This is a genomic window from Actinomadura sp. B10D3 (genome assembly GCF_039871695.1).
In the GTDB taxonomy this organism is placed as follows: domain Bacteria; phylum Actinomycetota; class Actinomycetes; order Streptosporangiales; family Streptosporangiaceae; genus Spirillospora; species Spirillospora madurae.
In genome coordinates, this window is sequence record NZ_JBDPLY010000036.1 from 1 (window position 1) to 57,163 (window position 57,163).

The following is a 57,163-nucleotide window of genomic DNA, read 5'->3' on the forward strand; positions in this document are numbered from 1 at the left end:
ACGACAACATCGCCGCTGCCAACCGGCACCACGCCCGCGACCCGCAACGCACCGTCACACTGCTCCAGACCACATGAACGACAACCCCAGGTCACACCCTCTTTTCACGACTTTGCCGGGTCCCTGCGCACTGACCGCACCGGCGCACCCGGGAGAGGCGGGGCCGTTTCGAACGGCGAAAGCGACGGCGGCATTCACCGCGCCGGACGCTATTGCCGCACAGGCGGCCGCCTTGAAACGAGAGGAAGATGTCACAATTTGTTCACACCTCTTCCCGTAAGTGAGCACTGAGCTCCCGCCTCTCCCGGAGCGTGGCCTTCGTGCGCTACGCTCCCCGCGCGTTCAGGGTTGACCCCCAGCGATTTCCCCCGTCCATGGAGCGTCGCTCATGTTTGCTTCCCACTCCCGAGCCGCCTTCGCCGGCGTGCTCGCGCTCACGGTCGCGCTCTCCACGGCCTGCGGTGACTCCGACGGCAAGACGTCGGCCAACGGCCTGGAAGAATCGCAGATCACGCTCGGCACCATGACGGTCGCCGACACCGCACCCGTCCAGATCGCATTGTCCAAGGGCCTGTTCAAGGCCGAGGGCCTGACCGTGAAAACCCAGGTCATCCAGGGCGGCGCGGCCGGAATCCCGCTACTCAAGAGCGGCCGGCTGGATTTCAGCTTCGGCAATTACGTTTCGCTGCTCACCGCCGGGACCAAGGACCCGGGCTTCAAGCCGAAGATCGTCGCTGAGGGATTCCGGGCCGCGTCCAAGACGCACACCCTGATGGTGCGGGGCGACTCCCCGTACCGCACGATCAAGGACCTGGCGGGCAAGAAGATCGCCGTCAACACCAAGCGCAACGTCAGCACAATGCTGGTCCGCGCCGCCGCCGAGCCGCAGGGCGTCGCCTTCGACGAGGACAAGAACTTCGTCGAGGTCGCCCCGCCCGCCATGGAGCAGGCGCTGAAGTCCAAGAGCGTCGACGCCGTCCAGGCGATCGAGCCGTTCGGCACCCAGATGAGCGCGTCGATGGGCGCCCGCATGGTCGCCGACCTGTCCACCGGTCAGGCCGCCGACCTGCCGATCGCCGGCTACGCCGTCACCGAGAAGTACGCCGAGGAGAACCCGAAGACGGTCGCCGCGTTCCAGCGCGCGCTCCAGAAGGCGCAGGGGATGGCCGCCGCCGACCAGAAGGCCGTCCAGACCATCCTGCCGAGCTACGCCAAGGGGATCGACGCGAAGGTCGCGGGCTCGATGAGCTACGGGACGTACCCGACCTCGATCGACGCCGCCAAGCTCCAGCGCGTCGCCGACCTCATGAAGGAGTTCGGCTACGTGGACAAGGTGGTCGACGTCAAGACGTTCCTCGCGTCGACTTCATGAGCCCTCGCCGCATCGTTCTCGGCGCCGCCGGGGTGATCGGCGTGGCCGCCGTCATCGAGGTCCTGAGCCGCACGGGCCTCGTCGACGAGACCGCGCTCCCCCCGGCGTCGACGATCCTGCGGGAGGCCGGGAAGCTGGCCGCCGACCAGGAGTTCCTCGTCGACGTCGGGGCCACCCTGCGGGCCTGGTTCGGCGGGCTCGCGCTCGCGGTGCTCGTGGCGGTCCCGCTCGGCGTCCTGCTCGGCTCGGTGCCGCTGCTCGGGACCGCCTCGCGCGCCCTCGTCGAGCTGCTGCGCCCCATCCCCTCGGTCGCGCTCATCCCGCTCGCCATCATCCTGTTCGCGGACCCGACGCGGATGAAGATGTCGTTGATCTTCTACGCGTGCCTGTGGCCGATCCTCATCAACACCCTGTACGCGCTCCGCGACGTCGACCCGATGGCCAAGGACAGCCTGCGCGCCTTCGGGTTCGGGACGCTGTCGGTGCTGTGGCGCGTCTCGCTGCCGAGCGCCGCCCCGTTCATCGCCACCGGCGTCCGGATCGCGGCCTCCGTCGCGCTCATCGTCGTGATCAGCACGGAGCTGTTCGCCGGCGGTGTCGACGGGGTCGGGATCTATCTCAGCGACACCCAGTCCGGCGGCGGGCGGCCCGACCTGCTGCTCGCCGGAGCGTGCTGGGCCGGCGTCCTCGGCCTGCTGGCCAACATGAGCCTGCTCGGGCTGGAGCGGATCGCGTTCCGCTGGCACGGCGCCCAGGTGGAGGCCTCATGAGGGGCCTGGGAGCGGCCCGCGCGATCGCCGAGCGCGGCTGGCTCGTGGCGCTCGCCGCCGTCCTGTGGGAACTGCTCACCCGGGCGCTGGACGAGACCTACTTCCCGCCGCCCACGACGATCCTCAAGGCCCTGCACGAGCTGTGGTTCTCCGGCCCCGCGTCCCGGCTGTTCCTCTCGGACAAGGCGGTGGACGACTTCTCCACGAGCCTGACCCACCTGTTCATCGGGTGGGCCGCGGCGGGCGCCGCCGGCATCGCGGTCGGCGCGGCGATCGGCCGGTCCCGGGTCCTGGACGACCTGTTCAGCCCGGTGCTGGAGTTCCTGCGGGCGGTGCCGCCGCCGACGCTGCTGCCGTTCTTCATCATGGTCTTCCAGCTCGGCGCGACCATGCAGGTCGTCACGATCGCGTTCGGCGTGGTGTGGCCGGTCCTGCTGAACACCGCCGACGGCGTCCGCACGGTGGAGCCGCTCCAGCTCGACACGGCGCGCGTGTTCGGCATCGGCCGGGCGCGCCGGCTGCTGACGATCGTGCTCCCGGCAGCGGCGCCGAAGATCTTCGCGGGGCTGCGGGTGGCGCTGTCGTTCGCGCTGATCCTGATGGTGCTGTCGGAGCTGTTCGGCAGCACCGCGGGCATCGGCTCCGAGCTGATCGGCGCGCAGCGCTCCTTCGAGCTGCCGCGGATGTGGGCCGGGATCGTGATGCTCGGGATCCTCGGATTCCTCTTCAATGCCGCGTTCCTGCTCCTGGAACGGCGGCTGCTCGCCTGGCACGCCGGCGCGCGGAGGCTCGCAGGTTGACCGAAACCCCCCTTACCAACGATTTTTGTACGCACACACACAGATAAGGCGGCCGACATGCTCGAGATATCCGGCCTCACGCACTCCTACGCCGACGGCCACCTGGCCCTCGACGGCCTCGACCTCACCGTCCCGGACGGTCAGCTGGTCAGCATCGTGGGCCCGTCCGGTTGCGGCAAGTCCACGCTGCTGCGCTGCATCGCCGGGCTGATCACCCCCACCGGCGGGAAGCTGACCCTCGACGGGGCGGCGATCAACGGCGTGCCGGACGACCTGGCGGTGGTCTTCCAGGACTACAGCCGCTCGCTGTTCCCCTGGCTGACCGTCCGCGACAACGTGGCGCTGCCGCTGCGCAGGCGCGGCAAGTCCCGCAAGGAGCGGCGGGCCCTGGCGCAGGAGGCGCTGAAGTCCGTGGGCCTGCCGGACGCGGGCCGCAAGTACCCGTGGCAGCTGTCGGGCGGCATGCAGCAGCGCGTGTCGATCGCGCGGGCGCTGGCGTACCGCCCCTCGCTGATGCTGATGGACGAGCCGTTCGGGTCCGTCGACGCCCAGACCCGGGAGGACCTGGAGGACCTCGTCCTCCAGGTGCACCGGACCCAGAAGATGACGATCCTGCTGGTCACCCATGACATCGACGAGAGCGTCTACGTCGGTGACCGGGTGGTCGTGCTGAACCGCTCGCCCGCCCGGGTGCACGCCGACCTGCCGGTCGGGCTGCCGGCGGCCCGCGACCAGATCGAGACCCGGGGGCTGCCGGAGTTCGTCCAGCTCAGGGCCGAGGTGGGGCGGCTCGTCCGGGGCGGCGCCACGGTGGCGGGCGCGGCGCCCGCCGCGTCGGGATCGCTGCGCAAGAAGTAGAGCCGCAGCCTTAGCCGGTGATGACCGCCTTCAGCCGGGTGGTCATCGCCCGCGCGGCCCGGTCGAACAGGGACGGGTCGTCGTACAGGAGGGCGTGGGCGGCGCCCGTGCGGCAGACCGCCTCCAGCTCGAAGGCGAGCTGCGGGACGTCGGCGGACGCGTCGATCTCCCCGAGGTCCCGCGCCTCGCGCAGGCAGCGCTCCAGGAAGGCGCCCCAGTCGCGCTGGGACGCGGCGATGGCGTCGCGGACGCGGCCGGGGCGCGCGTCGAACTCGGCCATCGTGGAGTGGAAGAAGCAACCGCCGGGGAAGACGGGTTCGCGCTGGTAGCGCTGCCAGGCGTCCAGCAGCGCGCGGACGCGCCCGAGCCCCGCCGGGACGGCGAGGGCGGGTTCGACCACGTGCTCGCGGAACACCTCGGCCGCCTTGCCGACGGTGGCGAGCTGGAGCTCCTCCTTGGAGCCGAAGTGCGTGAACACGCCGCTCTTGCTGATCCCCAGCTCGGTGGCGAGCCGGCCGATCGAGAGCCCTTCCAGGCCCTCCGCCGAGGCGATGTCGGCGGCCCGGCAGAGGATCAGCCTGCGTGTCTGCGCTCCCTTGAGGAGGCGTCCATCAGTGCTCACGGGCTTTAATGTGCACGACCGTTCGTTCTAAGTCAAACCTCCCCTCCTCTTGACGCGGGGCCTCCGGATAGAAGATTGTACGACCGTTCGTTTATTTTTCTGGAGGCCCTGACCCATGACCGCCGAGACCATCGCGGCACCGCCCCCCGCGGCCCGTGCGCGCAGGGACGTGCCCTGGCTGGCGGCCGGGGCGACGTTCCTGGCCATGCTCGACGCCACCGCCGCCAACCTGGCCATCGCCGACCTGCACGCCGAGTTCCCGGGCACCTCGCTGTCCGGGCTCACTTGGGTGATCACGCTGTACGCGGTGCTGTTCGCGGCCCTGCTCGCCCCCGCCGGCCGGCTCGCCGACCTCGTCGGGCGGCGCTCGCTGTACCTGTGGGGCACCGGGCTGTTCACGGCGGCCTCGCTGGCCTGCGCGATCGCGCCGAACGTGCCGGTCCTGCTGGCGACGCGGGGCGTGCAGGGCGCCGCCGCGGCCGCGCTGATCCCCGCGTCCCTCGCCCTGCTGCTGAAGGACACGCCGCCCGAGCGGCGCGCCCGCAGCATCGGACTGTGGAGCGCGGCGGGCGCGTTCGCCGCCGCGATCGGCCCCGGCCTGGGCGGGGTGCTGGTGGACCAGCTCGGCTGGCGGTCCCTGTTCGTCATCAACCTGCCGTTCGGCGTGGCGATGCTGCTCGGCGGGCTGCGCCTGCCGCGCGCCGAGAGCTCCGCCGGACGGCTGCCCGACCTCACCGGGACGGTCCTGCTCGGCGCCGGCGTCGGCGGCGTCGCGCTCGGCGTGACGCAGTCCCGGGACTGGGCGTGGACGGACGCCAGGACGCTGGCGCTCCTGCTCGGCGGTGCCGTCCTGGTCGCCCTGGCACTGTGGCGGTCGGCCCGGCACCCGGTGCCCGCGCTGGAGATCTCGCTGTGGCGGAACCGGCAGTTCGCCGTCGCCAACGCCGCGTCGTTCCTCTACGGGACGGCCCTGTACTCGTGGCTGCTGCTCGGCGTGCTCTACCTGACCGGGGAGTGGCACTACTCGATCCTCAAGGCGGGCTTCGCCTCGACGCCCGGAGCGTTCACCGCCACCGCGGCGGCGATCGCAATGGGCCGCCTCACCGCCCGCACCGGCGCCCGTCCCGCGGTGGCGGGCGGCGCGCTGATCATGATCGTTTCGGGGGTGTGGGCGGTCGTCTCGCTGCCCGCCGAACCGCACTTCCTCACGTTCTGGCTGCCGGTGGGTCTGCTGGCCGGGACGGGGATGGGGATGGTGACCACGGGCACCGCCTCGGCCGCGGCGCTGTCGGCCGGCCCGGTGCGGTTCGCCGGCGCGACCGGGCTCAACACGACGGCGCGGCAGCTCGGCGGCGCGCTCGGCATCGCCGTCCTCGCCGCGCTCCTGCCGGGCCGCGCGGCGCACGGCGACTACACCGCCGTGTACCTGTTCTGCACGCTCGCCGCCGCGGGCACGGCCGTCGCGGGGCTGCTCCTCGCCGTCCGTCCCGCGAGGTCCTGAGAGGAGAGACGATGATCGAGACGACCCCGTCGGAGTGGACGGACCCGTCGGTGCTGGTCGCCGCCGAGCACGGGGCCTGCCATGTCGACAACCCGCACGGGCATCCCGTCGCGGCCGACCCGGGCATCTACAGCAGCGACCAGCTGCATCTGAACGCCCGAGGGCACGCGTTCGCCGCCGCGAACACGATCCGCGCCCTGGCGGCTCACTTGGCGTCGGCGTAGCGGTCCACGACGGCGATCTCCATGGGGAACACGACCGGGGTGTCGCCGAACAGGAGGCGGCGGGCCTCGTCCGCCGCGGCGTGCACCGCGGCGGTGACGTCGGCGGCCAGCTCGGCGGGGGTGTGCACGATGACCTCGTCGTGCTGGAAGAACACCAGCCGGGGGCGGCCGAGCGCGGTGAGGCGGCGGCGCAGCGAGCCGAGCAGGGCCAGCGCCCAGTCGGCGGCCGTCGCCTGCACGACGAAGTTGCGGGTGAAGCGGCCCCGGCTGCGCAGCGCCTGCGCGGCCTGCCCCTGCCGGGGGCCGGCCGCGTCGTCGTCGCCCGCCGCGGTCAGCTCGCGCCACCCGGCGGACGGCGGCGGGCACGTGCGGCCGAGGCGGGACCGGACGAGCCGGCCGTGCTCCCCCGCCCGCGCGGCGGCCTCCACGTACTCGAAGGCGTCGGGGAACCTGTTCTTCAGGACGGCGAGGAGCTGCACCGCCTCCCCCGTCCCGCCCCCGTACATGGCGGACAGCAGCGCGAGCTTGGCCTTGGCGCGGGCGCTCATGCCGCCGTCGCCGTCGTCGTGGAAGGCGTCGGAGAGCGCCGCGTAGAGGTCGCCGTGCGCGGCGGCGTCGGCGAAGGCCCGGTCTCCGGCCAGCGCCGCCAGCACCCGCGGTTCGAGCTGCGCGGCGTCCGCCACGACCAGCGACCAGCCGGGGTCGGCGACGACGGCCCTGCGCAGGACGCGCGGGATCTGCAGGGCGCCGCCGCCGCTCGTCGCCCAGCGCCCGGACACCACGCCGCCGACCACGTACTCGGGCCGGAAGCGCCCGCCGCTCACCCACGTGTCGAGCCACGCCCACCCGTGCGCGGTGTGCAGCCGGGAGAGCTCTTTGTACTCCAGCAGCAGCGGTACGGCCGGATGGTCGAGCCGCTTGAGGACGTGCGCGCGCGTGGAGGGGACCGGCAGGCCCGCCGCCGCGAACGCCTTGAGGATCTGCGCCGGCGAGTCGGGGTTGACGTGCGTCCGCGGGCCGAACGCGGCGTTGATCCGGTCGGCGAGGTCCTGCAGCCTGCGGGGGCGCAGACCGCCCGACGGGCGCGGCCCGAGCAGTTCGGTGAGCAGCGCGTCGTGCTCCTCGGCCGACCAGGGCAGCCCGTCGCGCGCCATCTCCGCCGCGACCAGCGACCCGGCCGACTCCGCCGCCGCGAGCAGCGCGAACCCGCCGAGCCCGGCGATGGCGCGCTGCTGCTCGGCGTGCACCGCGACGATCTGCTCCAGGTCGTCGGCGGGCTCGTCGCGGGCGGCGTCGTCGTCGAACAGCGACGCCTGCGCGGGCTCCTCCCGCGGCGGGCGGTCGGCCGGCACCGGCTCGCCGCGCAGCCGCGCCCAGGCCGCCGGGACCGAGCGCGGCTCCCCGTACCGCCCGGCGTGCCCGAGCAGCAGGCTCTCGGCCAGTTCGAGGTCGTGGCAGCGCCCCACCCGCACGCCGGCGTCCAGCAGCCGCGGATAGAGCCGCGCCGTGGACGCCCACACCCACCGCGGCGCCTCGCCCCGCTCCCCGTCCGCGATCGCGGCGACCAGATCCGGGACGCGTCGAACGGGACCGGCGGGCGTCCCGTCCTCGCCGAGTGCCCGCAGCGCGCCACCGCCCCCGGGCCCAGCGGCCACCGCCATCCTCACGGCTCCATTGTCCCGCCCCCCACCGACAGAACCGGCACGCGAAAGGCCCCTCCGGGGCCGTACGCCCGGAGGGGCCGTGCGCGATATCTTTCAGCAGGTCAGGGCCGCGACCCGCTGCTCTACAGCGGAGAGAACCGCCTCAACTCACGCGACGAGGGAGACCTGCTGGCCCGCCGGGGTGTCGCCGTAGCGGTCGGTGACCTTGTTGAGCTGGAGCTGGTAGTACAGGACGCCGAAGCCGAGGATGCCGAGCAGGAAGCCCATGCCGCCGCTGCAGCTGGGCTGGAGGCCGGCGGCGCGCTGGGCCTGGGCGATGCGGCCGCCGAGCTTGACCCACATGACCAGGGGCCAGATGCCGAAGGTGATGCTGCCGAACAGCAGGGACAGCAGCGCGTTGGTGGCGGCGTTGTCGATGCGGCGGTCGTACTCGTGCAGCTCGTTGTGAACCTTGAAGAACCAGACGAGGCCGTAGATGCCGAAGGTGATCATCGGCAGGCCGAGCCAGGCGCCGATCGGGTTGCGGCGCTTCATGTTCTGGCCGGCGCCGCGGGCGACGGGCGCCTGCTGCTGCTGCGCGGGCGCGTAGCCGCCCTGGTAGGCCTGCTGTTGTTGCTGCTGGGGGTGCTGCTGGCCCTGACCCTGCTGGGGGTAACTCATCTGAAAAGCTCCTGAAGGACGCGGTCGTTTTCCGGCCGACCGTCCGTTACCGTTCACCCGTGTGGTGAGCCATGACTGTAACGGCATTCGAGCACGTCGCGAGCCAAGATCACCGACTTTCCCGGCATTCCTGGCCGATCCTCCAAACCGCCGCTACCGCAGGGCGATCGTCACCTCGTCCTCGCACGGCGGCGCCGTCTCCTGGTCGCCGCAGCCGGTCGCCGCGTAGCAGCGGATGCGGAGCCGTGACTCCGTGACATCCAGGCGCAGGAAGCTCTTGAAGAAGGGCGGCGCGTCCCAGTCGGCCAGTTCCGAGCGGAACCGCTGCGGCAGCTTGTGCACGGGAAGGCGCAGGAAGCGGGGACGGCGGCGGCCGTCGCGGGGGACGCCGAGCGCGGCGGCGACGAAGCGCGCGCGGCGGGACGGGGCGGGTCCCTTGTACCCGCGGCCGGGCCGGATGCCGAGCCGGTGCTGGACGGCGGCCGTGGCCTCCTCGGGGGTGAGCTCGAACAGTTTCGGGAGCCGCAGCCACCGGCCGTACAGCTTGCTGTAGCGCGAGAGGGAGTCGCCGCGCAGCGGGTAGCAGCGGAACTCGTCCTCCTCGACCAGGCGCGTGCGCGGGATCGTGTGGGTCGCGTGCATGAAGGCGCCGCCGCCGCCCGCGACGATGTACTGGATCGTGCGGCCGTCGGCGGTCCGCACCGGGTAGCGCTGGTAGTTGTGGATGTCCCCGCCGATCGCGGCCACGTAGTTGTGCGCCGGATCCCGGACGATCGCGTCGACCGTCCCGCCGCCCTCGATCCGCCCCGGGCGGCGGTCGTCGTCCACGTACAGCGGCTTTCCGGTCACGAGCAGCTTGGGTTTCGGGCCACCGGACACCTCCCGCAGCCAGCGGCCCTGGTCGCGGTCGAGGGCGCCGGTGATCCCGGTGTCGATGCCGATGACGCGCAGCGAGGGCGTGTCGATCGCCCAGTACGGGCCCGGCTGGACGCCCTGCTGGCCCGGCGCGCCGCGGTACGTCCGGCGGGCCTCGGCCAGCGCGCCGGGGTCGACCGTCCCGGAGTGCCGCCACAGCAGGCGCGGGATGAACGAGAGGGGGCCGCGCCAGGGCGGTGGCGAGCAGTCCGCGTCCAGGTCGCAGAAGACGTGCAGGAAGCCGCGCAGGCCGTCGTACCAGTCATGGTTCCCGGGCACGGCGTAGACGGGGGCCGGGTAGTCCTTGTACGGGCGGAAGAACTTCTCCGGATACTCCCCGGCGTCCCCGGTGGGGTAGATCACATCGCTGGCGATGATCATGAAGTCGGTGCCGGCGGCGGCGTGCAGCAGCGGCGGCACCACCGCGTACTGCGACCGGTCGCCCTCGCCGGTGTCGCCGAGCAGCGCGAACGAGAACTCCGGCTCCGAGCGGTGGACGGTGAGGGCGGCCGGCGTGCCCCGCTCGCGCAGGGCGGCCACGCAGCGGCGGCGGATCGAGTTCGAGGGGTCGCCGAACAGGCGCGCGACCACGTCGTTGCGGGAGCGCCACAGCACCGACGGGCGGCGCCAGGAGAAGTCGGGGACGCGCTCGGGCAGCAGGTCGTTGAAGGTGCCGGGCTTCTGGCAGACCCATCCGGCGCCCGCCTCCGAGGTCCGCGAGTTGTCGGGTCCGGGGGAAACCTCGGCACACACAGAACGCCTCCGGCCAGGGGGGTGAGGGGATGCGCACAGCCTGTACGGAGGCGCTCGCGACGTCAAGCGAACACGGCGGCGCGCGGAAAGCGGGCGCGAAGCCCGGCCGGACAAGACGATCGGGCCGCGCGGCGCACGGCCCGATGCCGGGTGATGGAGCGGGATTCAGCTACACGTGGTGGACACCGGCGCCACCCCCAGAGACGCCGGCGCCACCACGATCCGGGCGCCCGCGGTCATCATGAGTCCCCCCAGAACGGCGAGCTCGTGGTCGCCTTCCCATGATGACTCCACAGACGGCCCCTTGGTCCCGAAAGCGGGACGTAAACGACGCTATCCGGGGGGCCGTAATGGGGGCGTAAACCGGCCCAAACGCCGGGCCAAAACCTCGGGGAATCCGGGGATCAGGGGGCCAGGACGCGCAGCGCCCCCGGCAGGACCCGCGCCGTGACCGGCAGCACGCCGGGCAGTTCCCCGTCCGCGCCGTACGGGAGCGTCCGGCCGGCGGGGCCGGCCAGCTCGATCCGCACCTCCCGGCCGCGCATGACCTCCACCTCGGGCCGCCGGACGTGCGCGCCGGTCTCCAGCTCGCGCATGACGGCGAAGAACAGGGTCTTCGGCGCCTTCCGGATGAGCACCACGTCGAGCAGCCCGTCGTCGACGCGGGCGTCGGGGGCGATGTGCCGGCCGAAGCCGTAGTAGCCGGAGTTGGCCGCGACGACGGTGTAGCCCTCGCGGCGGTGCTCCTCGCCGTCCACGGTGATCACGTAGTCGGCGTGCCGCCACGAGAGGATCGCCCTCAGCGCCCCCACGTAGTAGGCGGCGGACCCGCGCAGCAGGCGCGTCCGGTTGGCGTTGTCGTTGGCCACGGCGTCCACGCCCGCGTAGACGCTGCCGAGGACGGCCGTCCCGTTGGCGTCGATGGCGTCCACGGCCCGCGGCTCGCCCTCCAGCAGCAGCCGTGCGAGCTCGTCCGGGTCGGACGGGACGCCGAGCTGCCGGGCGAAGTCGTTGCCCCGGCCGGCGGGCACGATGCCGAACAGGGCGTCCGCGCCGGCGTCCATCTGCGCCAGGGCCCCGCCGACGCAGCCGACCATGCCGTCCCCGCCGACACCGAGGACCACCCGCCCGGCCTCCGCCGCGGCCCGCGCGGCGGACGCGGCGTGCTCCATGCCGCGGCTGTACTCGACGTCGACCTCGGCGCCCGCGTCGCGCAGCAGCCGGCCCAGCGGGATCACGCGGGAGGCACCCGCGGACCCGCCCGCCGCCGGGTTGACGATCGCGGTGAACGCGCGCATGGCGGCTACTCCCCTGCGGCCGGCGGGACGAGGACGCCCGGGTTGAGGATCCCGGCCGGATCGACCCGGTCCTTGACGGCGCGCAGGACCGCGGCGCCGAGCGGCCCGATCTCCCGGGCGTACCAGTCGCGGTGGTCGGTGCCCACCCCGTGGTGGTGGCTGATCGTCCCGCCCGCCCCGGCGATCGCGTCGTTGGCCGCGCGCTTGGCCCGGTCCCAGTGCTCGACGGGATCCTTGCCCTGTGCGGACACGACCGTGAAGTAGAGGGACGCGCCGGACGGGTACACGTGCGAGATATGGCACATCACGAGCGGCGGTGTACCCGCCCCGGACAGCGTCCCGATCAGGGCGTTGCGGACCGCCTCGTACAGCGCCGGGAGGTCCGACCAGAACGCGGCGGTCTCCAGCGTCTCGACGAACGCGCCCACGTCGAGGAGGGAGTCGCGCAGGTAGGGGGCGTCGAAGCGGCCGTGCCGCCACTTCTCCCCCGGCCCGGCGCCGAGGGGTTCGCCGCCCGCGCCGCGGAGGACGTCGGCGGCCGCCGCCCTGCGCGCCGCGACCTGCGCCGGGGTGCCCTCGAACCCGAGCACGGCCAGGCACCCGGCGGCCGACGACCCGCCGCCGATCGCCGCCGGGTCGGCCAGCCCGACCATGGTCTCGGCCTCGTCGGACAGCCGGAGCACGGCGGGCGCCGGGCCGTCCTGCGCGAGCCGCCGGAGCGCGGCGGCGCCCCCGGCGAACGAGGCGAACCGCCAGCCCTCGTACTCCCGGGCCTCCGGGACGGGATGGACCCGGACCCGCACGGAGGTGATCACTCCGAGGGCGCCCTCGGAGCCGAGGACGAGCTGCCGCAGATCCGGCCCGGCGGCCGACTTGGGCGCCCGGCCGAGGTCGAGGGTCCCCTCGGGCGTGGCGACGGTGAGGCCGGCCACCATGTCGTCGAACCGGCCGTATCCGGCGGACGCCTGCCCGCTCGACCGGGCCGCCGCGAAGCCGCCGATCGACGCCCACTCGTACGACTGCGGGAAGTGCCCGAGGGTGTAGCCGCGCTCGTTGAGCAGCGCCTCCGCGGCCGGGCCGCGCAGCCCCGGCTGGAGCACCGCGGTGCGCGAGACCTCGTCGAGCGAGACCAGCCTGTCCATGCGCCGCAGGTCGAGGGCGACGAAGGCGCGCGGGCCGCCTCCGGCGAGCCGGGGCGCGAGGCCGCCGACGACCGAGGTGCCGCCGCCGAACGGGACGACCGCGACACGGCGCTCGGAGCACGCCTCCAGCACGGCGAGGACCTCCTCGTGGGAGCCCGGCAGCACGATCGCGTCCGGGGTGTCGGAGGTGTCCCCGGCGCGGATGCGCAGCAGGTCGGGCGTCGACTTGCCGCGCGTGTGCCGGACGCGCGTCTCGGCGTCGGCCCGCACGTTGCCGTCCCCGACGATGCCGGCGAGGGCGGTCAGGTCGTCCCCGGACAGCCGCGTCCCGGCGACCGCGATGTCGGCCAGCGCGACCGGCGGCGCCTCGGCGGGCCGCACGCCGAGCATGTCGCGCAGCAGCCCGACCATCGGCTCGGGCAGCGGCGTCGCCCTGGCGGGGTCGCCCCAGCCGCTCCACAGCATGTCCCGCGTCTGCACCCTGTCTCCGGTCACCGGGCCTCCCGTCCGTGTGCTTACACTGTGACACATGACGTCGAATCGTCACAACAGGAACGGCGGGCGGACCGACGACGACGCCGTGCTCGACGCGGCGCGCGACTGCGTGCTGGCCGTCGGGATGCGCCGGACGACGCTGACCGACATCGCGCGCCGGGCCGGGGTGTCCCGGATGACCCTGTACCGCCGGTGGCCGGACGTCCGCACGATCGTCGCCGACCTCATGACCCGCGAGTGGACCGGCATCGGCGAGGCGCTGCAGCCGCCCGACGACGGCCGCCCGGTGCGGCCGAGGATGGTGGACGGCCTGGTCACCGGCGTCCGGACGTTCCGGGAGCACCCGCTGCTCCGCAAGATCATCGAGGTCGACCCGGAGCTGCTGCTGCCCTACCTGCTGGACCGCCGCGGCGCCAGCCAGCAGGCCTTCCTGGCGTGGTTCGAGGAGGCGATCGCCGCAGGCCACCGGGACGGCACGATCCGACCCGGCCACCCCGGCCGGCAGGCCCGCGCCCTGCTGCTCGTCGTCCAGTCCTTCGCGCTGTCGGCGCCGATCATGGTCGACGCGGACGACCCCGCCCTCGACGCCGACGCCCTCGACGCCGAACTGCGCCACATCCTGGAGAGGACGCTCGCGCCATGAACACCGCCGGACCCGACCCGCGGACCTCGCTCAACGCGGCGCGCCGGGAGCGCGACCTCGCCGCCCTCGACGGCGAGGTGGTGGACGTGCTCGTCGTCGGCCTCGGCGCGACCGGGGCGGGCGCCGCGCTGGACGCCGCCTCGCGGGGGCTGTCGGTCGCCGCGATCGACGCCCGCGACCTGGCGTTCGGCACGTCCCGGTGGAGCTCCAAGCTGATCCACGGCGGCCTGCGGTACCTCGCGCAGGGGCAGGTGGACGTCGCGCACGAGAGCGCCGTCGAGCGCGGCGTGCTGATGCGGCACACGGCCCCCCACCTGGTGCGCGCGCTGCCGTTCGTACTGCCGCTGACCCCGCTCGTGCCGCGCTCCCAGGCGCTGCTCGCCGGCGGCGGGATGCGGGCCGGGGACCTGCTGCGGCTCGCCGCCCGCACCCCGCGCTCGGTGCTGCCCGGCCCGCGCCGGCTGTCGGCGGTCGAGACGCTCCGGCTCGCGCCCGCGCTGCGCCCCCACGGGCTGCGCGGCGGGCTGCTGTCGTGGGACGGGCAGCTCGCCGACGACGCCCGCCTCGTCACGGCGATCGCGCGGACCGCCGCCGGGCACGGCGCGCGGGTGCTGACCCGGTGCCGCGCGATCGGGCTGGCCGGCGACGGCGCGCTCGTCCGGAACGAGCTGACCGGCCGGGAGTTCGCGGTGCGGGCCCGCTCGGTGGTGAACGCGACGGGCGTGTGGGCGGGCGGCCTGGTGGACGGGGTCCGGCTGCGCCCGTCGCGCGGCACCCACCTGGTGATCCGGGCCGAGACGCTGCGCGGGCTCACCGCCGCGATGCACGTCCCGGTCCCCGGCGCGAGCAGCCGGTACCTGCTGGTGATCCCGCAGGGCGACGGCCGCGTCTACGTGGGCCTCACCGACGAGCCCGCGGACGGGCCCGTCCCGGACGTCCCGGAGCCGACGGAGGCCGAGATCGGCTTCCTGCTGGACGTCCTGGACTCGGCGGTGGACGTCCCGGTGCGCCGCGCCGACGTGATCGGCGCGTTCGCCGGCCTGCGCCCCCTCCTGGACAAGGGGGAGGACGGCGACACCGCCGACATCTCCCGCCGGCACGCGGTCCTGACCTCACCCGACGGCGTCGTCACGATCGTCGGGGGCAAGCTGACCACCTACCGGCGCATGGCGCAGGACGCCGTCGACGCGGTCGTGCGCGCCCGCGGGCTGCCCGCCGGGCCGAGCCGGACCGCGCGCCTCCCCCTCATCGGCGCCGCGCCCCGCGCCCGGCTGGACGCGCTGGACGCGCCGTCCCGCCTGGTCCAGCGGTACGGGACCGAGGCGCCGCTGCTGACCGCGCTCGCCGCGGAGGATCCGGCGCTGCTGGAGCCGGTCGTGCTGGGACTGCCGGTGACGGGGGCGGAGCTCGCGTGGGCGGTCCTGCACGAGGGCGCCCTCGACACGGGCGACCTGCTGGACCGGCGCACGAGGATCGGTCTCGTCGCCTCCGACAGGGAGGCCGCGCTGCCGGCCGCGGAGGCGCTGGTGTCCCGGGCGGCACACCACTGAGACCTCCGTCACCCCTCAGGTCTCACTTCTCATGGTTTGGACACGCTTCGTTAGGTTACCCTTACCTAATCGCGTCCAAGATCAGCGGGGGGACAGGGGTGACGAGCACCAGGGGCTGCGGGCACTGCCCGGGGAGCCACACGGGCGAGCGGCCGTGCCTGGCGACCGCCACCGTGAAGGCGGGCGCCTGGCTGCTCGTCGAGCACCCCGGCCCCTGGCCCGAGCGCGTGGAGGACCTCTCCGGCCCGGCCCCGGTCGCCGAGGTCGTGCGGGCCGCGAAGAAGGCGGGCGTCCGGCCGCAGCTGATCCGCCGGCCCGGCCGCCGCCGCCCCACCCCGCCGCTGCAGGTCTACGCGGGAAGCACGCGCGGGGGCGAGGCCTGGATCGAGGGACGCGAACTCGCCGACCCGGGCGAACTCGCGCTGCTCGACCTGGGCGCGCTCGCCGCGGGCCGGTCCCCGGGGCTCGGCGACCGGGTGGCGGAGCCGGTCCTGCTGGTCTGCACGCACGGACGCCACAACGCCTGCTGCGCCCGCACCGGGGCGCCGCTGGCCCGCGCGCTGGCCACACGTTTCGATCGCCTCGTCTGGGAAACCACCCACGTCGGCGGTGACCGATTTGCAGCGAATTTGGTATGTCTTCCCCACGGACTCTCGTACGGCGACCTCGGCGAAGCGGAGGCGACCGCCGCGGTGGACGCCTACCTGCGGGGCGAGGTCGTCCTCGACAGGCTGCGCGGGCGGGCCGGGACGCCCGAGCCGGTGCAGGCTGCCGAGCACTTCGTCCGGGAGTACACCGGGCGCCTCGGACTGGACGAGGTGGCGGTGGAATCCATCATTGGGACATCTCCGTACGAAGCAGTCGTTGTCGCCCGGCAGAGCCGTTACCGGGTGATCATGGAGTCCGTCCAGCAGCCGGACCCGTGCGGCGCGGGCTGCGGGGAGAACCAGAGAACCTACGTTGTTAGGGAACTCACCCTTCTCAACGAGGCCGCCCTCGTGTAATCTCCTGGAGGCCCCATTCGAGGGTCTCCCTGTCGCACGTCCCCACGTTTCCGGAGTAACCGGACGGGGAACAGAGCGGCAACTCCAGACGTTGGAACTTTCGGCGCTTCTGACTCATGTCATCCGAAGTACGTCGAGCGTCCATGTCCCGAATTTGTTCGAAACCAATCAAGGTGGGTGTTCCATGGCTCAGGTACGTCGGCAGGCAAACCTCCCTCGTCCCAGCTGGGGCTGGCAGGACGCCGCGGCGTGCCGGGGGGAAGACCTCGTCCTCTTCTTCGGTCCCGACGGCGAGCGCCAGCCCGAGCGCGAGATCCGCGAGCGCAAGGCCAAGCAGATCTGCATGGGCTGCCCGGTTCGCACGGAGTGCCTGGACTACGCGGTGTCCAGGCCCGAGAAGTACGGCACCTGGGGCGGCCTGAACGAGGACGAGCGCGCGTCCGAGCGCCGTCGCCGGATGCGCCGCGCCAACGCCGCCTAACCGAGAACGCAGGCCGCCGAAACGCTCCCATCGCGATCCCCGGCACGCCACCTGAAACGTCACGGCCCCGCCCCGCGGGGCCGTTTGCGTTGCCCGGGCCCGGCCCCCTCGGGGCCGGGCCCGGCCCGTTCGTCACATGTGAGTTACGGCTTGACACATCGTGCCGCGACATACCGCGGCGCCTGCCTTTTACCGCATCGGGCATCGCGCCGTGGCCAATTTTCGGGAATTCGCGCCGGCGCCATTCGGCTTCGGCCCGGCGCCCGCCGCCGGGGCGGTCCGTCCCGAGGCGGCCTCGCGCACGCGATTCAGGCGGTCCCCGGCGCCCCTCCGGCCGGCCGCCGGCCGCGCTCCAGCCACGCGATCACGTCGTCGTCGGTGAGCTGGCCGAAGTCGCGGTACCACTGGCCCACCGCCCGGAACTCCCACGGCGCCACGGGCACCACGAGGTCGTCCACCTCCGGCTCCAGGCTCCGGACCGTCTCGGCGGCCCCCACCGGCACCGCGAGGACCAGCCGCGACGGACCGCGCTCGCGCATCGCCCGCACGGCCGCGCGCGCGGTGCCGCCGGTCGCGAGCCCGTCGTCCACGACGACCGCCGGGCGCCCGGCGATGTCCGGCAGCGGGCGGCCGCGCCGATAGGCGGCCACCCGGCGCGCCAGCTCGGCGCGCTCGACCTCCACCGTGCGGGCCAGGTCCTCCTCGCGGAGCCCGAGCCGGGCGAGCAGCTCGGCGTCGAACACCGGGGCGCCGCCCTCGGCGATGGCCCCGACCCCGAGCTCCGGCTGCGGCGGATACCCGATCTTGCGGGTCACCAGCACCTCCAGCGGGGACCCGAGGCGCCGCGCGATCTCGTAGCCGACGGGCACGCCCCCGCGCGGCAGCGCGAGGACCGCGGCGCCGTCCAGCCCCATCGGGGCCAGGCGCTCGGCGAGCACGCGGCCCGCCTCGGCGCGGTCGGCGTAGGGGAGCCGGACGGTCTGCGTCTGCTGGAAGTCTCCGGGTGCTGACTTGTCCCAGGACATCGGCTCACCCCCTTCCGGGATGATCCCTACCCACTCAGGAACCGGTGAGCCACCGCAGCGGGTTGTCGCGCAGGATGGTGCGCAGCGTGGCGTCGTCGGCGCCGGCCGCCCTCAGGGCGGGCAGGAACGTGTCGAAGAGGTACCCGTACCCGGAGCCGCCGTAGCGGGTGACCTGCGCCATGCGCGAGACGCCGGTGCTGAGCAGCACCCGGTCGGCGTACCCCGCCTCCAGCAGGTCCAGCACGCAGCGGACGCGGGCGCCGACGGCGGCGCGGCCGTCGCCGGCGAGGCCGAGCGTCCCGAACGAGACGTAGCCGCCCGTCTCGGCGATCTTGCGGTGCTGGCCGGGGTCGTCCACCCGGTCCTGCTGGCCGACCGCGACGCGCTCAGGCGCGAGCCCGGCGCCGGTGAGGATCTCCAGCTGGGCGAGGCCCGCCCGCCCGTACGTCGCGACGGACAGGCCGGAGTAGCGGGCGGCGCGCGCGGCGGCGCGCAGGCACAGCTCCTCGGTCTCGGTGGGCGCCTCGCCCCAGGTGCCGATCTCGCCGATCACGCCCGGCAGCGAGTTGGTGCCGTCCATGCCGAAGCCGACCTCGGCGAGCAGGCGCTCGGCTAGCCGGTCGATGGTGGACGGGCCCCGATGGTCTTCCCAGGGGGTCTGGGGGGTCGTCCCCCCAGAATGACTCGCCGTCGCGGCGGCGAGGGTCTCGCGGACGAACGCGGGGTGGAACGGCTCGGTGAACACGCCCGTCCCGGCGACCACGGCGACCCGGGCGCCCGCGCTGATCCGGGCGAGCGCGGCGGCGTTACGTCCCATGCCGGAGCACGTCAGGTCGACGACGAGGCCGAGGCCGTGCTCCTTGCGCAGCCCGGACAGCTCCCGCTGGACGGACTTCTCCTCGTCCAGCCACCGGCCGGGGTCGGACTCCGCGAGTCGCGGACGGGCCGGCCAGCGCAGGTCCATCTGCAGGTGCTCGTGGGAGAGCACCGGCCCGGTGATGTCGGACGTCGCGATCGTGCCGGTCACGGTCCGGAGCCGGCCGGTGTCCTCTCGGGGGGTCATGCCACGCGAGGGTACGACATGTTTGCCCTTTTCAGGACCTCATTCGACGTGCTTTTTACTCGTCGCCCCCTGGTCGCGGGGCACCTGCGCGTTCGCCGCCTCCCGCTCGGCCCGGACCCGGGCGGTGTCGCCGCTCGGCCAGCGCCGGTCGATCTCGGCGTTCAGCGTGGCCCCGATCAGCACCGCCAGCGCGGCGACGTACAGCCAGGCGAGGAGCGCGATCGCGGCGGACAGCGGCCCGTACAGCGACACCCCGCTCAGCGACCCGGCCAGGTAGAGCCGCAGGCTGACGCTGCCGACGATCCAGATGAGCAGGGCCAGCATCCCGCCGGGCGCCTGCCGCCACCAGGACGTCCGGACCGGGATGCTCATGTGGTACAGCAGCGAGAGGAAGACGATCGACAGGCTCACCACGACCGGCCAGTACAGCGCCTGGAGGGCCGTGGCGCTCTCCGGGAGCACCTGCCGCACCAGCGCGGGCCCGGCCACCAGCAGCGGGATGACGATCAGCATGATGAGCAGGCCGACCAGGTAGAGGAAGAACGCGCGGAGCCGGGTGCGGATCACCCCGCGGACGCCGGACAGCCCGTAGGCGATCGTGATCGTGTCGACGTAGACGTTCGTCGCCCGCGACCCCGCCCACAGCGAGATGAGGAAGCTGACGGACACGATGTCGGGGCTGCCGCCGTTGATCACGTCGTTGATCAGCGGTTCGACGACCGAGTCGACGGTCGGCCCGGTCAGCACATCGTGCGCGTGCGCGATCAGCCAGTTGCGGGTGTCGCTGACGGTCTGGTCGTCGAACAGGCCGTGCAGGTGGCCCATGGTGCCGATCAGCCCGATGACGAGGGGCGGCAGGGACAGCAGGGCGAAGAACGCGGCCTCGGCGGCCAGGCCGGTCACCCGGTAGCGGAACGCGCCGACGGCGGTGCCCTTGGTCAGGGTCCAGCCGGTCCCGGGCGCCGCCCGCGCGGCCGCGCGGAAGCGCGCGAGCGCCCGCTCGCCCACGCTCGGCTCTTCCCGGACGCCCGGATCCGGGCCGTCGCGGCCCTCCTCGGCGTCGGAGTCCCCGGCCGGTGGGACGCCGGCGGCGTCGGAGACGGTGGTCACACCACCCCACCGTAGAGTGTTACGCGCCCGGAACATGCCGCCTCGCCCATTTCACTGGTCCGCCTCGCGCGTGGCGCGCCGATCGCCTCCCCCGTCCTGCCGATCCGCAGTCCCGTCGCACGTCCTCTGCACGTCTCCCTGCCCATACCCGCTTTGACGCCGCGGAACGTCATCCGGATCATGATCGTCCCCGTCCGGCCACCGGGTGAACCGGGCATTTGCCTTCATGGGTGACAATGGGAGACATGATCTGCCAGTCGTGCCGAGAGCGCCGCCACGAGGAGTGCCGCGGCGGGTCCTGGTGCGACTGCCAGCACCGCCCGGAGCCCGCGACGCCCGACGGCGGGCGCCGCGAGGGCGGGCCCGCGACCGGCCGGGACGGCGAGCCTCCGGTGAACTGGAGGCGGCAGGGATGACGCATCTCACCCGTCCGCATGCCGGACGCGGCTGGACAGCCCGTGAGACGTCATGTCAGAGTTCGAGTATGACTGCCGCGGACCCGTTGCTGGCCAAGCGCCGGCACGTCGACTTCCTGCGCGTCCGCAGCGCGATCTGTCGCTGACGCCCCGACCACGCCCCAGCTCAGCCGGGCGCGTGGCGCATCGGCGTCACCTTTGACTTCATCCTGCTCAGCGTCGAGCCGGCTGCCTCAGAGCGCCGGTGCGCTACGCGTCCCTCACGATCACAGACGAGGACGCGCGCCGTGCCACCCGCGATCAAGCGCAAGAAGGCCGAGGGCCAGTGGGCCCTCGGTTACCGGGAACCGCTCAACAAGAACGAAGAGAACAAGAAGAACGACGACGGCCTGAACGTCCGCCGCCGCATCATCGACATCTACTCCAAGACCGGCTTCGACTCGATCGACCCGGCCGACCTGCGCGGCCGTTTCCGCTGGATGGGCCTGTACACCCAGCGCAAGCCCGGCATCGACGGCGGCAAGACCGGCGCGCTGGAGGACGAGGACCTCGAAGACCGCTACTTCATGATGCGGGTGCGGATCGACGGCGGCCAGCTGAGCGGCCCGCAGCTTCGCACCATCGCCGACATCTCCACGCGGTACGCGCGGGGCAGCGCCGACATCACCGACCGGCAGAACGTCCAGCTGCACTGGGTGCGGATCGAGGACGTCCCGGCGATCTGGGAGGCGCTGGAGGCGGTCGGGCTGCACACGATGGAGGCGTGCGGCGACGTCCCGCGCACCATCATCGGCTGCCCGCTCGCGGGGATCGCCGCCGACGAGGTGATCGACGCGACCACCGACCTGCGCGAGATCCACGACAAGTACATCGGCTCGCCCGAGTTCTCCAACCTGCCGCGCAAGTACAAGACGGCGCTGTCGGGATGCACCGCGCACTGCACCGTCCACGAGATCAACGACATCGCGTTCGTGGGCGTGGTGAACGAGGCGGGCGAGACCGGCTACCAGCTGTACGTCGGCGGCGGTCTGTCGACCAACCCGATGTTCGCGCAGAGCCTCGGCGTGTTCGTGAAGCCGGAGCAGACCAGCGTGGTCTGGCACGGCGTCACGTCGATCTTCCGCGACTACGGCTACCGGCGGCTGCGCAGCCGCGCCCGGCTGAAGTTCCTGATGAAGGACTGGGGCGCGGAGAAGTTCCGCGAGGTGCTGGAGAAGGAGTACCTCGGGTTCGCGCTGCCGGACGGCCCCGAGCCGGCCGCGCCGCTCGACCGCCGCGACCACGTCGGCATCCGCCCGCAGAAGGACGGGAACTTCTACGTCGGGTTCGCCCCGCGCGTGGGCCGCGTGAACGGTGAGCTTCTCGGCGTCATCGGCGACCTCGCCGAGCGCTACGGCTCGGGCCGGGTCCGGACGACCATCGAGCAGAAGATGGTCATCCTGGACGTCCCGGAGGAGAACACCGAGGCGCTCGCCGACGAGCTGGCGAAGCACGACCTCCAGGTGCGGCCGTCCACGTTCCGCCGCCAGACGATGGCGTGCACGGGCATCGAGTACTGCAAGCTCGCGATCGTCGACACCAAGCAGCGGTCCATGGACCTGATCGACGAGCTGGAGAAGCGGCTCCCCGACTTCGACCAGCCGCTGACGATCAACGTCAACGGCTGCCCGAACGCCTGCGCCCGCATCCAGGTCGCCGACATCGGGCTGAAGGGCCAGCTGGTCGTGGACGAGAACGGCGACCAGGTCGAGGGCTTCCAGATCCATCTGGGCGGGCGGCTCGGCGCGTCGTTCGGCAAGAAGGTCCGCGGGCTGAAGACCACGTCGGCCGGGCTCACCGACTACGTCGAGCGGGTCGTCCGCAAGTTCGACGCGCAGCGCACCGAGGGCGAGACGTTCGCCGAATGGGTGCACCGCGCCGACGAAGCCGACCTCAAGTAGGGGCGGGCGGAGACCGATGAGCGAGCGCATGGCGCCGTTCTACTGCCCGTACTGCGGCGAGGAGAACCTGGAGCCCCGCGAGGAGCACGGCTCCTGGTTCTGCCCCGACTGCCTCCGCTCTTTCACGCTGAAGTTCCTCGGTGTCGGGGCTCCCCGTACCGCGAGCAAGGAGATCCCTCGGTGACCCTGCTGGAGACCGACAGACCTACCCTCGACCTCGAAGACATCGTCGAATCGGCCGCCGCCGCGCTGGAGGGCGCGCCCACGCTGGAGGTCATCCGCTGGGCCGCCGCCACGTTCGGCGACCGCATCTGCCTCACCTCCTCCATGTCGGACGCGGCGCTGATCCACCTGGTGTCGAAGGTCAAGCCCGGCATCGACGTGCTGTTCGTCGACACCGGCTACCACTTCGCCGAGACGATCGGGACCCGGGACGCGGTCGAGGCCGTGTACCCGGTGAACGTCATCAACGTCGCCCCGTCCCGCACGGTCGAGGAGCAGGAGGCCGCGCTCGGCCCCCGGCTGTTCGGCCGCAACCCGGACCTGTGCTGCCACCTGCGGAAGGTGGAGCCGCTCGGCCGCGCGCTGGAGGGCTACATGGCCTGGTTCAGCGGCATCCGCCGGGACGAGACCGCGAGCCGCCGCGACCGCAGGGTGGTCGAGTGGGACCGCAAGCGCGGCATGGTGAAGGTGAACCCGATCCTGGACTGGTCCCAGGAGGACATGGACAACTACATCGAGGACAACGGGGTCATCATCAACCCGCTGCACTACGACGGGTACCCCTCGATCGGCTGCGAGCCGTGCACCCTGCCGGTGGCGCCCGGCGAGGACCCGCGCAGCGGCCGCTGGGCCGGGCTGGGCAAGACCGAGTGCGGTATCCACCTGTGAGCGTCCCCATGGTCGCGGTGGCGCACGGGAGCAGGGATCCCCGCGCCGCCGCCACCGTCACCGAGCTGCTCGGCGCCGTCCGGGCGCGCCGCCCGGACGTGCCCGTGCACGCCTCGTTCCTGGACCACGCGCCGCCCGCGCCCGACCGGGTGCTGGACGGCCTGGCCCGGCAGAGTCGGTCGAGCGGAGCTCGTCCATTGAATGGTGGCGGGCGGGGGCTGGAGGACGGTGCGCCGGGCGCGGTCGTGCTGCCGCTGCTCCTCACCGCCGCCTACCACAGCAAGACCGACATCCCGGGCGTGCTGAACCGGGTGCGCGGCCTGCACCCGAGACTGCGCCTGCGGACGGCCGCCACCCTGGGCCCCCACACGCTGCTCATGGAGGCCCTGGAGCGCCGCCTGCGCGACGCCGGCGTCGAGCCCGGCGATCCGGACACCGCCGTCGTGCTCGTCTCGGCGGGCTCCAGCGACGCGTCCGCCAACGCCACGATCGCGGGCCTGGCCCGCGGCTGGCGGGCACGCGGGTGGCGTGCCGTGGAGCCCGCGTACGCGTCGGCGGCCGGCCCGAAGCCGGGCGAGGCGGTCGCGGCGCTGCGCGGCGCGGGCGCGCCGCGGGTGGCCGTGGCGTCCTACTTCCTGGCGCCGGGCTTCTTCGCCGACAAGGTCCGCGAAGAGGCCCTGGCCGCCGGTGCGGACGTGGTCTCCCCCGTGCTCGGCGCGGCACCGGAGGTCGCCGAGCTCGTCGTGCACCGCTACGCCGAGGCGCTGCGGACCGTCCGCGCCGCGACGGCCGTCTGAGACGTTCGGGCCCCGCATGCCCGGGTATGCGGGGGCCATGGAACGCGATGATCCCGGCCACGAGCCGCGCGAGACGCACGACCGCGAGTTCGCCCCCGTGAACCGGCGCTCCGACGCCCGCGGCCGCAGCGTCCCGGACGGAGAGGAGACCAGCGGCACCGGCACGCCGGGCGTGGAGGTCGAGCACCCCGACGCCCTCCCGGCGGACGAGGAGGGCGTGCGGACGGCCGAGCGGCACGACGACTCCCGCCGATCGGGCTAGCGGCGGTCCTTCCACCAGTCGGTGACGGCGCGCCGCAGCGGGGCGTGGTGCTCGTCATCGACGATCTTGACGTCGCCCATCACGGCGTGCGCGGTGACCTTGACGACGGGGACGCGGGCGCCCGGGTGCGGCTCGCGGACGGCCACCTTGCGGTCGCCCAGGAAGTTGTGACCGCTGAGCTCGACGCTGACGCCGTCCGGGACGATGATCTTCACGTCGCCCATCACGGCGGTCGCGGAGATGTGCACCTCGCCGCTCGGGACCTGGGCGCCGCGCAGGTCGAGCTCGACGTCGCCCATCACCGACACCGCCTCCAGCGGGCCGTCGATGCGGCCGACGATGCGCTCCTTGCAGTCGCCCATGACGGCGCTGAAGCGGCGCTTGACCTGGAGGGGGGCGGGCGAGGCGCCGGGCGCGCCGAGACCGGGCAGGTCTGCGGTGATGTGCTCCAGCTCGCCGCGGGTGACCGCCGCGTAGGCGGCCTCGCTGCGCTCGGTCAGTTCCTCGAACGTGAGCCGTCCTTCGACGGAGGCGATCCGCAGCCGCTCCACGACGGCCTCCCGCTCGGCGTCGGACGCGCGGATCGCGTCGGGCGCGCCGGGCGCGCCGGTGGCGTCGAGGTGCTCGGGAGGTTCGGGAGCGTCCTGCCGCCGGTCCAGCGGGCGGCTCGAGCAGGGCCGCTCGGGGTGCGGACTGGACTGACTCATGGTTCCGAAGGTATGCCCCCGGGGGCGTGGGACAATCCGCCGCGGGAACGAGATCGCCCCACCACTTGAGGAGGATGGACGCCCCGACCTCCCCTGCGGCATGATCGTTTCTCACCCGAACACGGTTCTGTATGCTGCGGTCAGGTCAGGTGACGGGCATACGGGAGCGCAGGGTGACGCACGAGGTCTTCAACCAGGTTCCGCCCCTCGCCGGGCACGACGTGGCCGACGACGCCGTCCTGCTGGACGGACTGGCGCGCGAGGGCGGCGGCTGGGCCGGGCCCGAGGTGCGGGCGCTCGGCCGGCTCGCGGGCACCGAGCAGGCGCAGGAATGGGGACGGCTCGCGAACGAGCACCCGCCCGTCCTGCGCACCCATGACCGCTACGGGCACCGGATCGACGAGGTCGAGTTCCATCCGGCGTGGCACGAGCTGATGACCGTGGCGGTGACCCACGGCCTGCACGGCTCCGCCTGGGCCGACTCCCGCGAGGGCGCGCACGTCGCCCGCGCCGCGAAGTTCTACACCTGGCGGGTGGACGCCGGCCACGGCTGCCCCGTCTCGATGACGTACGCGGCCGTCCCCGCGCTGCGGCAGTCCCCCGAACTCGCCGCGCAGTACGAGCCGCTCCTGGTCAAGCCGGAGTACGACTTCGGGCTCCGCGCGCCGCTCACCAAGGGCGCGCTGCTGGCCGGCATGTCCATGACGGAGAAGCAGGGCGGCTCCGACGTCCGCGCCAACACCACGCAGGCCTCCCCCCAGCCGGACGGGACGTACCGCCTCGTCGGCCACAAGTGGTTCACCAGCGCCCCGATGTGCGACGTGTTCCTCACCCTCGCCCAGGCGCCCGGCGGCCTGACGTGCTTCCTCGTCCCCCGCGTCCTGCCGGACGGCACGCTGAACCCCCTCCGGCTGATGCGCCTGAAGGAGAAGCTCGGCAACAGGTCGAACGCCTCCTCGGAAGTGGAGTACGAGAACGCCCTGGCTTGGCGTGTCGGGGACGAGGGCCGCGGCGTCCGCACCATCATCGAGATGGTCAACATGACCCGGCTCGACTGCGTGATCGGCGCCGCGTCCGGCATGCGGCACGGCGTCACCGCCGCGGCGCACCACGCCGCGCACCGCAAGGCGTTCGGCGGCTACCTGATCGACCAGCCGCTGATGCGCAACGTCCTCGCCGACCTCGCGATCGAGTCCGAGGCCGCCACCATCACGATGCTGCGCCTCGCGGGCGCCACCGACCGCTCGGTGCGCGGCGACGCGGCCGAGACCGCCGTCAAGCGCCTCGGCCTGGCCGTCAGCAAGTACTGGATCACCAAGCGCTGGCCCGCGCACGCCGCGGAAGCCCTGGAATGCCTCGGCGGCAACGGCTACGTCGAGGAGTCCGGCATGCCGCGCCTGTTCCGCGAGAGCCCCCTCAACTCCATCTGGGAGGGCTCCGGCAACGTCGCGGCGCTCGATCTCCTCCGCGCGATTCTACGCCAGCCGCAGACGCTGGACGCGTTCTTCGGCGAGGTCGAGCTTGCGAGAGGAGCCGACAAGCGCCTGGACGAAGCCGTCCAGGACGCCAAGGACAGCTTTACCGACACCGCGACGATCGAGTTCCGAGCCCGCCGCGTAGCTGAGCGCCTGGCACTCGTTCTCCAGGCATCGTTGCTGGTCAGGCACGGTCACCCGGCCGTCGCCGACGCCTTCTGCGCGTCCCGTCTGACGGGCGACTGGGGCTCCGCCTTCGGCACCCTCCCGCCGGGATTGGACCTGTCCCCCATCATCGACCGCGCCACCCCAAAGGTCGGCTGAGCACCCACTGAAGCCCATGCCTCAGGGAGCCTGCTGAGCCGCCCGACCGCCCCAGCCAGGACCGGCCCAAGCAAGATCATTCGCTAACGTACCCGTTAGTAGTTGTCGCAACGCAAGGTCTGGCTGCCGGGCGCGGTGGTGAGGCGCCCGTTCCCGGGATGCCGAGTCTCATCGTCGGCATCCCGGGAAGTCCGGCTCGCGGGCAGCTCCCGCCCGGTATGTCACGCCGAGCAGCTTGCGGAGTTCTGCTGTCGGTACTCGGTAAGTGGTGCCGATTCGGATGACGCGACATGGGAAGTCGCCGCGTTTGGCGAGTTCATAGGCGTATGTGCGGGAGAGTCCCAGGGCGCGGGCAGCGGTCATAATGCTGACGACCGTGGGCAGCGCGTCGAGATCTTGGTGTCGCATGGTCCGCAATCGGGCGGGCTGCGGTGCGCAGGGCGTTGCCAGCTGGGGTGGGCTGCGGGATGCGGCCGTAGGGCGCGCGAGCGGCGCGGTCGTAGGTGTCGGCGGCACGGCGGAGGTGCCGGTTACCGGTGGCCTCGGCGGCGGCGTGGAGGGTATCTGAGGCGGCCCAGCAGGCGTCTTGAGCGGCGAATGGATTGGTTGCGAGGCTGCGGCGGATCTGGGCGGTTGCATGAGCAGCGGCGCGGGCCGCATCGTCGTAAAACGCCTGCCGTTCCTCGGTGGTGAGGTCGCTGTGATCCATGGCTGACCGGTATTGGGAGGTGGGTGAGCTCCAGCGTGACTGGAGGTGGGTGAGTGACAGGTCGTCGGCAAGGCGGCTTCCAGCATGCCAAGTCGGTTCCTCGTCGCCAGGCTCGGTGGGGAGCGCGACGGCGTAGCCGGTGATCTCACCAGGCACATCCCGGCTATTGCGGACCTTGACCAGCAGGCCGTAGCCCTGGAGGCGGTCGAAGAAGTCCATGGTCGTCCGCGCTTCGCCGGCAGCGTGGCGGACGGATGTCCGCAGCACGGCCCGCTTCGTCCCCGCGGACAGGTGCCGTCCGTCCAACCGGCGGATGGCGGACGATTCGCAAGCTGAGCCGTCCGTATCTACCCAGCGGTGGCGAAGTTTGGGCAATGTAAGGTCGGCGGCGAGCTTGCCTCCCCCGTACCAGACCGGCTGCCCGTCCGCGTTCACATCACCTGGCGCGGCCACCGCATACCCGGTCATCTCACCGGCCGTCCGCTGGCTGAACCGCTGTTTCACCAGGACACCACCGGTGTGCAGGCGCTCGAAGAACTCCGTTTCGCTCCCGGCGCCAGCGGCCGCCGTCTGGACCTTGTGGCGCAGGAGTGTCCTGGACGGCACCAGCTGACCACGGCGGACGGCCTTCTGGGACTCGCCGCGCTTGGGACGCCGCGCAGCCGTCCGGTCCGCCGGTGCTGTGGGCCGCAGCCCGAACCGCTCCTCCACCGCCTGGCACGCATCGCGCACCCGAACCCGTCGCTCCATACCTCCGGGCGGACGCCGTCCGGACGCGCCAGCGTGGCCACGATGTGGACGTGGTCGTCAGCGTGCCGGACGGCGATCCAACGGACGACGTCCACGTCCCCCGCCGGAGCAATGCCCGTCCGGTGCATGATCTCGGCGCGATCTGCGCCCACTGCCCATCGGTCAGGACCGGGTCTTCTGGAGCGGCCCGGACGGAGCAGTGCCAGACGGGCTTGCGGTAGTTCCGCTCACCCAGCAGCGCCAGCGGCTGGGTCAGCACCCCCTCCAAGTGGCGGAAGTCGCGGCGGCCGTCGGCGCGCAACGCCGGTTCAAGGGCGGCTGCGTCCCCGAAGCCCGCCACGATGTGCGGATCGTGATGCTCGCCGTTGACGCCCGGACCGTAGAGGTAACGCAGCAGTCCTTGAACCCGGACACCGCGCAGAACCTTACCGATCACCCGGGGAAGCTCGGTGCTGTGAGTTCCGGGGCGGTGGCGGGCGCTGTCAGGGAAGCCGCCTTCGCAGCTCGTCGGCCAGCTCGTCCAGCTTGCGGACCGTCTGCGCGGCGGAGCGGGCGTACCACTGGACCGTCGACGACACCTCACCCGAGTTCAGCGCGGCGACCGCCTGGTTGAGATTGACGCCGATCCGCTGCGCTTGACCGCGCGCCTGCATGACGTCCCGCAACACCTCGCGCAACTGGTTGTGCTCTGCTCGCGACGTCCCCTCAGAAGGCCCGCTGCTCGCCGTCCCGCCTGACCCCCACCGTCCAAGCCATCCTTACCCTCCACCACCAGGCCGGATGAAGTTGGAAAAGACTCAGTGATCCAAGGCATGCCCCAGCAGGCCGAGACGGGGCCACCGCCACCGACCTACTAAAGGTCGCCGACCTGGCCATGAGCAGCTGGCCACCCCCGAAACCCGTTAACCGACCGTGGCGAGGGCCATAAAGTGAACGGATGCGGCTTGTAGGGAAGGACGAGTACGGGATCGACCTCTGCATCGCCGACTACCAGTTCCCTGACGCCGAGGACGCACGCCTCCGCACCAGCTGGCTCGTGATCGCTGGAACCGCGTGCAGCGAGGAGGGCGCCTGGTCGTTCCGCTGGCAGGCGCTGACACCGCCCGAAGCCCGGTCTTTGGCGACCTGGCTAGAAACCTCCCGGGCCGGGGACCACCTGCGCTTCACCGAACCCAACCTCTCCTTTGCGCTCGTGGAGAGGACAGAGCGCGAGACCGTCCTGCGCATCGGTCTGGACCTGGAGTTCTCGCCCCCGTGGCGCAAGCAGACGCGAGCGGGCGACCCGTACACCATCACGACCCGCCTCTGCGCCGCCGCTCTCCCGACCGCCGTCGCCGACTGGACCGCGGAGACCGCCCGGTTCCCCGGCTGAAACCGGCTCGTACGGCCGAAGGCTCGCCCCGCCCGTTACGGGCCGGCCCGCCAAGCCCGAACACGGACCGGATCGGTGGCGTCCCAGTGGGTGGTGATCGATGTTGCTCGGGGCGCGGTGCCCCCTGCCTGTCGGCGACGGAAGGGACATGGGTTGGTGGATCGACTGGAGTCCGAGGATCCAGGGCAGATCGGGGAGTTCTGGCTGGCGGGTCGGCTGGGCGCCGGCGGGCAGGGCGTGGTCTATGACGCCTACGGCCCCGACGGGACACGGGTGGCGATCAAGGTTCTGCACGGGGTTCAGGAGTCCCCGGCGGAGCTGGCGCAGATGGCGGCCGAGGCGCGTGCGGCGCAGCGGGTCGCCTCGTTCTGCACCGCCAGGATCGTGCAAGTGCGGCTGGAGCCGCCGCGGCCCTATATCGTCAGCGAGTACATCGACGGGCTGAGCCTGCAGGCCTCCGTCACCGGTACAGGGAAGCGGCCGGGACGTTTCCGCGGGGACGATCTGTACCGGCTGGGCATCGGGATCACCACCGCGCTGACGGCCATTCACCAGGCCAAGGTGGTGCACCGGGACCTCAAGCCCGGCAACATCATGCTCGGCCCCGACGGTCCCCGGCTGATCGATTTCGGGATCGCGCGGGTACTGGACACCGGCACGGCCACCCAGGGCAGCGGCTTCGTCGGGACGCTGCGGTACATGGCCCCGGAGGTCTACGCCGGACAGCGGGCCGGGGCCGAGGCCGACGTGTTCGCCTGGGGCGCCATCATGGTGTTCGCCGCGACCGGCGATCATGCCTTCACCGGCTCCGACCTGCCGCAGATCGCCTACCAGATCCGCACGCACGATCCCGACCTGACCGCGCTGCCCGCCCCTCTGCGCGAACTGGTGGCGGCGGCGCTGGCCAAGGATCCGCTGGAGCGGCCGTCGGCGCGGGGGATCCTGGCGGCCCTGACCAGCGATCCGCACAAGGGAGGCGGCAACACGCCAGACCTGGTGGACATCGGAGTCGCGCAGGCCGGGCCGTTCAGCGGGTGGGAGCCGGGCGACCCGGCGCTGGGCAAGCTCGCCGAGGACGTCTACGCCGCCCTGCCACCCGACGAGCAGAGGCTGGTCCCGGAAGTCTTCCTGCGATGCGTGGTGCCCGGCGAAGCCGCGGGTCTGTCCACCCGCCCGGTGCCGGTCGCGGAACTGTTCGACCGCCAGGACCCCGTTGAGGGCGAGGCACTGAAGCGGATGGTGCGGGCATTCGAGCCCCTGCTGACCAGCACAGGCGAGCAGGAGGGCGGGCGCACTCCCGAACAGATCGTCCTGGCCCGGCCGGCGGTACTGCGAGCGTGGCCCCGCCTGCGCGGCTGGGTCGAGGACCAACATCAGGAACTACCCGCCTATCAGCGCATCCGCCAAGCCGCCCGCGTCTGGGACGACAACGGGCGACGACGCGGTGACGTGCTGACCGGCGCCAACCTGGACCAGGCAGTGGGCTGGGCCAGCGCCGGACGCCAGCCGTCCCTCAACCGGATCGAACGCGGCCTGCTGAACGCCAGCACCCGTGCCCAGACCACCCGCACCCGCCGCACCCGCGCCGCCGCCCTGGTGCTGGCCGTCGCCACCCTGTTGTCGCTCACCACGACCGGGTGGGCGATCCAGGCACAGCAGGACGCCGCCCAGCAGCGCGACAAGGCCACCCGCCAGCGTGACACCATCGTCTCCAGCCAACTCGTCACGAAAAGCGAGCAGTCCAACGACCCGGCAGTATCGGCCCTGCTCGCCGCGGCGGCATGGCAGATTCAGGAAACCCCGGAAAGCCGCGCCGGTCTCCTTGACGTCCTCGCCAAGCCAGAGCGCGCCGTCCTTCACACCGACGCGGAAACGGTGGCCTTCAGCCCGGACGGCCGCATTATGGCCACCGCCAGCAGCACCGCCACGGTCCAGCTGTGGGATGCGCGCACCCGCAAACCGATCGGCGAACCCCTCACCGTCGACCCCGACGCCCGCAGCACCGTCTCCGCGATGGCCTTCAGCCAGGACGGCCGCACCCTCGCCACCGTCACCAGGAATTTCAAGGGCACGACACGGCTGTGGGATATACGCACGCGCAAACCGACCGGCGAACCTCTCGCCACAGACGACGTCCTCTCGGTGGCCTTCACCCAAGACGGCCACACCCTCGCCACCGCCGGCACCAACGGCGCACAACTCTGGAACACCCGCACCCACCAACCCATCGGCGAACCCCTCACCACAGACGACATCAACTCAGTCGCCTTCACCCAAGACGGCCACACCCTCGCCACCGCCGGCACCAACGGCGCACAACTCTGGAACACCCGCACCCACCAACCGACCGGCGAACCCCTCACCACAGACGACATCTACTCGGTGGCCTTCAGCCCGGATGGCCACACCTTGGCCACCACTTCCGACGACACGATGCGCCTCTGGGACGTGCGCACCCGCCACCAGATCGGTGCACCCCTCCCCGCACCCCAGAGAAGGAGCGACACCAATCCGCTGGCCTTCAGCCCGCACGGCAATACCCTGGCCCTCGGCGGCTACATGGGCGTACTGCGATTGTTCGATGTGGGTGCACATTCACTCTCCGGCGTCCCCCTCTCCGGCCACACCGACTACGTGAACTCGGCGGCCTTCAGCCAGGACGGCCGCATCCTGGCCACCAGCAGCGGCGACGGCACGGTGCGCCTGTGGGATGCGAACAACCGCGGCCAGATCGGCAAACCCCTCACCAGCAGCCGCGACACCATCCTCAACGGCTTCGGCCCGGTGGCCTTCAGCCCGCACGGCCCCATCCTGGCCGTCGGCGGCGACGACGGCACCGTGCGACTGTGGAATGTGGAAACCCGCCGCCAGATCGGCAAGCCCCTCAACGAAGGCGACATCGGTCCGGTCCTGTCGATTGCCTTCAGCCCAGACGGCAATACCCTGGCCATCACCCGCGGCAGGCTCGGGGGTGTGGTGCGGCTGTGGGATGTGCGGACCCACCGACCGATCAGCGCACCCCTTACCAGCGACGACACCGACGTCGTCAACTCGGTGGTCTTCAGTCCAGACGGCGGCACCCTGGCCATCGGCGGTGGCGGCAAGGTGCAATTGTGGAAGGTGAAGACCCGCCGCAAGGACGGCGCCCCCCTCAAGGGCGACGGCATCGGCCGGATGGCCTTCAGCCCGGACGGCTCCATCCTTGCCACCGGCAGCTATAACGAGGGCACAGTGCAGCTGTGGAATGTGAAGACCCGCCGCAAGATCGGCACACCCCTCACGGGCCATACCGAACCCATCCAATCCGTGGACTTCAGTCCGGACGGCCGCACCCTGGCCACCGGCAGCGAAGATGACACGGCGCGATTGTGGGATGTGGAGACGCGCCGCCAGATAGGCACGCCTCTCATCCCCAACATCGGCAACGTCAGCACAGTGGTCTTCAGTCCGGACGGCCGCACCCTCGCCACCGCCAGCGAGGACGGGTCCACCGACAGCCCAAAAGGCACAGTGTGGCTCTGGGACGTGGAGCCCCCCACCGACCTCGTCGGTGCCGTCTGCGCAGTGGCCGGCCGTCCGATGACACCCCAAGAGTGGCGCCAGCACGTCCCCACTGGAATCCAATTCCAGAAGGTATGCCCCTGACCACCGAGAAGACCCCTCGAAGGCATCCGGACGGCTCGGAAACGATCCCGTCGAGGGTGATGAACTCAATGACGATGACGCTCACGATGAGTGTCCTTTCGGTCGATGCTCACCCCTACGTACCGGCGGCATCGGCCCAACTCATCGTTCCCTGTCCAACTCCTCGAAAGAAGTCCGCTGGGGCAGGCCAAAGGCCTCGAACACGGCCGGATCGGCGAACATGGCTTTGTCGGTGAGAAGTGAGCCATTTCCAACTTCATTCGGCCTGGTGGTGAAGGGTGAGGATGGCCTGGACGACTGCGGTCAGGCGGGACGGTGAGCAGCGGGCCTGCCGCAGGATGCGCCAGCGTTTGAGGGCGGCGGCGCCCTGCTCGCCAAGGGCGCGGACCCGGGCGTGGTGCCGGTTGAACAGCTTCTTGCGTTTGCCGAGTTTGCGATGCTTTCTTGCGTTTGTAGGGGGTGCCGATCGCGCCGCCAGCCCCGACATAGGCCTTGTCGGCGTAGCAGGCGATCGCCCGTTGGGTGAGCGCGTCGATAATGCCGTGCGTGCGGGCGGCGGTCAGATCATGCGTCGAGCCGGGCAGCGTCGGTGAGGCCCAGATCAGCCGTCCGTGCGGGTCGGTCAGGAACTGGATGTTCACCCCGTGCCGATGATGCTTGCCCGAGAAGTACAGCCGGTCGTTCCCGCCCGACAGCCGGTCGATCGGCGCGAAGGTGCCGTCCAGGATCATGAAGGCCTCGCGTTGTGCGATCCGCATCGCCTCGCGCAGGTCGGGCGCCAGTTCGGCGAGCAGGGCGATGACCTCGGTGACGTAGCGGTGCGCGGTCGCCGCGCCGACTTCGAACGCGGCGGCCAGGCGTTCGAAGGTCTCATTGCAGCGCAGGTGCACCAGGACCAGCAGCGCCTGGCGGGCCGGCGGGAGCGCTCGCAGCGCGATCCGATCCGGTGGCGGTGGCCGGCGATGAGATCGGCCACGAAGGTGCGGGTAGAGGACGACAAATCCAGCGCAGCGCGACAGAACAGCACCAGAGGCTCCTGGCAGTGCGATTGTCTTGGTCGACATCGCATCTACCAGGGGCCTCGCCGCGTCAACGGCCGGATCCGTCTACCGCAGCCACGCTGTGACCAGCACGATCAAGATGGAAAAGGCTCTTTGAACGGTGGATGTCGCTGACACCGCATTGCAGCTTCGAATATCGGCGGTACCTGTGTGTTTCCCCGCGCTGGAAGCACTCCTAGCCCAGAAGCACGTTCATCGTGGTTGCTGCGGCCTCGCTTTCCTCGGCCAGCGCCCAGACATAGTGGGTGGTGGATGTCAGGTCGTTGTGGCCCAAGCGGGCCTGGACATCCGGGAGCGGGACGCCGTGTGCCAGTAGGAGCGAGGCGTGAGAGTGGCGTAGTTGGTACGGGGTCACCTCGGCGCCGACGGCTTTGCGGGCCGGGATCCAGATGGTGCTCCATTCGCTGGGTGCCAGGTAATCGTTGCCGTCCCGGCGGATCCGCTGGCGAGTGACCTTGCCCTTTCGGGACATCGCTTGCACCCGATACGCCGACCGGTGGTCCCGGTATGCCTGTACGCATGGCGCGCACCTGCAGCCGTGCTTGCGGTACGTACTGACCTTGGCGTGAGTGACGCGTGCGCCGGTGATGGGTGAGATGAAAGTGGTCTTCGCGGCGCCTTCCATCTCTTCCGCGGTGCAGCGCGGGAGGTTGACCCAGGCCGTGTCCGGCATGAACAACCGGACCGGGAAGATCAGGTCGCCGGGCTTCATGCCGTGTTGTTGGACGTGGGCGCGGACCTTCTCCACCAGCGGCCTGCCGACCTTGAATCGGCGGTGTTCTCCGTTCTTGGTGTAGGGGCCGGTCACGAACCGGCCGTTGGTACATCCCCGTGTACCGGGTCGCCCCGGTGCGCTTGCTGACCTTCCTGGCTACGTACGGTTGCCGCATTGACTCCTCCTCTCGACCGGAGAACGAGTTAGCGAACCGGCTTGCGGACTGCCTGTCACAGCCCCGCACCAGCCACCACCACACATGATCAACATGCATGCTGACCTGCTATTTTACGCCGACGCCTTCTGCGCCACCCGCCTCGCAGGCGACTGGGCACCGCCTTCGGCACCCTCCCCCCAGGCCTCGACCTGGCCCCGATCATCGCCCGCACCACCCCCAAACTCGGCTGAGCCAGGCGGCCTTCATCACCGGTACCCACTGGGCGCTCGACGCCGGCTTCTCGGTCCCTGAGATCGGACGGGCATCGGATCGGCAAGGGCAAGGAACCCGAGCGCACCTATTAAATGGTGCTCGGCCACGACCTGACGCGTGAATTGCCGCAGAACCCGGATTAGTGATCACGCTCAGCGAGGAAGAGAACGATGGCCATTGGAACGACTACGGTCATCGCGGCGATTGCGAGAGCTCCGTAGGAAAGGGCTGTGACAATCACACCGGCTATGAGCCCGCCGAGCGCTGCGGTGCCGTTCATCAGCAGATCCGACAGACCTTGGACGGCAGGTCGTCGCTGGGGCGAGACCGACTCGGTCAGCAGTGCCGAGCCGGCCACCAGCCCGAACGACCAGCCGAGTCCCAGGAGGAAGAGGGCGATGGCCAGTCGGGTCACGTGGTTCGGGGCAGACACCGCCGCAAGCGCGGCCGCACTGGCCAGGAGTACCATTCCGGCGAGCAGTACACGGATCCGCCCGAACCGATCGGCCAGCCAGCCCGGCAGTGGGGACAGCGCATACATCCCTGCGATGTGCAGGCTGATGACGACTCCGACGATGGTCAGGCTCGCATGACCGTGATCGAGGTGGACAGGCGTCATCACCATGACCGATACCATCACGACGTGGCTGACCGTGATCACGGCCACCGCCAGGCGTGCGCGCGGAGTACTGAGCAGTACCTCCCAACCGCCCTGCTTGCCGCGCCTCCCGGCGAAAGGGCCTTCGCTGGGGGCGGAGGTCCGAGCGGCAGAGTGCTTGGCATCACTACTGCTGCGGAGGGGGTCGGGGTGCAGGAACGCGATGATTCCGAGCAGGGTGGCCCCGAACGCGATCGCTGACAGCGCGTAGGGCCCTACCCAAGCCGCCAGGCCCAGCGTGCGGCCGAGCCGGTCGGCGGGTTCGGCCAGATTGGGGCCCGCGATCGAGCCGACGGTAGTGGCCCAGACGACCAGCGACAGGTCGCGGGCGGTGTGACCGGGCTGGGACAGATCGGTGGCTGCGTACCGGGCGGCCAGACCGGCCGCCGACCCGCTGCCCGCGAAGAACAGACCGGCCAGCAGCAACGGCCACCAGCCGAGAGCGACGGCGATCGCGGCGGTCACCGTTCCCACGGTGGCAGCGGCGTAGGCCATCGACAGGGCGGGGCGCCGCCCGTACCGGGTGGCCACCCGCGCCATCGGTACGGCCAGGACGCCCGCGCCGGTCACGGCGCTGGTCTGCGCCAGCCCCCCGACCGTCTCCGACCCTGACAGGTTCGTGGCGATCAGTGCACCGACCGCGATGCCGGTGCCCACGCCCACCCCGCCGAATATCTGCGAGACGGTGAGTACCGCCAGTATCCGGCTCTGCGCTGGATGTCGCTCGGCGCCCTGAGGTTTCTGTTCGGGTGTAACGCCGTCGAGGGGATTCTTTGTCGCCATAGCGCTACCTGCCTCTCAAATGGGGCCGTCGGCAACAGTGCTGCGGTGACGGCAGCACCGAGCCGACCACCAGGGCTACGTGGCCGCCGACCCCACGACGGCGCTGTTGACGCGATGGTGGAGCCCTCGCCGGGGTTCACTGCCACATGGCGACCAGGTCGGCGAGCCGGTCCTTGACATTCTGCGGGGCCTTGGACGGCTCTCCTTCGGCCGGACTCTGGGTGCAACGGCTGTTACACTGAACTTCAGTACATATTTGGACTGTAGTCGAATTTCAGATCTAAGTCTAGGAGTTGTCAGGTGCCGTCCTCTTCCGATCCCGTTGTCGAATCCCCTGCTCCACTGGGCCGTCGTGAACGCAAGAAGCTCCAGACGAAGGAGCGCATCGTCGACTGCGCCGTGGCCCTATTCGCCTCGCGTGGCTATGACTCCACGACGATGGAGGACATCGGCGAAGGCGCGGACGTCTCCCGGGCCACGGTCTTCAACTACTTCGCCCGCAAGGAGGACATCGTCATCGAGGTGTTCGCCCGGCGCCGCGCCAGGCTCGCCGAAATCGTCGCCGAGGCCATGGAGCAGACAGACGCCACACCCGGCAGGCTCCGCCGCGCGTTGACCGGTCTGGCTCGCCTCAACCAGGACGAGCCCGCCGCCGGACGGGCCATCGCGCGCGCCTGGCTGCGCGCCGGCGGCCCTTTGATGCCCAATGCCACCGACAGCGCGGCATTGTTCACCGACATCGTCCGTACCGGGCAGCGCCAGGGCGACGTCCCACCCGATCTCGACGCCACCCGTGCAGGTCTGGTCATCCTCGACACCTACCTCGGAGTGCTCTTCCGGTGGGTCGACGATGAGGACGGCCGGTACGACTTCGAAGAGAACCTGTTGGCCACGCTCGATCTGCTGCTCACCGGGATCACCCGCGATCCGCGGGCCTAGTTGTGGCGGGGCAGGTAGCCGGTTCTCGCCGAGGAATCCGCATCGTCAGCTTGCAATACAGACAAGCACAGGATTACTTCAGATGAGTTTCACCTTGTCACCGCCGTCGGCCAGGATCCAGCAGAACTGACTCCCTGGCCCGGCCACTTGGCCTGGTGCACCACTCGTCCCACATTTCGTGGACCTTCACACCTTGCCGACAACGCGCGAAGGCTCGATCATTACTCGGATGAGCTACCTACGGAGCCCGTCATAACTAACCGGCCGCGTGCCGAACGCCCAGCAGTTCCAGCTCCACCGTCGGGGTAGCCGTGCTGAACACCGTCGGCGCCTGCCCGGCGTCGGCAATTGAGGAAATCGGTTTCCGGTGCGGATCAGATCCGGCCAGGGTTGAATCCAGCCCTCCTCCCAGGCACGGTGCGCGGCCGCATGCCGCGAGTTCGCGCCCAGTTTCGCCATGGCCGACGAAAGATAGTTGCGGACCGTGCCCGGGGCGAGGCGCACCTCGGCGGCGATCTGGTTGATCGAGGCTCCCGTCCGGGACGGGTTCAAGACCTCCAACTCCCGGGCGGTGAGCGGGCAGTCGTTCTCGGTCAGCGCGGACGCGGCGTTGTCGGGGGCGACGTAGCGGCGGCCGGCGGCGACGTCCCGGACGATCTCCGCGAGCCGGGTCGAGGACGTTGTCTTCGGGACGAACCCGCTCACCCCAACCGCCAGCAGTGCACCCACCGCACACGCCGCGCCGATCGCCGTCGCTGTTTTCGGGTCCCGGTATGCCGCACCGGCACGTTCGTGCGCGGCGCAAGATCACCGTGGTTGCTCGCGTTCGCGCGGATCCCGGACGAACTGAGCCCCGAATTGGGCACACGGGTCGGCGGGGCCGCGCGGTGGTCCTGGTTATGTGGGCTGGTCGTTGAAGGCGGGCATTACCTGGTCGTGGACCAGGCGCAACTGGTCGCGCATGGTGGCTATGCCGGGGAGTTCCATGCCGGAGAAGGCCTTGACCAGTGCCGCGTCCGTGATGGCCAGGACGAGGTGGTTCACGCCGGTCGACGCGATCTCGGTCTTGATCTTCTCGGTGCATTCCTCCGGGGTGCCCGCGACCGAGAGCTTGTCGGCCAGTTCCGGTGATGTCAGCTCGTACGCGCGGTCCACGCGGCCTTCGCCGACGGCGGCGATGATGTCGGTCAGGTCGGCCGGGTCCACGTCGTTGCGGGCCAGCTGTTCGGCGGGCATCGACGACGCGTACAGGCCCACCATCGCGCGGGCGGCGTCCTTGGCGGCGCGGGAGTCGGGGCCGGTCGAGAAGACGATCCAGGCGCCCAGGTCCAGGGAGTCGGCGTCGCGGCCCGCGCGTTCGGCTCCGATGCGGACGTTCTCCACCATGTACTCGTAGGCTCGTTTGGTGTAGCTGAGCGCGTGGTGGACGCCGTCGGTCAGCTCGCCGGCCGCCTGGAACGACTTCGGGCCGCGCATCGCGCCCATCTTCACGGGGACGCGTTCCTGCGCCGGACGCGCGAAGGTGAACAGGCCGTTGTAGGAGAAGAACTCGCCGTCGTAGGTGATCGCGCCTTCGTCCAGGAGGGTGCGGACGACGTGGTGCGCCTCCTTCAGGCGGGACAGCGGCTTCGTCTTCGCCCAGTCGATGCCGTACTGCGCCAGCAGACCGAAGTTGCCGGAGCCGAGCACGCACTCGGCGCGGCCTCCGGTCAGCTCGTCGAGCGTCGCCGTCGCCTGGGCGATCAGGGACGGCTCGCGCAGGGTGATCGCGGACAGGCTCGGGCCGAAGCGGAGGTTGTTCGTCTTGTCCGCGGCCGCGGCGAACAGCAGCCACAGGTCCTTGTGCCAGGTCTCGTCCGCCGCGTAGCAGGCGTAGTAGCCGAGCTCGTCGGCGAGCTTGATGGATTCGATCGTGTCGTCGAGCGGATAGTCGGGCAGTATCACGAAGCTGAACCGCATGGGGCTTCCCTTTCGAAGCGGCTAAACGTCCAGGTTGGACATGACGTGCTTGATCCGGGTGTAGTCCTCGATGCCGTACATCGACAGGTCCTTGCCGTAGCCGGAGTGCTTGAAGCCGCCGTGCGGCATCTCCGCCACCAGGGGGATGTGCGTGTTGATCCACACGCAGCCGAAGTCGAGCTCGCGCGACATCCGCATGGCCCGGCCGTGGTCCCGCGTCCACACCGATGAGGCGAGCCCGTACTCCACCCCGTTCGCCCACCGCAGCGCCTCGGCCTCGTCGGTGAACCGCTGCACGCTGATCACCGGGCCGAACACCTCGTGCTGCACCATCTCGTCGTCCTGCCGCAGGCCGGACACGACGGTCGGGGCGTAGAAGAAGCCCTGCGAGCCGACGCGCCCGCCTCCCGCGGCCACCGACGCGTGGTCGGGCAGCAGGTCGAGGAAGCCGCTGACCTTCGCCAGCTGGTCGGCGTTGTTCAGCGGGCCGTAGTCGCCGTCGACACCGGTCGACGTGCCGGCGGCCTGCTCGGCGAGCGCGGAGACGAGGTCGTCGTGGACGCCCGGCGCGGCCAGCACCCGGCTCGCGGCGGTGCAGTCCTGCCCGGCGTTGAAGTACCCCGCCTCGGCGATGGCCTCCGCGGTGGCGGCGATGTCGGCGTCGTCGAACACGATGACCGGCGCCTTGCCGCCGAGCTCGAGGTGCACCCGCTTCAGGTCGGTGGCCGCCGCGGCGGCCACCTCGCGACCGGCGCGCACCGAGCCGGTGATCGACGCCATCGCCGGGATCTCATGGGATACCAGCGCGGCTCCGGTCTCCCGGTCACCGCAGATCACGTTGAACACTCCGGGCGGGAGGAACTCCGCGGCCAGCTCCGCGAGGAACACCGTCGACACGGGCGTCGTGTCGGACGGCTTGAGCACCACCGTGTTCCCGGCCGCGAGCGCCGGCCCGAACTTCCACAGCGCCATCAGCGCCGGGTAGTTCCACGGGGTCACCTGCGCGCACACCCCGACCGGCTCGCGCCGGATCCAGGAGGTGTGCCCGCGCATGTACTCCCCCGTCGACCTGCCTTCCAGCACCCGCGCGCCGCCCGCGAAGAACCGGAGCTGGTCGAGCAGCATCGGCAGTTCCTCCTGCCGGGTCAGCTCCAGCGGCTTGCCGGTGTTCTCGCACTCCAGCGCGAGGAGTTCGTCCGCGCGCTCCTCGATCCGGTCGGCGAGGCGCAGCAGCGCCAGTTGCCGCTCGGCGGGCGTCGTGTCCCGCCACGAGGCGAACGCGTCCCGCGCGACGGTCAGCGCACGGTCGACGTCGACCGGCGAGGACACCGGCGCGGACGCGAACACCGTGCCCGTGGCGGGATCGACCAGGTCGGCCGTGCGGCCGTCGGCCGCGTCCACATAGGACCCGCCGACGAAGTTCCGTACCTTCTTCATGCGTCCTCCCGATTGATCGCGTCACCTGCGGTCGCCGTACTGTGCCGGTACGGCCGCAAGGTCATCATCAGCAGCAGTCCCACTCCTGCGACGACGACGCCGGACAGGAGCACGAGGTAGTTGTCGTACCAGGGCGCGCCCTCGGTGCGCGGCCACACCATGTTCACGATCGCCGCGACCCCGTACACCAGGGCTCCGGCGTTCACCGCGAACCCCCAGTGCCCCAGCCTGAACGACCCGGCAGGCCGCCAGCCCTTGAGCCGCGCGCGCAGCGCGGCGAGGACGACCATCTGGAAGCCGAGGTAGATGCCGAGCACCGCGAAGGAGACGATCTTCGTGACGGCGTCCTCGGAGAACCCGGACACCAGCACCACCACCGCGGGCACGACGGCCGCGACCAGGAGCGCGTACGGCGGCACGCGCCGGTGGTGGGAGAACCGGGCGAGCAGGCCGCTGCCGGGCAGCATCCGGTCGCGGCCGTAGGAGTAGAGCAGCCGCGACGCCGCCGCCTGCAGGCTCATCGCGCACGACAGGAACGACACCAGGACGACGACCAGCACCACCTTGGCGCCGAACGAGCCGAACGCCGTGGTGAGCACGCCGCCGACCGGGTCGGTGTCCGCGCCGGAGATCACCGCGCCGAAGTCCGGTACCGCGAGCACCAGCGCGAGGCACACGAACGTCGCCGCCGCGCCGCCGACGTAGATCGTCATCCGCATGGCCTTCGGGATGCGCCGGCCGGCGTCCGGTACCTCCTCGGCGACGTCCCCGCACGCCTCGAAGCCGTAGTACTGGAAGATCCCGATCAGGCCCGCCGCGAGGAAGGCGGCCAGGTAGGAGCCGTCCGGTGCGGCGCCGAAGCTGTCGAACAGCACCCCGAGGCCTTGGTGCCGCTCGGCGATCAGCAGCCATCCGCCGACCGCGAGCGCGCCGAGGATCTCCGTGCCGAACCCGATCATCGCCGCTATGCCGAGGACGCGGGTGCCGCCCAGGTTGATCATCGTGGCCAGCGCGACCATGACCAGTGCGCACGCGGTGGTCGTGCCCGACGACGCCGTGAGGTCGACCAGGGAGGCCAGGTAGGGCCCGGAACCGTAGACCACCGACGCGATGGTGACCAGCAGCGCGATCGCGTACACCCACCCGGTCATCCAGGCCCATTTCTGGCCCCACAACCGGCGCGCCCACGGGTAGATCCCGCCCGCGATCGGGTACTGCGAGACGATCTCGCCGAATATCAGCGCGACGAGGAGCTGGCCCAGGCCGACGATGACGAGGCTCCAGATCATCGGCGGGCCCCCGGCGGCCAGCGAGACCGCGAACAGCGTGTAGATGCCGACGACCGGCGACAGGTAGGTGAAGCCGAGCGAGAAGTTCGCCCACAGGCTCATGTCCCGGCGGAACTCCGAGGTGTAACCGAGGTCGGCGAGCTGCCTGGCGTCGGTGTCCGGAGAGTGGCCCGCACCGGCGGTGGTGTCGGTCACGGGCCGTCCTCCGATTCCAGCTCGTCGAGCAACTCCTGTCCGGAGAGGACGGTGCCCGCCCAGTGCCGGTGCATCCATTCGAGATGGTCGCCGCGGCTCGCCGCGATGCGCAGCGTGTCCCAGTTGGGGAAGAGCTGCTGGGCGACGTGGACGGTCATGAGCCTCGGATCCACCTCGAAGATGTGCTCGAAGCGCTCCACGGCGACATCGCTGACCTGCCTGGCCGGAGGCGGCGTGTGCTGCTCGTCGTAGCGGTACCCGTTCATGGTGTGTCCTCGTAGGCGCGCTGCAGGCCGTACTTGCCGGGGTTCATGATGTTGTTGGGGTCCAGCGCCTTCTTCACCTGGAGCATCACGTCGTAGCCGCCGCCCAGTTCCATCGGCACGAGGTCGACCTCGCCCTCGCGGCACGACCCGTGGCAGGCGCTGATCGAGCCGCCGTAGCGCAGGGAGATCTCCGCGATGTCCCGCTTGGCGTCCACCCACGCGGCCCATGCCGCGTCGTCGAGCTCCTGCTCCCAGATGCCGACGTCGATCTCCGTGAGGTAGTCGACGCCGGTGTCCGCGCTGGTGTAGAAGAACATCCCCCAGTCGTCGAAGATCGGGTGCCGCTCGCGCAGCCGGGCGATGATGTCGTGCCAGTGCACCCGGACGGCGGGCAGGTCGGTGTAGGCGATCGCGGCGTCCTCGCAGTGCCACGACATCGGCACGACCTGCCCTGCCTCGGTCCTCCCGTGCAGCGGCGTCGCGTACCGGTCGTGCCTGGCGGCCCAGTCGCCCTGGGAGATCTCGTCTCCGAGGTAGCGCGCGCCCGCGTCGCGCGCCACGCGCATCAACCGCTTGCCGCCCGCGCGCACCTCGTCCTCGTTGCCGTACGCGACGGCGCAGACGAGCGCCCGGACGTCGGCGGGCTGCGGGATGTAGGCCTCGTCGTCGCGGCGGAGGTAGTCGACCTTCCACTCGTCGAACAGGACGGCGCCGGCGAACGTCGCCACCCCGGCCCGGGCGAGTCGCCCGACGCAGGCGTAGGCGGAGTCGAAGTCGGCGAACGCCCAGAACGGCGAGAACTCCGCCTCCGGCTTGGGATACAGCTTCAAGGTCGCCTCGGTCGCGATGCCCAGCGTGCCCTGGTGGCCCATGAACAGGTGCTTGAGCTGGTAGCCGCTGGAGCTCTTGGACACCTTGCGCCCGCCGCCGTCGCCGACCCGGATCACCCTCCCGGTCGGGAGCACCATCTCGAAGCTCAGCACCAGGTCCCTGGTGTGCCCGTACCGCGAGCCGACGAGCGACCAGCCGCTGGTGCCGATCCGCCCGCCGACGAGCGAGCACGGGTAGGAGGCCGGGTCGTCGGGGTAGATCAGGCCGTGCCGGGCCAGGACCTCGTTGAGCTTGAGCATGTTGATGCCCGGTCCGACCGTGCAGGTCCGGTTGTCGAGATCGATCTCCTTGATCTCGTTCATCCGCTTGACGTCCACGATGATGCCGCGACGGTCCGGCACCGCCCCGTCGGTGAGACCGGTGCCGCCGTCCCTCGGCACGATGGGGATGCGGTGCGCGTTCGCGATCCGCACCACCTCGGCGACCTCCTCGGTCGTGGCCGGCATGACGACCAGGTCCGGGATCCGCTCGCGCCACCGGTGCACGGGGAACGGCGCGGGCACGCGGGCCCGGTTCATCCGCGCGGTCTTGGAGGTCAGCACGTATTCGCCGCCCAGGGCGTCGACCAGCTCGCCGAGCACCCGGTCGGTCAGCTGCGTCGTCTGCTGCGCGGTCATCGGCCCGTGCTCCCGCCCACGTCGATGCCGCACGACTCGGCGAGCAGCTCGTGCAGGTCGACGACGTCGATGTCGCGCGCCGCGCCCGCCTCGGCGAGCGGCCGCTCGGACCATGGGCAGGCGGAGACGAGCGTGTCGACCTCGAGCTCGGCGGCCTTGTCCACGCGGGCGGTGCTGATCTTGGCGGTGAGCTCCGGCTTCTCGACCGGGAGCCCGCCCCCGGCGCCGGAGCAGTAGGACCACTGGGTGACGCGGTCGACGTCGTGGAAGGTCAGCCCGGGGATCGCGCGCAGGATCTGCCGCGGCTCCTGCCAGACACCCTTGCGCTTGTTGAGCCGGCACGGGTCGTGGTACGTGATCGTGCGCTCGATCGGCACGGTCGGAGTCAGCCTCCCCTCGGCGACGAACTGCGCGAGCAGCTCGACGACCAGGACGATCTCGATGTCGAAGTCGTCGCCGAAGTACCCCGGGTAGTCCTCGGTGAACGTGATGTAGTCGTGCGGGTCCAGCACCAGCACCCGCCGGACGCCGCTCGCGCGCCAGTCGGCGAGGTTGTGCTCGGCGAAGCGCCGCGACTGGTCGCGGTAACCCATCTCGGCCGCGGGGCCGCCGCAGCACCACTGCTCCCTCATGAGGCCGAAGTCGTAGCCCGCGCGCTGGAGCAGCTGGGCGACGGCCCGCGGCACCGAGGTCCGGTAAAATGCGGCCTCGCAGTCGACGAACAGGATCGTCTCGCCGCCGATCGGGAGTTCGAGGCCATGTGCCCAGTCGCGGACACGGTCCTGGCTGACCGGGACCTCGCCGAGCACGGGTTCGTGGGTGCGCTCGGCGGTGAGCTCGTTCCAGCGCCGGTAGCCGGGCTGGTGGACGTCGTTGTCCACCGCCAGCGCCCGCATCTGCTTGACCAGGTCGACGGTGCGGGTGCGGAAGCGGTAGAAGTCCCCGGTGAACAGGGTGTTGGGACAGCGCAGCTCGCAGGCGCCGCACTGGGTGCAGTTGACATAGTCCTCGGCCACGTCCTCGACGGTGAGCTCGCCCTGCTCCATCGCGACGACGTTGGCGTGGAAGGCGGTCGGGGTCCACGACTCGTTGCGGGTCACCTGCATGACCGGGCAGACCTCGCGGCAGAACTTGTGGCCCGAGGAGAAGCAGTTGTAGGCGGCGTTGCGCCAGTCGGACAGGAACTCCATGGTCACCGGCGCGTGACCCGAGGAGGTGGACTCAGGTTCGGTCATGGTTCCTCCACATGTGACCGCGGTCACGGTAGATTTTAAAATATAACTCTATATTTCAAATGACAACACCCAGCGATCTGGGAGCCAGGCTCCGTGGGGGTCCCTGGGGAGGAGAGACGCAGGTGACGGACGTCGGTGATCGGTATTTCGTCTTCGCGCCACTGCAGGACGGCGGCCGGGCGGAGGCCATCGCCCGGCGGATCAGCGAGGCGATCGGCCTGGGCCTGATCGCCGACGGTGAGCAGCTGCCGACCGAGCTGGAGCTGGCCGCCTCACTGAACGTCTCGACCGTGACCCTCCGCGAAGCGCTGATGCTGCTCCGGCAGCGGGGCCTGGTCGAGACGCGGCGCGGACGAGGCGGCGGCTCGTTCGTCCGGGCACCCGTCGACGCGTCGGTGTCCCGCCTTCGCAACACGCTGCGGGAGACCGGCGTCCACGAGCTGCGCGAGATCGGCGATCACCTGCTGGCGGTGTCCGCCACCACCGCGCAGCTGGCCGCCTCACGCGCGTCCGCCGACCAGATCGCGATCCTCGCCGGGCTGGTGGACCAGCTGGCCGTCGCGGAGAAGGCGGGCGAACGGCGCCGCGCCGACGGCCGCTTCCACATCGAGGTCGCCGCGGCCGCCCAGTCCACCCGCCTGACCCGCCAGGCGATCGACCTGCAGGGCGAGATCGGCGAGCTGCTGTGGATCCCGCTGGGCGAGGCCATCGAGCGCGACGAGCGGGTGGCCCAGCATCGCGCCGTCGTCGCCGCGATCGAGGCGAGGGACGGCCGGCGCGCGCGCCTGCTGGTCGAGGAGCACGTGGAACTGGCCATTTCGAGGCTGATCGACTTCCACCTGCAGCTCGTGCATTAGTTAGAGTGAAGCCCGACGTCGACCGTGGAGCAGCCATGGAAGCGATCATGTACACCGGCGACACCGCCGCCTCGGTGGAGGCCCTGGTCCGGGACACGTTCGACGGCATCGAGACTCTCCGGGCCCTGACCGTCGACGTCCACCGCCGGGTCGTGACCGAGGGCCGCGCCCCGACCACGTCGGACATGGCGTCCATCCGCCCCACGGTGCTCGCGCACCTGTCGAGCCGGCGCCTGTGCGCGGGCACCGGTGTGATCGCGGCGCCCGGAACGCTGGCCGACCAGCCGAGGTGGCTGGAGTGGTGGCGCAGGCCCGCCGCGGCCGGCGAACCGGTCCCCCTCGCGGTCGACCTCGACCCGGACAACATCGGCAGCTACGAGTACCCGCTGGCACCGTGGTTCGACGTCCCGTACCGGACCGGCCGCCGGGTCGTGGTCGGCCCGTACGTGGACTACGCCGGCACCGACGAGTACATCCTCACGTTCTCCGCCCCCATCACGAGCGACGCGGGCTTCTTCGGCGTGGCCGCGGCCGACATCCGCGCGACGGACTTCGAACGCGCGATGCTCCCCGTCCTCAACATGGAGGGTCCCGCCACCCTCCTGATCAACTCGACGGGCCGCGTCCTGGCCTCCAACACCCCGGCGACCATCGTGGGCTCGATCACCCGCCCCGACGACCTCCCCCGCCGCGAACTCCCCCACGGCCCCGACTGGGCCGACTGCGTGGGACTCCCCTGGTTCCTCGCCCGCGCCTGAGCCCGCCGATCACCTGCGCGCGATCGCGGTCAGCTCGCCAGCAGGTCCCGCATGCGATCGATCTCGGCCAGCTGGGTGGACTGGACGTCGCGTGCCATCTGCTGGACGGTGACGTCGGTGCCCTTGTCCAGGACGTCCTTGGCCATGGTGATCGCGCCCTGGTGATGGGTGATCATCAGCTTGAGGTAGAGCTCGTCGAACGCCCCGCCACGCGCGTCCCGCAGCTGCTTCAACTGCTCTGGCGTGGCCATCCCCGCCATGGTGGAATGCTGTGCGCCGTGGTTGCGGCCGTGCGCCTTCAGGACGGCCTTCGCGTTCTCCTTCAGCCACGACCGCATCGTCTTGATCTCGACCTTCTGCGCGGCGTCGATGCGGGAGGCCAGCGACCGCACCCGCTCGTCCGACGCCCGGGACGGGGCCAGCCCGGACATCTCCAGCGCCTGCTCGTGGTGGGGGATCATCATCTGCACGAACCCGACCTCGGCCGCGGTGGGCTCCGCGGCCTTGCTCGGACCCGCCACCTGGGTCTGGTTGGGCTCGCCCGGCCGGCCCGGGACCAGCACGGTCCTCGACGGGGCCGCTTCGGGCTCCGAGCCGCCGCCGCAGGCCGCCAGGGTGCCGGCGGCCAGCACCGCCACGCCCACCACCGCGATCCGGTACCGCATCGAACCTCCCACGTCACGGACCGTACCTGCAGAAGGGACCACAGGAAAAGGGTTCTTTGATCATCAACAAATGCCGATAAAGGAGCCCAAACCTGTACAGACATCCCGAAACCCTTCAGAATCGAGCCAGTTCTCGGGGGTCATGGAGACGAAGGAGTGAGGGTGCCGCCAGCTCTCAAGCGACGTACCAGACGAAAAAACCTCGTGGGGATCCTGTCGGGCCTCGTGCTGGCAGCCTCGGCCGTGCTCGCCCCGGCGGCCGCCGCCGACGGCGCGGCCGGGGACGAGATCAGCAAGACGCCCAACATGCACCATCTGGCGAACATCCCCAAGCAGGGGCCGCTCGCCGCACCCGCCGCGTACGGCTCGGACTGGGCCTTCAAGGGCCGGTACGCCTTCGGCGGCAACTACGAGGGCTTCACCGTCTACGACATCAGCCGGCCCCAGAAGCCGCAGGTCGTCACGGTCGTGCACTGCCCCGGATCACAGAACGACGTGTCCATCTCCGGGAACCTGCTGTTCCTGTCGACGGACAGCTCCCGCAGCGACGACTCGTGCCAGTCCGTGGCCAAGCCCGCGACCGACAAGACGGCGTGGGAGGGCATCAAGATCTTCGACATCAGCGACGTGCGCAACCCGCGCTACGTCAAGGCCGTCGAGACCAAGTGCGGCTCCCACACCAACACCCTCGTCCCGGGCAAGAGGGGCACGGTCTACATCTACGTGTCCTCGTACAACCCGAGCGACACCTACCCGGACTGCCGGCCTCCGCACGACCTCATCTCGATCGTGAAGGTCCCGCTGCGGAACCCGGCCGCGGCGAGCGTGGCGGCCGAGCCGGTGCTGTTCCCGGACGGCGGCAACCCCGGTGACCCGCCGGACACGCCGTGGCCCGGCCAGACCAGGGCCACCTCGGGCTGCCACGACCTCACCGCCTACCCCGAGAAGGACCTGATGGCCGGGGCCTGCATGGGCGACGGAGTGCTGTTCGACATCTCCGACCCGCTCAGGCCGCGCACCATCACCAGCGTCCGCGACGACGAGAACTTCGCGTTCTGGCACTCGGCGACCTTCAACAACCGCGCCAACAAGATCGTCTTCACCGACGAGCTGGGCGGCGGCTCCGCGGCCACCTGCAACCCGACGATCGGTCAGGAGAAGGGCGCCAACGCCATCTACGACATCGTCGGCAAGGGCAAGCACCGCACGCTGAAGTTCCGCAGCTACTACAAGATCCCGCGGCACAACACCGACAACGAGAACTGCGTGGCCCACAACGGCTCGCTGATCCCGGTGAAGGGCAAGGACATCATGGTGCAGTCCTGGTACCAGGGCGGCATCTCGGTCATGGACTTCACCGACTCCCGGAAGCCCAAGGAGATCGCCTGGCTCGACCGCGGCCAGTGGGCGGACAACCTGCAGTTCCTGGCCGGCACGTGGTCCACGTACTACTACAACGGCTACATCTACTCCAACGAGATCCAGCGGGGCCTGGACGTCATCGACCTCCGCGACCCGCGCACCGACAAGGCCAAGCGCGTCAGGCTCGACGTGCTCAACGCCCAGTCCCAGCCGAACTACTTCGACTGATCTGAGCGGACGGGTCCTCGCCCCCGCCGGGCCACGAGCCTGGCGGGGCCGAGGACCCTGCCTGTTGCGCTTTCCTCGCCCCCAGCGCAGATCCCTGCTCCCCTCGCCCCCGCGTGTGACGGCGCGGGATTTCGTGTGCCCGCGCTGGTGAGCGCCGCTCCAGCAGGTTCGAAAACATTCGATCATATTATTGCAAGTTCGCTCTAAACCGCTCATGCTTGGTCGGCGAAGACCCCCGACGGCTTCGAACGGATTGGAGTTGTCCGTTGCATGTGCGTCGCCATCCCACCCTGCTGATCGCGCTCTTCACGGCCATCGCGAGCGCGGTCGCGCTGCCTCCGGCGTCCGCCGACGGCTGGCAGCCGAAGACGCCGCCGCTCACCACCCCCTGGACCCACGAGGTCGGTCCGCGCAACGCCCTGCCCGACTACCCGCGTCCCCAGCTCACCCGGAAGCGGTGGCAGAACCTCAACGGCGTCTGGCAGTTCGCCGGCGCCACCGCGGGCGAGCAGCCCCCCGTCGGCAAGACCCTCGACGAGCGGATCCTCGTCCCCTACCCGGTGGAGTCCGCCCTTTCCGGCATCGCCCGCGACGTCCACCACATGTGGTACCGGCGGACGTTCACCGTCCCCCGCGACTGGCGGGCGCGCGGGCAGCGGCTGATCCTTCGGTTCGGCGCCGTGGACCACAAGGCCACGGTGTACGTGAACGGGCGCCAGGTGGCCGCGCACACCGGCGGCTACACCGCGTTCTCCGCGGACGTCACCGACGCCCTCAAGCCCGGCGGCGCGCAGGAGCTGATCGTCGGGGTGGAGGACCCCACCGACATCGGCCGCCAGGCCGTCGGCAAGCAGCGCAAGCCCGGCGACGGGATCTTCTACACCCCGGCGTCCGGCATCTGGCAGACCGTGTGGATGGAGCCGGTCTCCGCGGGCCACGTCGAGGACCTCGCGATGACCCCGGACCTGGCCGGCAAGAGGCTCCGCCTCACCGCGCACGCGCCCGGAGCGTCCGGCGCGACGGTGGAGGCGGTCGCGTACGCCGGGCGCACGCCGGTGGGCAGGGTGACGGGCAAGGCCGGCGACGAACTCTCGCTCCGCATCCCCCGCCCGCACCTGTGGACGCCCGACGACCCGTACCTCTACACGCTGAAGATCCGGCTCCGGGACGGTCACCGGGTCGTGGACGAGGTCGGCTCCTACTTCGGGATGCGCTCGATCAGCCTCGGCAAGGGGGACGACGGCAAGACCCGCATGCTGCTCAACGGCACGTTCGTCCCGCAGGTCGGAACCCTCGACCAGGGCTACTGGCCGGACGGCGTCTACACGGCCCCGACCGACGAGGCGCTGAAGTTCGACCTGGCCGAGCACAAGAAGCTCGGCTTCAACATGGTCCGCAAGCACATGAAGGTCGAGCCGGACCGCTGGTTCTACTGGGCCGACAAGCTCGGGCTGCTCGTCTGGCAGGACATGCCCGCCATGTTCGGCGGCCACAACCCGCCCGCGGCGGACAAGCAGCAGTTCGAGACCGAGATGCGCGACATGGTGCGGCAGCACGGCGCCCACCCGTCGGTCGTCATGTGGGTGCCGTTCAACGAGGGCTGGGGCGAGTACGAGCCCAAGCGGGTCGCCGACATGGTCAAGGGCTGGGACCCGAGCCGGCTCGTCAACGCCGACAGCGGCGTCAACTGCTGCGACTCGCTGCCGGACAACGGCGAGGGCGACATCTATGACGACCACACCTACGTGGGGCCCGGCTCGCCGCCGGTCCCGCGCGGCCCCCGCGCCAGCGTCGCCGGCGAGTACGGCGGCCTCGGCCTCAAGGTCGACGGCCACATGTTCGACCCCGCGGGCAGCTTCGCCTACGAGATGACGCCCGACTCGGCGACGCTGACCCGCCGCTACACCGAGGTGCAGGACGGGGTGCGCACGCTCGTCGTCAAGTGCGGCCTGTCCGGGTCGGTCTACACGCAGATCACCGACGTGGAGAAGGAGGTCAACGGCCTCTTCACCTACGACCGGCAGGTGCCGAAGATGGACGCCGCCAAGGTCCGCGCGGCCAACCGGGCGGTCATCGCGGCGAAGCCGTCGTCCGGCGGCGGCGGTGAGCCTCCGGGCACTCCCGGGCTCGCCGGCGTGAGCTTCTACCCGTTCAGCGAGGGCAGCGGCACCACGACCGCCGACGAGGTCGGGGACCACGACGCCACGCTCGTCGGCGGGCCGCAGTGGACGACCGGCCACGACGGCCCCGGCCTGCAGTTCGACGGCTCGGACCAGTTCGCCGACACAGGCGCCGCGATCCTCGACACCGAGGGCGGCTACAGCGTGTCCGCCTGGGTGAAGCTGGACCGCCTCGGCTCGTTCGCGACCGCGGTCAGCCAGGACGGGCCGAGCAGCAGCGCCTTCTTCCTGCAGTACTCGGGAGCCGACAACCGGTTCGCGTTCAGCTTCGCCGGCGTCCGGGCGCTGGCTCCCGCGGCGCCGCAGACCGGGCAGTGGTACCACCTGACGGGCGTCCGCGACGCGGCGACCGGGGCGCTGACGCTGTACGTGAACGGCCAGAAGGCCGGCGAGGCCGAGGCGTGCCTCGGGACCGCCTCCACCGGCCACACCGTGATCGGGCGGGCCAAGTTCGGCGGCAACGCCGTCGACTTCTGGCCCGGCGCGATCGACTCGGTGCGCCTGTTCGACCGGGCGCTGTCGGCCGAGGAGGTGGCGAAGCTCGCCGGGACCGGCAAGTAGTCCCCGCAGGTAGCACCGGCGCCTGACCGAAGGAGGCGAGGAGCCCGCTCCTCGCCTCCTTCTCGTTGTGCGGAGCTCAGCCGGCCGCGCGCAGGCGGCGGGCGGCCTCCTCCGGGAGGACGTCGTTGATGAACGCGCCCGCACCCGACTCGCTCGCCGCGAGGTACTTGAGCTTGCCCTCGGCGCGGCGGGGCGTGAAGACCCGGACGGACAGGTGCGCCAGTCCGGCGTCCACACGGGCCGGGGCCTGCTGGAAGTGCGCGATGTACGGCGCGGGGGCGTCGAAGAGCCGGTCGAAGCGGCGCAGGACGTCCCGGTAGAGCGCCATCAGCTCGGACCGTTCGCCGGAGTCCAGGTCGGGGAGCCCGCCGACGTGCCCGTACGGGTAGATGTGGACCTCGTAGGGCCAGCGGGCCGCCTCGGGGACGAACGCGACGAAGCGGTCCGACCGGGCCACGACCCGTTCCCCGGCCCGTTCCGCGGCCACGATGGAGCAGAAGAGGCAGGAGCCCTGGTCGGCCCGGTGCCGGCGCGCCATCTCCAGGGCGCGCGCCGGCGCCGCCGGGACGAAGGGGTAGGCGTAGATCTGCCCGTGCGGATGGTGCAGGGTCGTCCCGATCTCCACGCCGCGGTTCTCGAAGACGAAGACGTACTCGGTGCCGGGGAGCCGGTTCAGCTCGGCCGTCCGGTCCGTCCAGGCGCGGGCGACGGTGTCCAGGCGGCGGTCCGGCAGCAGGGAGAACGAGGAGTCGTGGTCGCTGGTGAAGCACACTACCTCGCACCGGCCGCCGGCGGGCGGGCCGCCGAGGGAGGGGAAGCGGTTCTCGAAGGTGACCACGTGGTAGTCGGCGGCCGGTATCTCGCTCCGCCGGCCCTCGGTGGACGGGCAGAGCGGGCATTCGCTCTGCGCGGGCAGATGCGTGCGGTCCTGCCGGTGCGCCGCCATCACCACCCACTCCCCCATGACGGGGTCGAGCCGCAGCTCGGACCGGGGTTGCAGCGGGGGCAGCGGGCGCAGGTCGGGCGCCGTGCGGTCGTGGCCCGGTTCGTCGTCGAAGTAGATGAGCTCCCGGTCGTCGGCCAGCCGGACCGACGTGCGGAGCGAGTTCCGGTGGTCCAGGGTGCCGCCCCCGGTCTCGGAGACCGTCATGTGAGCCTTTGCACGCGGCTCAGGTAGCGCTGCACGACCACGACGACGGCGAGGAACGTGCCGCTGACCACCTGCTGGTAGGCCGAGGTGAGGCTTCCGATCTGATTGATGATGTTCTGGATGACGCCGAGCAGGAGCACCCCGGCCAGGGTCCCGGACAGCGCTCCGGCGCCGCCGGTGAGAAGCGTGCCGCCGATGACCACGCCGGCGATCACGTCCAGCTCCATGCCGGCGCCGAGGATCGTGACGCCGGAGGACAGCCGGGCGGCGTTCAGCGCGCCCGCGAGCCCGGCGAGCAGGCCCGTCAGGAGATAGACCTGGATCTTGGTGCGGGCGACGGGCACGCCCATGAGCCGGGCCGCGTCCTCGCTGCCGCCGACGGCGTACACGCGCTGCCCGAAGCGTCCGCGCTGGAGCGCGAGGCCGCCGAGGACGAACAGCGCCAGCGTGATGTAGACGGGATAGGACAGCCCGAGAAAGGTGCCCTGCCCGAGCTTCGCGAAGGCGTCGCTCTCCACGAGGTAGGTCTCGGCGCCCTCGTTGGAGATGGCGAGCATCAGCCCCCGCGCGCCGAGCAGGCCGGCGAGCGTGACGATGAACGGCGCCATCCCGGTGCGCGCGATGATCGCGCCCTGCGCGAGGCCGATGGCGCCGCACACCGCGAGCGGGAGCGCGAGGGCCGCGGCCCATCCGTACTGGGACGCCCACGCGGCGAGGACCCCGCCCAGCGCGAACTGCGAGCCGACGGACAGGTCGATGCCGCCGCTGATGATGACGAACGTCATGCCGACGGCGATGATCGCCAGGAAGGACGAGGAGGCGGCGAGGTTGGCGAGGTTCGCCCCCGACGCGAAGCCGTCGAAGACGACGGCGCCCACGGCCGCGACGAGGAGCAGCACGATCGGCGCGCCGTATTGCTGCAGCACGCGCCCGGCCTGCTCGCCGCGCGCGGCGGCGGCTCCCGGCTCCGGCTCGGCGGCGGGCCGGCCGACGGTGGTGAGCGGTGTCATCGGGTCATCCGTTCCCTGGCCGCGTAGACGGCGACGAGGATGATGGCGGCCTGCACCATCTGCGTCCCGGACGAGGGCAGGTCGTGCTTGGTCAGCGTCGAGGTGAGCAGCTGCATGAGCAGCGCGCCCATCACGGTGCCCGCCACCCGCACCCGCCCGCCGGTGAGCGGGGTGCCGCCGACGACGACCGCGGTGATGGCCGACAGCTCCATCAGCAGGCCGAGCGAGGTCGGGTCGGCCGCCTGGATCCGCGCCGTGGACAGCACCCCGGCGATCACCGCGAGGACGCCCGACAGCATGTAGACGAGCAGCAGGACGCGTTTGACCGGCAGCCCGGACAGCTCGCTGGCCCGCCGGTTCCCGCCGATCGCCACCAGCCGCCGCCCGAAGGTGGTGCGGCGGACGAGGAACCCGACCAGCGCGACGACGGCCGCCGCGACGAGCACGACGTACGGGACGCCGAGCACGGCGTCGCCGCCGAGCGACAGCAGGGCGGGGTCGCGGAAGTCCTCCAGTTGCGGGACGAAGACGTTGGCCAGCCCGCGCAGCCCGACCAGCAGCGCCAGCGTCGCCACGATCGGCTGCACCCCGACGAACGCGACCAGCGAGCCGCCCGCCAGCCCGCTGAGCGCGCCGGCCAGCAGCGCCATCAGCACCGCGGGGACCAGGCCGTACCCGAGGTACAGGGCGATCATGGCCGCGGCCAGCGACATCACCGAGCCCACCGACAGGTCGATGCCCTCGGTGCCGATCACCAGCGCCATTCCGAGCGAGACGATCAGGACCGGCGTCACCTGGACGAGCTGGTTCCGGAAGTTGTCCACCTCCAGGAAGTGCGGGGTGAAGAAGGCGTTGAACAGCAGCAGCACCGCGACGGCGAGGTAGACGCCGTAGTCCTGCAGCCACGTCAGCGCGCGGGCGCGGTCGAGCCCCTGCCAGGGGGAGGCCGTCACCTGGGCCATGTCAGTCCTCGTCCTTTCCGGTCGCCGCCGGCCCGTCCTCCTGCGGCGCCGCGTCCGCGGTCGTCCCGGGGCCCGGCTCGGCGGCGATGGCCGCCATGACGCCCTGCTCGCTCACCTGGTCGCCGGTGAGCTCCCCGGCGACCGCGCCGTCGCGCAGGACGACCACCCGGTCGGCCCCCTCGACGAGCTCCTCCAGGTCGGAGGAGATCAGCAGGACGCCGAGCCCCTCGCGGGCCAGCTCGTCGATCAGGGTCTGCACCTCCGCCTTGGCGCCGACGTCGATGCCGCGCGTCGGCTCGTCCAGCAGGAGCACCTTCGGCTCGGTGGCCAGCCACCGGGCCAGCAGCACCTTCTGCTGGTTGCCGCCGGACAGCTCGCCGACCCGCTGGTGCACCGAGGACGCCTTGATGCGCAGGCGCTTCATGAACGTGTCGACGACGCGGTCGATGCGGGCGTCGGAGACGATGCCCGCCCGCGACAGGCCGGGCAGCGCGGCGAGCGCGATGTTCTCGCGGATGGACAGGCCGGGCACGATCCCTTCGGCCTTGCGGTCCTCGGGCAGCATCGCGACGCCCGCCTTGTTCGCGCTCGCGGTGGTGGGCCGCCGCAGGGACCGGCCCGCGACGACGACCGTCCCCGCGTCCAGGGGCAGCGCCCCGGCGATCGCCCTGGCCGTCTCGCTGCGCCCCGACCCGAGCAGGCCGCCGAGCCCGACGACCTCGCCGGGGCGGACGGTCACCGACACGTCGTGCAGCTGGTGGCGGCGGGTCAGCCCGCGCGCCTCCAGCACCGGGACGTCGTCGGTGCGCTCGTGGTCTCCGGAGAACTTCGTGAGGCCCTCGGCGCGCACCTCGGCCATGTCCCGGCCGAGCATCAGCGAAACCAGCCGGAGCCGGTCCAGGTCGGCGAGCATGCCGGTGTGCACCATCCGGCCGTCGCGCAGGACGGTGACGCGGTCGCACACGCGGAACAGCTCGTCCAGCCTGTGGCTGACGTAGACGACCGCGATGCCCCGGTCCTGCAGGCCCCGGATGACGCCGAAGAGCGTCTCCACCTCGCGGGGTTCGAGGGAGCTGGTCGGCTCGTCCATGACCACGACGCGGGCGTCCACCGACACGGCCCTGGCGAGCGCGACCATCTGCTGCGTCCCGACGCCGTAGGACCGCAGCGGGCGGCGGACGTCGATCCGGACGCCGTAGGGGGCGAGGATCTCCGCGGCGCGCTCGTGCAGCGCGCGGGTGTCGATGAGGCGGAGGCGGTTGCGGGGCTCGCGGCCGAGCAGCAGGTTGCGCGCCACGCTCATCAGGGGGACGAGGCCGATCTCCTGGTGGATGGCCTGGATGCCGGCGCGCTGGGCGTCGAGGGGCCCGGCGAAGGAGACCGGCTCGCCCTGGATGCGGAGCCCACCGGTGTCGGGGCGGTGCACGCCGGTCAGCACCTTCAGCAGCGTGGACTTGCCGGCGCCGTTCTCCCCGACCAGCGCGTGCGCCTCCCCGGGGCGCAGGCTGAAGGAGACGTCGTCCAGCGCGAGCACCCCGGGGAAGCGCTTGACGATCCCGGCCGCCTCGATCAGCGGCACGTCGTGGGGGGCGGACTTGGGTGGGGACACGGGCCACTCCCGGCGGAGACCTCTGGAGGGCGGCGGGCTGCCACGGGGTAGGTAGGCGCCCGCCGCCCGGTCAGAGGCGGGGAAACAGGGTCATGCGGCGTCCGGAAC

At 71.4% G+C, this 57,163-nt stretch carries 50 protein-coding genes and 1 pseudogene; 24 read left to right on the top strand and 27 right to left on the bottom strand.

Annotated elements, in window-relative coordinates:
- Positions 1-388 precede the first annotated feature (388 nt).
- The 4 genes from ABGB11_RS36735 to ABGB11_RS36750 are packed head-to-tail and all read left to right on the top strand — an operon-like array spanning position 389 to position 3,800.
- Positions 389-1,372, top strand: a complete 984-nt coding sequence (locus ABGB11_RS36735) for an ABC transporter substrate-binding protein (RefSeq protein ID WP_347640107.1) — start codon at positions 389-391, stop codon at positions 1,370-1,372.
- Positions 1,369-2,142, top strand: coding sequence for an ABC transporter permease (locus ABGB11_RS36740; RefSeq protein WP_347640108.1), 774 nt, complete (start codon positions 1,369-1,371; stop codon positions 2,140-2,142). The genes ABGB11_RS36735 and ABGB11_RS36740 overlap by 4 nt, the downstream gene beginning before the upstream one ends.
- Entirely contained in the window at positions 2,139-2,942 is an 804-nt protein-coding gene (locus ABGB11_RS36745) for an ABC transporter permease (RefSeq protein ID WP_347640109.1), read from the top strand. The genes ABGB11_RS36740 and ABGB11_RS36745 overlap by 4 nt, the downstream gene beginning before the upstream one ends.
- A gap of 57 nt (positions 2,943-2,999) precedes the next feature.
- The gene (locus ABGB11_RS36750; RefSeq protein WP_347640110.1) at positions 3,000-3,800 is read left to right on the top strand and encodes an ABC transporter ATP-binding protein; all 801 of its coding nucleotides are present in this window, start codon (positions 3,000-3,002) and stop codon (positions 3,798-3,800) included.
- Between the two features lie 10 nt (positions 3,801-3,810).
- On the opposite strand, the gene ABGB11_RS36755 is transcribed toward ABGB11_RS36750, so the two are convergent.
- Positions 3,811-4,422, bottom strand: a complete 612-nt coding sequence (locus ABGB11_RS36755; protein ID WP_347640111.1) for a TetR/AcrR family transcriptional regulator — start codon at positions 4,420-4,422, stop codon at positions 3,811-3,813.
- A 115-nt stretch (positions 4,423-4,537) separates the two neighbouring features.
- Between ABGB11_RS36755 and ABGB11_RS36760 the strand changes: the two genes are divergently transcribed.
- Positions 4,538-5,923, top strand: a complete 1,386-nt coding sequence (locus tag ABGB11_RS36760; RefSeq protein ID WP_347640112.1) for an MFS transporter — start codon at positions 4,538-4,540, stop codon at positions 5,921-5,923.
- 11 nt (positions 5,924-5,934) lie between these two features.
- Positions 5,935-6,147 (top strand): hypothetical protein, encoded by a 213-nt coding sequence (locus ABGB11_RS36765; protein WP_347640113.1) that lies wholly within the window; start codon positions 5,935-5,937, stop codon positions 6,145-6,147.
- Here the strand turns inward: ABGB11_RS36765 and ABGB11_RS36770 are convergent.
- From ABGB11_RS36770 to ABGB11_RS36790, 5 genes are all read right to left on the bottom strand, one after another.
- On the bottom strand, positions 6,129-7,808 hold the full coding sequence (locus tag ABGB11_RS36770; RefSeq protein WP_347640114.1) for a bifunctional 3'-5' exonuclease/DNA polymerase: 1,680 nt from the start codon (positions 7,806-7,808) through the stop codon (positions 6,129-6,131). The two genes, ABGB11_RS36765 and ABGB11_RS36770, sit on opposite strands and share 19 nt — an antisense overlap.
- Before the next feature lie 150 nt (positions 7,809-7,958).
- Entirely contained in the window at positions 7,959-8,471 is a 513-nt protein-coding gene (locus tag ABGB11_RS36775; RefSeq protein WP_347640115.1) for a DUF4234 domain-containing protein, read from the bottom strand.
- Between the two features lie 153 nt (positions 8,472-8,624).
- Positions 8,625-10,139, bottom strand: coding sequence for a metallophosphoesterase (locus tag ABGB11_RS36780; protein ID WP_347640116.1), 1,515 nt, complete (start codon positions 10,137-10,139; stop codon positions 8,625-8,627).
- A 404-nt stretch (positions 10,140-10,543) separates the two neighbouring features.
- Entirely contained in the window at positions 10,544-11,437 is an 894-nt protein-coding gene (locus tag ABGB11_RS36785; protein WP_347640117.1) for a YegS/Rv2252/BmrU family lipid kinase, read from the bottom strand.
- Positions 11,438-11,442: 5 nt separating this feature from the next.
- Positions 11,443-13,044 carry an FAD-binding oxidoreductase gene (locus ABGB11_RS36790; RefSeq protein ID WP_347640180.1) on the bottom strand — a complete coding sequence of 534 codons (1,602 nt, stop codon included), beginning with the start codon at positions 13,042-13,044 and terminating at the stop codon, positions 11,443-11,445.
- 64 nt (positions 13,045-13,108) lie between these two features.
- Between ABGB11_RS36790 and ABGB11_RS36795 the strand changes: the two genes are divergently transcribed.
- The 4 genes from ABGB11_RS36795 (at position 13,109) to ABGB11_RS36810 (ending at position 16,752) form a co-directional block, all read left to right on the top strand.
- A complete protein-coding gene (locus tag ABGB11_RS36795; RefSeq protein ID WP_347640118.1) occupies positions 13,109-13,717 on the top strand; it encodes a TetR/AcrR family transcriptional regulator in 609 nt (202 codons plus the stop codon).
- Positions 13,714-15,267, top strand: coding sequence for a glycerol-3-phosphate dehydrogenase/oxidase (locus ABGB11_RS36800; RefSeq protein WP_347640119.1), 1,554 nt, complete (start codon positions 13,714-13,716; stop codon positions 15,265-15,267). Before ABGB11_RS36795 ends, ABGB11_RS36800 begins: the two co-directional genes overlap by 4 nt.
- A 98-nt stretch (positions 15,268-15,365) precedes the next feature.
- Complete coding sequence (locus ABGB11_RS36805; protein WP_347640120.1) at positions 15,366-16,271, top strand: sucrase ferredoxin; 906 nt, start codon at positions 15,366-15,368, stop codon at positions 16,269-16,271.
- Positions 16,272-16,455: 184 nt separating this feature from the next.
- Entirely contained in the window at positions 16,456-16,752 is a 297-nt protein-coding gene (locus tag ABGB11_RS36810) for a WhiB family transcriptional regulator (protein ID WP_021600082.1), read from the top strand.
- Positions 16,753-17,060: 308 nt separating this feature from the next.
- Here ABGB11_RS36810 and ABGB11_RS36815 read toward each other — a convergent pair whose 3' ends face one another.
- From ABGB11_RS36815 to ABGB11_RS36825, 3 genes are read right to left on the bottom strand one after another with little or no spacing between them, the layout of a single operon-like run.
- Positions 17,061-17,777, bottom strand: coding sequence for a phosphoribosyltransferase family protein (locus tag ABGB11_RS36815; RefSeq protein ID WP_347640121.1), 717 nt, complete (start codon positions 17,775-17,777; stop codon positions 17,061-17,063).
- A gap of 34 nt (positions 17,778-17,811) precedes the next feature.
- On the bottom strand, positions 17,812-18,840 hold the full coding sequence (locus tag ABGB11_RS36820; protein WP_347640122.1) for an aryldialkylphosphatase: 1,029 nt from the start codon (positions 18,838-18,840) through the stop codon (positions 17,812-17,814).
- Positions 18,841-18,879: 39 nt separating this feature from the next.
- Positions 18,880-19,950, bottom strand: coding sequence for a YihY/virulence factor BrkB family protein (locus tag ABGB11_RS36825; protein WP_347640123.1), 1,071 nt, complete (start codon positions 19,948-19,950; stop codon positions 18,880-18,882).
- 245 nt (positions 19,951-20,195) lie between these two features.
- Here ABGB11_RS36825 and ABGB11_RS36830 point away from each other — a divergent pair, with 245 nt between their 5' ends.
- The 6 genes from ABGB11_RS36830 (at position 20,196) to ABGB11_RS36855 (ending at position 24,256) form a co-directional block, all read left to right on the top strand.
- Positions 20,196-20,366, top strand: coding sequence for a hypothetical protein (locus ABGB11_RS36830; RefSeq protein ID WP_347640124.1), 171 nt, complete (start codon positions 20,196-20,198; stop codon positions 20,364-20,366).
- A 287-nt stretch (positions 20,367-20,653) separates the two neighbouring features.
- A complete protein-coding gene (locus ABGB11_RS36835) occupies positions 20,654-22,306 on the top strand; it encodes a nitrite/sulfite reductase (RefSeq protein WP_347640125.1) in 1,653 nt (550 codons plus the stop codon).
- 16 nt (positions 22,307-22,322) lie between these two features.
- Positions 22,323-22,490: a hypothetical protein gene (locus tag ABGB11_RS36840; protein WP_021599342.1), complete on the top strand. Its 168-nt coding sequence runs from the start codon at positions 22,323-22,325 to the stop codon at positions 22,488-22,490.
- Positions 22,487-23,197 (top strand): phosphoadenylyl-sulfate reductase, encoded by a 711-nt coding sequence (locus ABGB11_RS36845; RefSeq protein ID WP_021599343.1) that lies wholly within the window; start codon positions 22,487-22,489, stop codon positions 23,195-23,197. Before ABGB11_RS36840 ends, ABGB11_RS36845 begins: the two co-directional genes overlap by 4 nt.
- Before the next feature lie 8 nt (positions 23,198-23,205).
- Positions 23,206-23,994, top strand: a complete 789-nt coding sequence (locus tag ABGB11_RS36850; protein WP_347640181.1) for a sirohydrochlorin chelatase — start codon at positions 23,206-23,208, stop codon at positions 23,992-23,994.
- 37 nt (positions 23,995-24,031) lie between these two features.
- Entirely contained in the window at positions 24,032-24,256 is a 225-nt protein-coding gene (locus ABGB11_RS36855; protein WP_347640126.1) for a hypothetical protein, read from the top strand.
- Here ABGB11_RS36855 and ABGB11_RS36860 read toward each other — a convergent pair.
- Positions 24,253-24,963 (bottom strand): DUF1707 domain-containing protein, encoded by a 711-nt coding sequence (locus tag ABGB11_RS36860; protein ID WP_347640127.1) that lies wholly within the window; start codon positions 24,961-24,963, stop codon positions 24,253-24,255. The genes ABGB11_RS36855 and ABGB11_RS36860 overlap by 4 nt on opposite strands.
- Before the next feature lie 149 nt (positions 24,964-25,112).
- Here ABGB11_RS36860 and ABGB11_RS36865 point away from each other — a divergent pair, with 149 nt between their 5' ends.
- Positions 25,113-26,762, top strand: coding sequence for an acyl-CoA dehydrogenase family protein (locus ABGB11_RS36865; RefSeq protein WP_347640128.1), 1,650 nt, complete (start codon positions 25,113-25,115; stop codon positions 26,760-26,762).
- Positions 26,763-27,078: 316 nt separating this feature from the next.
- On the opposite strand, the gene ABGB11_RS36870 is transcribed toward ABGB11_RS36865, so the two are convergent.
- Both ABGB11_RS36870 and ABGB11_RS36875 read right to left on the bottom strand, forming a co-directional pair.
- The gene (locus ABGB11_RS36870) at positions 27,079-28,221 is read right to left on the bottom strand and encodes a hypothetical protein (protein WP_347640129.1); all 1,143 of its coding nucleotides are present in this window, start codon (positions 28,219-28,221) and stop codon (positions 27,079-27,081) included.
- A gap of 482 nt (positions 28,222-28,703) precedes the next feature.
- Positions 28,704-28,898 (bottom strand): hypothetical protein, encoded by a 195-nt coding sequence (locus ABGB11_RS36875; RefSeq protein WP_347640130.1) that lies wholly within the window; start codon positions 28,896-28,898, stop codon positions 28,704-28,706.
- A gap of 260 nt (positions 28,899-29,158) precedes the next feature.
- Here ABGB11_RS36875 and ABGB11_RS36880 point away from each other — a divergent pair, with 260 nt between their 5' ends.
- Both ABGB11_RS36880 and ABGB11_RS36885 read left to right on the top strand, forming a co-directional pair.
- The gene (locus tag ABGB11_RS36880) at positions 29,159-29,593 is read left to right on the top strand and encodes a hypothetical protein (protein ID WP_347640131.1); all 435 of its coding nucleotides are present in this window, start codon (positions 29,159-29,161) and stop codon (positions 29,591-29,593) included.
- A gap of 156 nt (positions 29,594-29,749) precedes the next feature.
- Positions 29,750-33,238, top strand: coding sequence for a serine/threonine-protein kinase (locus ABGB11_RS36885; protein WP_347640132.1), 3,489 nt, complete (start codon positions 29,750-29,752; stop codon positions 33,236-33,238).
- 256 nt (positions 33,239-33,494) lie between these two features.
- Here ABGB11_RS36885 and ABGB11_RS36890 read toward each other — a convergent pair.
- The 3 genes and pseudogenes from ABGB11_RS36890 to ABGB11_RS36900 all read right to left on the bottom strand — a co-directional run bounded on the left by ABGB11_RS36890 (position 33,495) and on the right by ABGB11_RS36900 (position 36,885).
- Positions 33,495-34,265 (bottom strand): annotated as a pseudogene (locus ABGB11_RS36890) (transposase family protein).
- 209 nt (positions 34,266-34,474) lie between these two features.
- Complete coding sequence (locus tag ABGB11_RS36895; RefSeq protein ID WP_347640133.1) at positions 34,475-35,107, bottom strand: tyrosine-type recombinase/integrase; 633 nt, start codon at positions 35,105-35,107, stop codon at positions 34,475-34,477.
- Positions 35,108-35,583: 476 nt separating this feature from the next.
- Positions 35,584-36,885, bottom strand: coding sequence for an MFS transporter (locus ABGB11_RS36900; RefSeq protein WP_347640134.1), 1,302 nt, complete (start codon positions 36,883-36,885; stop codon positions 35,584-35,586).
- A 300-nt stretch (positions 36,886-37,185) separates the two neighbouring features.
- On the opposite strand from ABGB11_RS36900, the gene ABGB11_RS36905 reads away from it, so the two are divergent.
- A complete protein-coding gene (locus ABGB11_RS36905) occupies positions 37,186-37,824 on the top strand; it encodes a TetR/AcrR family transcriptional regulator (RefSeq protein ID WP_347640135.1) in 639 nt (212 codons plus the stop codon).
- Between the two features lie 234 nt (positions 37,825-38,058).
- Here ABGB11_RS36905 and ABGB11_RS36910 read toward each other — a convergent pair whose 3' ends face one another.
- The 7 genes from ABGB11_RS36910 to ABGB11_RS36940 form a co-directional block, all read right to left on the bottom strand.
- Positions 38,059-38,553, bottom strand: coding sequence for a response regulator transcription factor (locus tag ABGB11_RS36910; protein ID WP_347640136.1), 495 nt, complete (start codon positions 38,551-38,553; stop codon positions 38,059-38,061).
- 168 nt (positions 38,554-38,721) lie between these two features.
- Positions 38,722-39,783 (bottom strand): LLM class flavin-dependent oxidoreductase, encoded by a 1,062-nt coding sequence (locus ABGB11_RS36915; protein ID WP_347640137.1) that lies wholly within the window; start codon positions 39,781-39,783, stop codon positions 38,722-38,724.
- A gap of 21 nt (positions 39,784-39,804) precedes the next feature.
- Positions 39,805-41,220 (bottom strand): aminobutyraldehyde dehydrogenase, encoded by a 1,416-nt coding sequence (locus tag ABGB11_RS36920; RefSeq protein WP_347640138.1) that lies wholly within the window; start codon positions 41,218-41,220, stop codon positions 39,805-39,807.
- Positions 41,217-42,704, bottom strand: a complete 1,488-nt coding sequence (locus ABGB11_RS36925; protein ID WP_347640139.1) for an amino acid permease — start codon at positions 42,702-42,704, stop codon at positions 41,217-41,219. Before ABGB11_RS36925 ends, ABGB11_RS36920 begins: the two co-directional genes overlap by 4 nt.
- Entirely contained in the window at positions 42,701-42,970 is a 270-nt protein-coding gene (locus ABGB11_RS36930) for a hypothetical protein (protein WP_347640140.1), read from the bottom strand. Before ABGB11_RS36930 ends, ABGB11_RS36925 begins: the two co-directional genes overlap by 4 nt.
- The gene (locus ABGB11_RS36935) at positions 42,967-44,478 is read right to left on the bottom strand and encodes an FAD-binding oxidoreductase (RefSeq protein ID WP_347640141.1); all 1,512 of its coding nucleotides are present in this window, start codon (positions 44,476-44,478) and stop codon (positions 42,967-42,969) included. Before ABGB11_RS36935 ends, ABGB11_RS36930 begins: the two co-directional genes overlap by 4 nt.
- The gene (locus ABGB11_RS36940) at positions 44,475-45,713 is read right to left on the bottom strand and encodes a (Fe-S)-binding protein (RefSeq protein ID WP_347640142.1); all 1,239 of its coding nucleotides are present in this window, start codon (positions 45,711-45,713) and stop codon (positions 44,475-44,477) included. The genes ABGB11_RS36935 and ABGB11_RS36940 overlap by 4 nt, the downstream gene beginning before the upstream one ends.
- A gap of 122 nt (positions 45,714-45,835) precedes the next feature.
- Here ABGB11_RS36940 and ABGB11_RS36945 point away from each other — a divergent pair, with 122 nt between their 5' ends.
- The gene (locus ABGB11_RS36945; protein ID WP_347640143.1) at positions 45,836-46,570 is read left to right on the top strand and encodes an FCD domain-containing protein; all 735 of its coding nucleotides are present in this window, start codon (positions 45,836-45,838) and stop codon (positions 46,568-46,570) included.
- Positions 46,571-46,605: 35 nt separating this feature from the next.
- Complete coding sequence (locus tag ABGB11_RS36950) at positions 46,606-47,328, top strand: cache domain-containing protein (protein WP_347640144.1); 723 nt, start codon at positions 46,606-46,608, stop codon at positions 47,326-47,328.
- A gap of 29 nt (positions 47,329-47,357) precedes the next feature.
- Here ABGB11_RS36950 and ABGB11_RS36955 read toward each other — a convergent pair whose 3' ends face one another.
- On the bottom strand, positions 47,358-48,005 hold the full coding sequence (locus ABGB11_RS36955) for a DUF305 domain-containing protein (RefSeq protein WP_347640145.1): 648 nt from the start codon (positions 48,003-48,005) through the stop codon (positions 47,358-47,360).
- Between the two features lie 192 nt (positions 48,006-48,197).
- Between ABGB11_RS36955 and ABGB11_RS36960 the strand changes: the two genes are divergently transcribed.
- On the top strand, positions 48,198-49,583 hold the full coding sequence (locus ABGB11_RS36960; RefSeq protein ID WP_347640146.1) for a hypothetical protein: 1,386 nt from the start codon (positions 48,198-48,200) through the stop codon (positions 49,581-49,583).
- Positions 49,584-49,855: 272 nt separating this feature from the next.
- Positions 49,856-52,324, top strand: a complete 2,469-nt coding sequence (locus tag ABGB11_RS36965; RefSeq protein ID WP_347640182.1) for a LamG-like jellyroll fold domain-containing protein — start codon at positions 49,856-49,858, stop codon at positions 52,322-52,324.
- Between the two features lie 76 nt (positions 52,325-52,400).
- Here ABGB11_RS36965 and galT read toward each other — a convergent pair whose 3' ends face one another.
- Genes galT through ABGB11_RS36985 form a run of 4 tightly spaced genes read right to left on the bottom strand, consistent with a single transcriptional unit; the run spans position 52,401 to position 57,055 of the window.
- Entirely contained in the window at positions 52,401-53,474 is a 1,074-nt protein-coding gene (galT, locus tag ABGB11_RS36970) for a galactose-1-phosphate uridylyltransferase (RefSeq protein ID WP_347640147.1), read from the bottom strand.
- On the bottom strand, positions 53,471-54,484 hold the full coding sequence (locus ABGB11_RS36975) for an ABC transporter permease (RefSeq protein WP_347640148.1): 1,014 nt from the start codon (positions 54,482-54,484) through the stop codon (positions 53,471-53,473). The genes galT and ABGB11_RS36975 overlap by 4 nt, the downstream gene beginning before the upstream one ends.
- Positions 54,481-55,446 carry an ABC transporter permease gene (locus ABGB11_RS36980; RefSeq protein WP_347640149.1) on the bottom strand — a complete coding sequence of 322 codons (966 nt, stop codon included), beginning with the start codon at positions 55,444-55,446 and terminating at the stop codon, positions 54,481-54,483. Before ABGB11_RS36980 ends, ABGB11_RS36975 begins: the two co-directional genes overlap by 4 nt.
- A gap of 1 nt (position 55,447) precedes the next feature.
- Positions 55,448-57,055, bottom strand: coding sequence for a sugar ABC transporter ATP-binding protein (locus ABGB11_RS36985; protein WP_347640150.1), 1,608 nt, complete (start codon positions 57,053-57,055; stop codon positions 55,448-55,450).
- Between the last annotated feature and the right edge of the window lie 108 nt (positions 57,056-57,163).

Bases quoted from the DNA above. Each gene is read 5' to 3' on its own strand.
- ABGB11_RS36735 (WP_347640107.1), top strand. From the start codon at position 389: ATGTTTGCTTCCCACTCCCGAGCCGCCTTCGCCGGCGTGCTCGCGCTC.
- ABGB11_RS36740 (WP_347640108.1), top strand. From the start codon at position 1,369: ATGAGCCCTCGCCGCATCGTTCTCGGCGCCGCCGGGGTGATCGGCGTG.
- ABGB11_RS36745 (WP_347640109.1), top strand. From the start codon at position 2,139: ATGAGGGGCCTGGGAGCGGCCCGCGCGATCGCCGAGCGCGGCTGGCTC.
- ABGB11_RS36750 (WP_347640110.1), top strand. From the start codon at position 3,000: ATGCTCGAGATATCCGGCCTCACGCACTCCTACGCCGACGGCCACCTG.
- ABGB11_RS36760 (WP_347640112.1), top strand. From the start codon at position 4,538: ATGACCGCCGAGACCATCGCGGCACCGCCCCCCGCGGCCCGTGCGCGC.
- ABGB11_RS36765 (WP_347640113.1), top strand. From the start codon at position 5,935: ATGATCGAGACGACCCCGTCGGAGTGGACGGACCCGTCGGTGCTGGTC.
- ABGB11_RS36770 (WP_347640114.1), bottom strand. From the start codon at position 7,808: ATGGCGGTGGCCGCTGGGCCCGGGGGCGGTGGCGCGCTGCGGGCACTC.
- ABGB11_RS36775 (WP_347640115.1), bottom strand. From the start codon at position 8,471: ATGAGTTACCCCCAGCAGGGTCAGGGCCAGCAGCACCCCCAGCAGCAA.
- ABGB11_RS36785 (WP_347640117.1), bottom strand. From the start codon at position 11,437: ATGCGCGCGTTCACCGCGATCGTCAACCCGGCGGCGGGCGGGTCCGCG.
- ABGB11_RS36790 (WP_347640180.1), bottom strand. From the start codon at position 13,044: ATGCTGTGGAGCGGCTGGGGCGACCCCGCCAGGGCGACGCCGCTGCCC.
- ABGB11_RS36795 (WP_347640118.1), top strand. From the start codon at position 13,109: ATGACGTCGAATCGTCACAACAGGAACGGCGGGCGGACCGACGACGAC.
- ABGB11_RS36800 (WP_347640119.1), top strand. From the start codon at position 13,714: ATGAACACCGCCGGACCCGACCCGCGGACCTCGCTCAACGCGGCGCGC.
- ABGB11_RS36810 (WP_021600082.1), top strand. From the start codon at position 16,456: ATGGCTCAGGTACGTCGGCAGGCAAACCTCCCTCGTCCCAGCTGGGGC.
- ABGB11_RS36815 (WP_347640121.1), bottom strand. From the start codon at position 17,777: ATGTCCTGGGACAAGTCAGCACCCGGAGACTTCCAGCAGACGCAGACC.
- ABGB11_RS36820 (WP_347640122.1), bottom strand. From the start codon at position 18,840: ATGACCCCCCGAGAGGACACCGGCCGGCTCCGGACCGTGACCGGCACG.
- ABGB11_RS36830 (WP_347640124.1), top strand. From the start codon at position 20,196: ATGATCTGCCAGTCGTGCCGAGAGCGCCGCCACGAGGAGTGCCGCGGC.
- ABGB11_RS36840 (WP_021599342.1), top strand. From the start codon at position 22,323: ATGAGCGAGCGCATGGCGCCGTTCTACTGCCCGTACTGCGGCGAGGAG.
- ABGB11_RS36850 (WP_347640181.1), top strand. From the start codon at position 23,206: ATGGTCGCGGTGGCGCACGGGAGCAGGGATCCCCGCGCCGCCGCCACC.
- ABGB11_RS36855 (WP_347640126.1), top strand. From the start codon at position 24,032: ATGGAACGCGATGATCCCGGCCACGAGCCGCGCGAGACGCACGACCGC.
- ABGB11_RS36860 (WP_347640127.1), bottom strand. From the start codon at position 24,963: ATGAGTCAGTCCAGTCCGCACCCCGAGCGGCCCTGCTCGAGCCGCCCG.
- ABGB11_RS36870 (WP_347640129.1), bottom strand. From the start codon at position 28,221: ATGGAGCGACGGGTTCGGGTGCGCGATGCGTGCCAGGCGGTGGAGGAG.
- ABGB11_RS36880 (WP_347640131.1), top strand. From the start codon at position 29,159: ATGCGGCTTGTAGGGAAGGACGAGTACGGGATCGACCTCTGCATCGCC.
- ABGB11_RS36900 (WP_347640134.1), bottom strand. From the start codon at position 36,885: ATGGCGACAAAGAATCCCCTCGACGGCGTTACACCCGAACAGAAACCT.
- ABGB11_RS36915 (WP_347640137.1), bottom strand. From the start codon at position 39,783: ATGCGGTTCAGCTTCGTGATACTGCCCGACTATCCGCTCGACGACACG.
- ABGB11_RS36920 (WP_347640138.1), bottom strand. From the start codon at position 41,220: ATGAAGAAGGTACGGAACTTCGTCGGCGGGTCCTATGTGGACGCGGCC.
- ABGB11_RS36930 (WP_347640140.1), bottom strand. From the start codon at position 42,970: ATGAACGGGTACCGCTACGACGAGCAGCACACGCCGCCTCCGGCCAGG.
- ABGB11_RS36935 (WP_347640141.1), bottom strand. From the start codon at position 44,478: ATGACCGCGCAGCAGACGACGCAGCTGACCGACCGGGTGCTCGGCGAG.
- ABGB11_RS36940 (WP_347640142.1), bottom strand. From the start codon at position 45,713: ATGACCGAACCTGAGTCCACCTCCTCGGGTCACGCGCCGGTGACCATG.
- ABGB11_RS36950 (WP_347640144.1), top strand. From the start codon at position 46,606: ATGGAAGCGATCATGTACACCGGCGACACCGCCGCCTCGGTGGAGGCC.
- galT (WP_347640147.1), bottom strand. From the start codon at position 53,474: ATGACGGTCTCCGAGACCGGGGGCGGCACCCTGGACCACCGGAACTCG.
- ABGB11_RS36975 (WP_347640148.1), bottom strand. From the start codon at position 54,484: ATGACACCGCTCACCACCGTCGGCCGGCCCGCCGCCGAGCCGGAGCCG.
- ABGB11_RS36980 (WP_347640149.1), bottom strand. From the start codon at position 55,446: ATGGCCCAGGTGACGGCCTCCCCCTGGCAGGGGCTCGACCGCGCCCGC.